General features: G+C 45.0%; 54 protein-coding genes (1 of these 54 running past the window's edge). 39 read left to right on the top strand and 15 right to left on the bottom strand.

Annotated elements, in window-relative coordinates; all coding sequences use genetic code 11:
• Both IAQ59_RS05820 and IAQ59_RS05815 read left to right on the top strand, forming a co-directional pair.
• On the top strand, positions 1-351 hold the final stretch of the coding sequence (locus tag IAQ59_RS05820; RefSeq protein ID WP_209329862.1) for a DUF6090 family protein. Its footprint begins 966 nt before the window's first position; 351 of the gene's 1,317 nt are visible here — the last part of the coding sequence; its start codon lies off the left edge, out of view; it ends in the stop codon at positions 349-351.
• Positions 352-464: 113 nt separating this feature from the next.
• The gene (locus tag IAQ59_RS05815) at positions 465-986 is read left to right on the top strand and encodes an META domain-containing protein (protein ID WP_209329861.1); all 522 of its coding nucleotides are present in this window, start codon (positions 465-467) and stop codon (positions 984-986) included.
• A 103-nt stretch (positions 987-1,089) separates the two neighbouring features.
• Here IAQ59_RS05815 and IAQ59_RS05810 read toward each other — a convergent pair whose 3' ends face one another.
• From IAQ59_RS05810 to IAQ59_RS05800, 3 genes are all read right to left on the bottom strand, one after another.
• Positions 1,090-1,785: a DUF2490 domain-containing protein gene (locus IAQ59_RS05810; protein WP_209329860.1), complete on the bottom strand. Its 696-nt coding sequence runs from the start codon at positions 1,783-1,785 to the stop codon at positions 1,090-1,092.
• Between the two features lie 3 nt (positions 1,786-1,788).
• Positions 1,789-2,370, bottom strand: coding sequence for a hypothetical protein (locus tag IAQ59_RS05805; RefSeq protein WP_209329859.1), 582 nt, complete (start codon positions 2,368-2,370; stop codon positions 1,789-1,791).
• Positions 2,371-2,511: 141 nt separating this feature from the next.
• Positions 2,512-3,420, bottom strand: a complete 909-nt coding sequence (locus IAQ59_RS05800) for a universal stress protein (RefSeq protein WP_209329858.1) — start codon at positions 3,418-3,420, stop codon at positions 2,512-2,514.
• Positions 3,421-3,882: 462 nt separating this feature from the next.
• Here IAQ59_RS05800 and IAQ59_RS05795 point away from each other — a divergent pair, with 462 nt between their 5' ends.
• On the top strand, positions 3,883-4,443 hold the full coding sequence (locus IAQ59_RS05795; RefSeq protein ID WP_209329857.1) for a 2'-5' RNA ligase family protein: 561 nt from the start codon (positions 3,883-3,885) through the stop codon (positions 4,441-4,443).
• 6 nt (positions 4,444-4,449) lie between these two features.
• Here the strand turns inward: IAQ59_RS05795 and IAQ59_RS05790 are convergent, their stop codons facing one another.
• Positions 4,450-4,938, bottom strand: coding sequence for a DUF6702 family protein (locus tag IAQ59_RS05790; RefSeq protein ID WP_209329856.1), 489 nt, complete (start codon positions 4,936-4,938; stop codon positions 4,450-4,452).
• Between the two features lie 91 nt (positions 4,939-5,029).
• Between IAQ59_RS05790 and IAQ59_RS05785 the strand changes: the two genes are divergently transcribed.
• Together IAQ59_RS05785 and IAQ59_RS05780 are read left to right on the top strand one after the other, a co-directional pair.
• Positions 5,030-5,614, top strand: coding sequence for a HupE/UreJ family protein (locus IAQ59_RS05785; RefSeq protein ID WP_209329855.1), 585 nt, complete (start codon positions 5,030-5,032; stop codon positions 5,612-5,614).
• Between the two features lie 229 nt (positions 5,615-5,843).
• On the top strand, positions 5,844-8,171 hold the full coding sequence (locus IAQ59_RS05780) for a M1 family metallopeptidase (RefSeq protein ID WP_209329854.1): 2,328 nt from the start codon (positions 5,844-5,846) through the stop codon (positions 8,169-8,171).
• A gap of 450 nt (positions 8,172-8,621) precedes the next feature.
• Here IAQ59_RS05780 and IAQ59_RS05775 read toward each other — a convergent pair whose 3' ends face one another.
• Positions 8,622-9,854, bottom strand: coding sequence for an ammonium transporter (locus IAQ59_RS05775; protein ID WP_209329853.1), 1,233 nt, complete (start codon positions 9,852-9,854; stop codon positions 8,622-8,624).
• Positions 9,855-9,910: 56 nt separating this feature from the next.
• Entirely contained in the window at positions 9,911-10,249 is a 339-nt protein-coding gene (locus tag IAQ59_RS05770) for a P-II family nitrogen regulator (protein ID WP_209329852.1), read from the bottom strand.
• A 588-nt stretch (positions 10,250-10,837) separates the two neighbouring features.
• On the opposite strand from IAQ59_RS05770, the gene IAQ59_RS05765 reads away from it, so the two are divergent.
• Positions 10,838-11,737 carry a nucleotidyltransferase family protein gene (locus tag IAQ59_RS05765; protein WP_209329851.1) on the top strand — a complete coding sequence of 300 codons (900 nt, stop codon included), beginning with the start codon at positions 10,838-10,840 and terminating at the stop codon, positions 11,735-11,737.
• A 183-nt stretch (positions 11,738-11,920) separates the two neighbouring features.
• Positions 11,921-12,337: a DoxX family protein gene (locus IAQ59_RS05760; protein ID WP_209329850.1), complete on the top strand. Its 417-nt coding sequence runs from the start codon at positions 11,921-11,923 to the stop codon at positions 12,335-12,337.
• A 22-nt stretch (positions 12,338-12,359) separates the two neighbouring features.
• Here the strand turns inward: IAQ59_RS05760 and recF are convergent, their stop codons facing one another.
• Complete coding sequence (gene recF / locus IAQ59_RS05755) at positions 12,360-13,457, bottom strand: DNA replication/repair protein RecF (RefSeq protein ID WP_209329849.1); 1,098 nt, start codon at positions 13,455-13,457, stop codon at positions 12,360-12,362.
• A gap of 102 nt (positions 13,458-13,559) precedes the next feature.
• Between recF and pdhA the strand changes: the two genes are divergently transcribed.
• From pdhA to IAQ59_RS05725, 6 genes are all read left to right on the top strand, one after another.
• A complete protein-coding gene (gene pdhA / locus IAQ59_RS05750; protein WP_209329848.1) occupies positions 13,560-14,582 on the top strand; it encodes a pyruvate dehydrogenase (acetyl-transferring) E1 component subunit alpha in 1,023 nt (340 codons plus the stop codon).
• A 114-nt stretch (positions 14,583-14,696) separates the two neighbouring features.
• On the top strand, positions 14,697-15,416 hold the full coding sequence (locus tag IAQ59_RS05745) for a tetratricopeptide repeat protein (RefSeq protein WP_209329847.1): 720 nt from the start codon (positions 14,697-14,699) through the stop codon (positions 15,414-15,416).
• A gap of 80 nt (positions 15,417-15,496) precedes the next feature.
• On the top strand, positions 15,497-15,973 hold the full coding sequence (gene ribH, locus IAQ59_RS05740) for a 6,7-dimethyl-8-ribityllumazine synthase (protein WP_209329846.1): 477 nt from the start codon (positions 15,497-15,499) through the stop codon (positions 15,971-15,973).
• A gap of 140 nt (positions 15,974-16,113) precedes the next feature.
• Complete coding sequence (locus tag IAQ59_RS05735) at positions 16,114-17,436, top strand: aspartate kinase (RefSeq protein WP_209329845.1); 1,323 nt, start codon at positions 16,114-16,116, stop codon at positions 17,434-17,436.
• 228 nt (positions 17,437-17,664) lie between these two features.
• Positions 17,665-18,003, top strand: a complete 339-nt coding sequence (locus tag IAQ59_RS05730) for a DUF6787 family protein (RefSeq protein WP_209329844.1) — start codon at positions 17,665-17,667, stop codon at positions 18,001-18,003.
• A gap of 522 nt (positions 18,004-18,525) precedes the next feature.
• Entirely contained in the window at positions 18,526-20,337 is a 1,812-nt protein-coding gene (locus IAQ59_RS05725) for an ABC transporter ATP-binding protein (RefSeq protein ID WP_209329843.1), read from the top strand.
• On the opposite strand, the gene nadC is transcribed toward IAQ59_RS05725, so the two are convergent.
• Positions 20,315-21,175 carry a carboxylating nicotinate-nucleotide diphosphorylase gene (gene nadC, locus IAQ59_RS05720; protein ID WP_209329842.1) on the bottom strand — a complete coding sequence of 287 codons (861 nt, stop codon included), beginning with the start codon at positions 21,173-21,175 and terminating at the stop codon, positions 20,315-20,317. The genes IAQ59_RS05725 and nadC overlap by 23 nt on opposite strands.
• Positions 21,176-21,284: 109 nt before the next feature.
• Entirely contained in the window at positions 21,285-21,692 is a 408-nt protein-coding gene (locus IAQ59_RS05715) for a DUF4783 domain-containing protein (RefSeq protein ID WP_209329841.1), read from the bottom strand.
• Between the two features lie 238 nt (positions 21,693-21,930).
• Here IAQ59_RS05715 and gpmI point away from each other — a divergent pair, with 238 nt between their 5' ends.
• Positions 21,931-23,454 carry a 2,3-bisphosphoglycerate-independent phosphoglycerate mutase gene (gene gpmI / locus IAQ59_RS05710; RefSeq protein ID WP_209329840.1) on the top strand — a complete coding sequence of 508 codons (1,524 nt, stop codon included), beginning with the start codon at positions 21,931-21,933 and terminating at the stop codon, positions 23,452-23,454.
• A 9-nt stretch (positions 23,455-23,463) separates the two neighbouring features.
• Positions 23,464-24,033 carry a hypothetical protein gene (locus tag IAQ59_RS05705; protein ID WP_209329839.1) on the top strand — a complete coding sequence of 190 codons (570 nt, stop codon included), beginning with the start codon at positions 23,464-23,466 and terminating at the stop codon, positions 24,031-24,033.
• A gap of 7 nt (positions 24,034-24,040) precedes the next feature.
• On the opposite strand, the gene IAQ59_RS05700 is transcribed toward IAQ59_RS05705, so the two are convergent.
• The 3 genes from IAQ59_RS05700 to IAQ59_RS05690 all read right to left on the bottom strand — a co-directional run bounded on the left by IAQ59_RS05700 (position 24,041) and on the right by IAQ59_RS05690 (position 28,136).
• Entirely contained in the window at positions 24,041-25,567 is a 1,527-nt protein-coding gene (locus IAQ59_RS05700; RefSeq protein ID WP_209329838.1) for a sodium:proton antiporter, read from the bottom strand.
• 228 nt (positions 25,568-25,795) lie between these two features.
• A complete protein-coding gene (locus IAQ59_RS05695; RefSeq protein ID WP_209329837.1) occupies positions 25,796-27,022 on the bottom strand; it encodes a Glu/Leu/Phe/Val dehydrogenase dimerization domain-containing protein in 1,227 nt (408 codons plus the stop codon).
• Complete coding sequence (locus IAQ59_RS05690) at positions 26,997-28,136, bottom strand: anhydro-N-acetylmuramic acid kinase (RefSeq protein WP_209329836.1); 1,140 nt, start codon at positions 28,134-28,136, stop codon at positions 26,997-26,999. The genes IAQ59_RS05695 and IAQ59_RS05690 overlap by 26 nt, the downstream gene beginning before the upstream one ends.
• A gap of 123 nt (positions 28,137-28,259) precedes the next feature.
• Between IAQ59_RS05690 and IAQ59_RS05685 the strand changes: the two genes are divergently transcribed.
• The 13 genes from IAQ59_RS05685 (at position 28,260) to IAQ59_RS05625 (ending at position 42,316) form a co-directional block, all read left to right on the top strand.
• Complete coding sequence (locus IAQ59_RS05685) at positions 28,260-28,991, top strand: type III pantothenate kinase (RefSeq protein ID WP_209329835.1); 732 nt, start codon at positions 28,260-28,262, stop codon at positions 28,989-28,991.
• Positions 28,984-30,252: a BamG family beta-barrel-assembly machinery protein gene (bamG, locus tag IAQ59_RS05680; RefSeq protein WP_245189455.1), complete on the top strand. Its 1,269-nt coding sequence runs from the start codon at positions 28,984-28,986 to the stop codon at positions 30,250-30,252. Before IAQ59_RS05685 ends, bamG begins: the two co-directional genes overlap by 8 nt.
• Entirely contained in the window at positions 30,249-31,565 is a 1,317-nt protein-coding gene (locus IAQ59_RS05675) for a hypothetical protein (protein ID WP_209329833.1), read from the top strand. The genes bamG and IAQ59_RS05675 overlap by 4 nt, the downstream gene beginning before the upstream one ends.
• Before the next feature lie 70 nt (positions 31,566-31,635).
• On the top strand, positions 31,636-32,181 hold the full coding sequence (lptC, locus tag IAQ59_RS05670; RefSeq protein WP_209329832.1) for an LPS export ABC transporter periplasmic protein LptC: 546 nt from the start codon (positions 31,636-31,638) through the stop codon (positions 32,179-32,181).
• Positions 32,182-32,443: 262 nt separating this feature from the next.
• Positions 32,444-32,659: a hypothetical protein gene (locus tag IAQ59_RS05665; RefSeq protein WP_209329831.1), complete on the top strand. Its 216-nt coding sequence runs from the start codon at positions 32,444-32,446 to the stop codon at positions 32,657-32,659.
• Positions 32,660-33,931, top strand: a complete 1,272-nt coding sequence (locus IAQ59_RS05660) for a hemolysin family protein (RefSeq protein ID WP_209329830.1) — start codon at positions 32,660-32,662, stop codon at positions 33,929-33,931.
• A gap of 87 nt (positions 33,932-34,018) precedes the next feature.
• The gene (locus IAQ59_RS05655; RefSeq protein ID WP_209329829.1) at positions 34,019-36,133 is read left to right on the top strand and encodes a peptidylprolyl isomerase; all 2,115 of its coding nucleotides are present in this window, start codon (positions 34,019-34,021) and stop codon (positions 36,131-36,133) included.
• A 106-nt stretch (positions 36,134-36,239) separates the two neighbouring features.
• Positions 36,240-36,506 (top strand): DUF493 family protein, encoded by a 267-nt coding sequence (locus IAQ59_RS05650; protein WP_209329828.1) that lies wholly within the window; start codon positions 36,240-36,242, stop codon positions 36,504-36,506.
• Positions 36,507-36,524: 18 nt separating this feature from the next.
• A complete protein-coding gene (locus IAQ59_RS05645; RefSeq protein ID WP_209330104.1) occupies positions 36,525-36,755 on the top strand; it encodes a 4a-hydroxytetrahydrobiopterin dehydratase in 231 nt (76 codons plus the stop codon).
• Positions 36,755-37,435 carry a 16S rRNA (cytidine(1402)-2'-O)-methyltransferase gene (gene rsmI, locus IAQ59_RS05640; RefSeq protein WP_209329827.1) on the top strand — a complete coding sequence of 227 codons (681 nt, stop codon included), beginning with the start codon at positions 36,755-36,757 and terminating at the stop codon, positions 37,433-37,435. Before IAQ59_RS05645 ends, rsmI begins: the two co-directional genes overlap by 1 nt.
• Before the next feature lies 1 nt (position 37,436).
• Positions 37,437-38,234, top strand: coding sequence for an inositol monophosphatase family protein (locus IAQ59_RS05635; RefSeq protein ID WP_209329826.1), 798 nt, complete (start codon positions 37,437-37,439; stop codon positions 38,232-38,234).
• 269 nt (positions 38,235-38,503) lie between these two features.
• On the top strand, positions 38,504-39,118 hold the full coding sequence (locus tag IAQ59_RS05630) for an NADPH-dependent F420 reductase (protein ID WP_209329825.1): 615 nt from the start codon (positions 38,504-38,506) through the stop codon (positions 39,116-39,118).
• A 231-nt stretch (positions 39,119-39,349) separates the two neighbouring features.
• Entirely contained in the window at positions 39,350-42,316 is a 2,967-nt protein-coding gene (locus IAQ59_RS05625; RefSeq protein WP_209329824.1) for an AsmA family protein, read from the top strand.
• Positions 42,317-42,321: 5 nt separating this feature from the next.
• Here IAQ59_RS05625 and IAQ59_RS05620 read toward each other — a convergent pair whose 3' ends face one another.
• The gene (locus IAQ59_RS05620; RefSeq protein ID WP_209329823.1) at positions 42,322-43,242 is read right to left on the bottom strand and encodes an AEC family transporter; all 921 of its coding nucleotides are present in this window, start codon (positions 43,240-43,242) and stop codon (positions 42,322-42,324) included.
• 66 nt (positions 43,243-43,308) lie between these two features.
• Positions 43,309-43,683 carry a UDP-glucuronosyltransferase gene (locus tag IAQ59_RS05615; RefSeq protein ID WP_209329822.1) on the bottom strand — a complete coding sequence of 125 codons (375 nt, stop codon included), beginning with the start codon at positions 43,681-43,683 and terminating at the stop codon, positions 43,309-43,311.
• Positions 43,684-43,839: 156 nt separating this feature from the next.
• On the opposite strand from IAQ59_RS05615, the gene IAQ59_RS05610 reads away from it, so the two are divergent.
• The 6 genes from IAQ59_RS05610 to IAQ59_RS05585 all read left to right on the top strand — a co-directional run bounded on the left by IAQ59_RS05610 (position 43,840) and on the right by IAQ59_RS05585 (position 51,983).
• Complete coding sequence (locus IAQ59_RS05610; protein WP_209329821.1) at positions 43,840-44,232, top strand: hypothetical protein; 393 nt, start codon at positions 43,840-43,842, stop codon at positions 44,230-44,232.
• Between the two features lie 328 nt (positions 44,233-44,560).
• Positions 44,561-46,828 (top strand): TonB-dependent receptor, encoded by a 2,268-nt coding sequence (locus IAQ59_RS05605; protein ID WP_209329820.1) that lies wholly within the window; start codon positions 44,561-44,563, stop codon positions 46,826-46,828.
• 206 nt (positions 46,829-47,034) lie between these two features.
• Positions 47,035-47,484 (top strand): ferritin-like domain-containing protein, encoded by a 450-nt coding sequence (locus tag IAQ59_RS05600; RefSeq protein WP_209329819.1) that lies wholly within the window; start codon positions 47,035-47,037, stop codon positions 47,482-47,484.
• 345 nt (positions 47,485-47,829) lie between these two features.
• Positions 47,830-49,155 (top strand): M16 family metallopeptidase, encoded by a 1,326-nt coding sequence (locus IAQ59_RS05595; RefSeq protein WP_209329818.1) that lies wholly within the window; start codon positions 47,830-47,832, stop codon positions 49,153-49,155.
• Between the two features lie 30 nt (positions 49,156-49,185).
• A complete protein-coding gene (locus tag IAQ59_RS05590) occupies positions 49,186-51,231 on the top strand; it encodes a M16 family metallopeptidase (RefSeq protein WP_209329817.1) in 2,046 nt (681 codons plus the stop codon).
• Positions 51,232-51,263: 32 nt separating this feature from the next.
• Positions 51,264-51,983: a LolA-like protein gene (locus IAQ59_RS05585; protein WP_209329816.1), complete on the top strand. Its 720-nt coding sequence runs from the start codon at positions 51,264-51,266 to the stop codon at positions 51,981-51,983.
• A gap of 64 nt (positions 51,984-52,047) precedes the next feature.
• Here the strand turns inward: IAQ59_RS05585 and IAQ59_RS05580 are convergent, their stop codons facing one another.
• Positions 52,048-53,691: a M61 family metallopeptidase gene (locus IAQ59_RS05580; RefSeq protein ID WP_209329815.1), complete on the bottom strand. Its 1,644-nt coding sequence runs from the start codon at positions 53,689-53,691 to the stop codon at positions 52,048-52,050.
• Between the two features lie 124 nt (positions 53,692-53,815).
• On the opposite strand from IAQ59_RS05580, the gene rpmH reads away from it, so the two are divergent.
• The 5 genes from rpmH to IAQ59_RS05555 are packed head-to-tail and all read left to right on the top strand — an operon-like array spanning position 53,816 to position 57,284.
• Positions 53,816-53,974 (top strand): 50S ribosomal protein L34, encoded by a 159-nt coding sequence (gene rpmH / locus IAQ59_RS05575; RefSeq protein WP_209329814.1) that lies wholly within the window; start codon positions 53,816-53,818, stop codon positions 53,972-53,974.
• A 40-nt stretch (positions 53,975-54,014) separates the two neighbouring features.
• The gene (rnpA, locus tag IAQ59_RS05570) at positions 54,015-54,374 is read left to right on the top strand and encodes a ribonuclease P protein component (protein WP_209329813.1); all 360 of its coding nucleotides are present in this window, start codon (positions 54,015-54,017) and stop codon (positions 54,372-54,374) included.
• Between the two features lie 13 nt (positions 54,375-54,387).
• Positions 54,388-56,058: a S41 family peptidase gene (locus tag IAQ59_RS05565; RefSeq protein WP_209329812.1), complete on the top strand. Its 1,671-nt coding sequence runs from the start codon at positions 54,388-54,390 to the stop codon at positions 56,056-56,058.
• Positions 56,059-56,085: 27 nt separating this feature from the next.
• Complete coding sequence (gene tsaB, locus IAQ59_RS05560; RefSeq protein ID WP_209329811.1) at positions 56,086-56,775, top strand: tRNA (adenosine(37)-N6)-threonylcarbamoyltransferase complex dimerization subunit type 1 TsaB; 690 nt, start codon at positions 56,086-56,088, stop codon at positions 56,773-56,775.
• Positions 56,772-57,284 (top strand): DUF2480 family protein, encoded by a 513-nt coding sequence (locus IAQ59_RS05555; RefSeq protein WP_209329810.1) that lies wholly within the window; start codon positions 56,772-56,774, stop codon positions 57,282-57,284. Before tsaB ends, IAQ59_RS05555 begins: the two co-directional genes overlap by 4 nt.
• Positions 57,285-57,671 lie beyond the last annotated feature (387 nt).

Here is a 57,671-nt window from a genome sequence, read left to right as displayed (position 1 = left end):
ATCGCACTTCAGTTTTCCGCGGAACCCTGGGCAGCGGCTTACTGGTTTGTTGGAAATGGTGTCCCTGACTCAAATAGGGTGAAAGACTTTTCAAATTTCCAAACACTTCGGGTCAAACTTAGAGGAACAAAGGGAGGAGAACAAATAGCTATTGGCTTAAAAGACAGATCGGACCCAACGGATGGCAGCGAAACGAAAATTCCTTTGACCTTAACCAATGAATGGCATACGTATGATATACCGCTTGCTAGCTTTGCTCCTACTCGGTTAGAGGAGCTATTCATAGTAACTTCCATCATCGTAGAAAATCAGGCGTGTACCATCGAGGTCGAATCAATAGAATTTTTATAGACATTTTTTAGCCGTGATCAACTATCGGACAGACTGCTTCTTCAGCCGAAAACTTTCAGCCCACCAGGACATATTACGTTCATTACCCGTCCTAAGAATAAACAACGTTGATCATGAAGAATTTTCTTCTTGCTGGCGTAGTCCTAATGCTATTTTCGTGCGGGGAAGATCAAGCCGATCCGTACGTAGTGATACCCTATGAAGTGAAGTCGGTGCAAACCGATATTTTTCAATCCTGGGGATTCCTTTACTTTAGGGATCGGATAAGGAACACACGTGAGCACCCACCAGCGGATTTGGTTCGCTTCAGCAGCGAGGGGTTGTTTGGGCGCATTTGGGTTGCGTTTACAAGAGCCCCGTCGCCTTTAGCAGAAGATGATGGGATGTGGGCTTTTTACGGTGCCGGGCCGGTCAACGGCTTTGGCGGAGCGTATCAGCTGGATGAGGGAGAGGGTGAAATATGGTCAAGTGGTCGGATTGGCCAGACATTCGTTGGCTCCACAAGATCCATGATGGAATTTGAAAGGCGGTATTTTTCGGCACTTGCATCCATGCGTAGTTATTCCATTCACAACAACCTGCTTACCATTCGCTTTGGCGACCATTCCGAAGAAATGGTCTTTGCGTTATTGTAAGCCCCGGTTAATCCAAGTGGAAAGGAAATATGAATAGGGAGTTTGGTTGGATACTAAGAGTTTTTAGAAAAATGCTAACGGATCGACCAGCCCATGAATTAATCTAAAGGGACCAATACACACCAAATTTTAGCCAAAGTCTACTCCTGAACCGATCAGGAACTAGGTAGTCGTCTGTTCTGTAATCTAGTCCCACTTCGTATTTGGTGTTGTCGTCCACGTAAAATCCCAGTGAGGCAACCGACCGGTTTTCTATATCGTCTTCGCCCTCTTGAGTCATGTAGATCACCTCGTTGGACAGGGTTAGGTATTTTTCTCCGGGATCTAGCTGCCTGCCCTGTAGTGGGATCTGAACGGCGTACCTATATCGGATTCGTAGCAACACTGGTTCTTCGCTGAAAAATGTCTGATCTGTTCGGATTCGGTGTCCGATACGGAAAAAATTGGACCGTTGTAGAATGGCAACCTGTTGAATCGGCCTATGGGTATTTTCCCCTTCTTCCAATCTGTATTGGTAGCCCAAGTCTACTTTCACGAAGGGAGTTATCCGCCTGCCTACAAAAGTCTGCAAATCGGTTAGGGTATGGCTGTAGGCAAGTTCCCTGTTGAGGCGCTGCGCATCAAACATCCCATGTTGAGACTCAATTTTGTGGGTGACGTAATAAGTGTCTGAAAGATTGTAACTCAGTTGGGCCTCAGGAAACAAGCCGGATGTAAACAGATGGCGCTGCTGTGCTTGGGCCGATTGAAACGCCGCACAGATTAGAAATGCCCCTAAAAAAATCCAAAATTTGTTCATCCGTCAAAAATCCAATACATCGGTGGAACTTAATTCAACACTTCTTTTTTCTATCAGATTGCCCACGCTATCAAATTGACCCTCCCAAAGCGAGCTTACACCATTTACACGTCCTATGTATTCAATTTCATATTCCAAGTTCAATTCCGGTCCCACTTTGCCCTCGGAGATGAGGTTCCCAAGTGCTTTATCGCTTCCAGTATAGTGAATTTGCATCCGGTCAATCTTAAAGCCACTGTACTCGCTGTTTAAATACGCGAATAGGCGCTTGCGTACATCTTCCTCCAAGTCCCTGGTACGGATGAGGATTTCAATGTTTTGGATGTTTCCATTCGGCTGAAACTCCACACTATGCCAGCTTCCATTCCATTTGAGTTTAGCTTCATATACCTGCTTTTCGCCGTCGGTCTGGAAGTACCATTTCACCTTTCTCTGCCCTTGATAGGTTTTTGAAAGCCAGATTTTGGCACGTTCCGGAACCTCTGATAAAGGCACTGCCCGTTCGATCTCACGTTTTTGCCCAAAAGTGACCGAGGTGAGGGCAATCAGAAGGAATAGACCCATCGTAGACAGGATGTTTTTCATACCGGTTTTGGGTTTCGTTACCGCGGGATATGGTGCAATATTATAGGGAACGGGTTTGAACAGGTTCTTAGTTCGAGGAATGCGTTCTTTCAGTCAAAAAAAGGTAGGGAGATTTCCCTACCTTCTGTGAATTAGAATCATTTACAATTTTAACAGTGCCTGAAGAAAGCTCATGTTTTCTCCCTTTTTCTTTAGAATCAGTGTGGGGACTTCTGTATTCAGCTGAATGAGTTTTTCTGCGACGCTTCCAAGGAGCATGGCGGCGGAATGTGTTCTGCCTCGGCTTCCAATGATGACCATGTCGGCTCCAAGGGACTTACCGTAGTCGATGATGTAACGGGCCTCTGAATCCTTTTCCTGCAAGATGAAGTCACAAGGGAGGTTTCCAAACTGGTACTTTGCCATAAATTTTGCAAAGTCTTTTTTCGCATTGTCAAGCATGATCCCTTTAAAGTCTTCGTAGGATTTGCCTGTTTTTGAATAGCCCGCAGGTACCTCGTATAGGTGGCAGCAGGCCACAGACGCATGTATTTTTGTCGCTAGCTTCATCGCCAGGTCAACGGTGATGTGGCTGTAATCGGAAAAATCCAAGGGAACGAGGAGTTTGGAAGGGTGGTCGGTTCCAAAGCCCTCCGGGATGAACAATACCGACGTAGGTGCTTTTTGCGCAAGGTTCCTTGCCAAGGAGCCCGAACCTTCCAGTTGTTTTTTGCGGCCCATCACTAGGAGATCTACATCTTTTATCTTGCACCACCTCAACACGGTCTCCATCGGGCTGCCTTCTTTCACTAAGATTTCGTATTCGGAAGGATCAAACGAAAATTCGTTCAATTCGTGCTTGATTCCACGGACGATTGTTTCATCCACCGGAGCGAGGAGGTTGGGGTAATTCTTGGAAAGATCCTCAGGAATAGACAGGTCTTTGGACACATGGACAAAGTAGATTTTTTCTATGCCCAAAATGGGAGACCAAATTTTAATGTTGGACAGCAGGGTTTCATCCATTTTCGTGAGATCAAGCCCTACCATTACTTTAGCAAATTGTTTCATCTGTTTATAATTTGTTCTTAAGCGGTCAGATGGAATCTCGCACGTATTACAATCGTCCCTTCGTGTGTCGCTTGCGTCGTGCTCGATTTCATGTGTCTATAATTGTGTGTTTTAGCGGTCATAACTTGTCCCGATCAGAATCGGGGGAATCCTCGCCTTCCGGCAGGCAGGTCGGGTGCAGGAATAGTCGCCTAACAGTGTGTCGCTTGTGTCACGCCAGATTACATTTGGCTTCGTCGAAATTCTGTTTCAAGTTAAGCCATTGGGAATAACTTTTAAAATGATCCCCCATTTTTTCAGCTAAAAATTATTCGAACCCTATCTTTGCGGTTGTGAGGGAGGAGTTTTAATCGGGTTATCCAGCTGACCAAGCGCTCCTTTTTTATTCCACCTACTTCAGTTTGCGACAAAGTACGTTGAATTGTTATCAAATGAATGTTTTCGTAAACAGCGTGCGGTTTGATGGGGAAGAAAATGGAGAAATATTTTATCGCACTCGTTCCTGAGGGTCGGGTGCGGGAGCTTGCGGAAGACGTAAAGGCTGCACTTAACGAGCGTTTTGGGGTCAAATATGCCTTGAAATCCCCCGCGCATGTTACCGTTAAAATGCCTTTTCTATGGAAGGAAAGCAAGGAGGATGAGCTAAAGAGGATTTTAAGCCGTTTTGCGGCAAATCAGGAGCCTTTTCCGCTGCTGTTGAAGGGATTTGGACATTTTAGGCAACGGGTTATTTACATACACATCTGGCCGCAGCGGAGATTAGAGGAACTTCAGGCGGCATTGCAGGAACTAGCGAAAGGGAAGTTGAAGCTGGATTTGGAGCTGAGCGATCAAAGTTTCCGCCCACACATGACTGTCGCTTACAATGACCTTAAAAAGAGGGATTTTCAGGCCTGTTTTGATTTCGTACGCGATTTGGGATTTGATCAGCGTGTACAGATAGAGGATGTAGCCTTGCTTAAAAAGCGACATGGGAAGTGGGAGGTACTTACTCGCTTCCCACTTGGGGGACTGGAGGTGTAAGGTGCGTCAAAAGGTTATTTCGCCCTCGGGAATACTCTTGGAGGTGATTATGCTTTTCGGGCTTTTGTTCAAATAGAAGTTGACGATGTTTTGCTGAGTGGGGAAGTCATCGAAGAGAATCGTATTTTGGATGCGTACGGATTTGGGTAGGGGGATTTTTTCGGCTTCAAAGTAAAACCATGCTGCGTCATCGTCAAGTTCAAAGCCCAAGTAGCTGAGCTTGATTTCTGCACCATTGATCACCAAAAGATTGTGTGTAAGCAGGTATGTTTCTGCTAGTTTATTTAATGCCCTGCTGTCCCGAGGCTGTAGGAAATTTACCTTTTCATTGCTCTCCCGGCTGAGCGCTACTTCCAGGTCATCCCAGAAAATCTTCTGAGCGATCTCTATGCGCCCTTTCTCACTATTATACACCATATCGGTCAGGCTGATGTAGAATGGATGTGGGGCCACCCAAATCAGCAGGTAGTAGAGTGTAATCAAGAGATTGAACATGAATGGTTCGGTAAATTTGTTTAATATCTGAAATTAACCTTATTATTGCGACAAAGTTAACAAACGAATTCTAATTGATACCAGCGCATCGATGAACCAATTTCAACTGTATTTTAAATTAGGGGTTGAGCATATTTTGGATTTGGCAGGGTTTGACCACATCCTATTTGTCATCGTGTTGTGCGTGGTGTACCTGCTAAGGGATTGGAAGCGGATACTGATCTTGGTCACGGCGTTTACTATTGGCCATTCTCTTACCCTTGCATTGGCGACACTTCAAGTGATCAAGGTAAATGGCGACCTGGTCGAGTTTTTGATTCCACTTACCATCGCCATCACCAGTTTGACCAATATTTTCAAGCCCAAGCCGGCCGCAGGTCGTTCGGCTATGCAGCTCAACTATGTCTATGCGCTGTTTTTTGGTTTGATCCATGGGTTGGGGTTTTCAAACTATTTAAGGTCTTTGCTGGGAAGGGAAGTATCCATCTTTCAGCCGTTGTTGGCATTTAACCTGGGACTGGAAGTCGGTCAGCTAATTATTGTCGTTATTTTCCTTCTGATTGCTTCCCTCGCAGTCGGGATCATTGGAGTAAAACGCAAAGAATGGATATTGGTGGTTTCTGCAATTGTCTTGGGAATGTCCTTGATGATGATGCTGGAAACCAAGTATTGGTAACTGTTTCTGTATTTTATTACCCCCAAAGGGAATTCGTTCAGATAGCGTATCAGCGAGCCTAAGCGACTGCATGGCGTTTTATGCAAATTTAGATTTCATTTGAGGAACATTTTGCTGATTGGCTGGTTTATGAAGCATAATTTGATTATTTTGCGGGGTATATTTGTGCAAAATAGCTGTATCTGCGCGAAAATTCCTTTTTATTTTAACCTGTATTGGAGATTTAATTATGAAGAGAATTCTTACCCTTATGTTCGTCTTGCAGGGTTTTCTGTTTGACCTAGCTGCTCAGATAGACGAGCAGCGCCATGGCAACCGGTTTGAGCAGCTCGGCACCATGCTTCGGTCGCCCAATGTATATCGAAATGCAGCGGGAGCTCCAGGCCATTTATACTGGCAACAACAAGCAGATTATGAGATCGATGTGATCTTGGATGATGAAAATCAGTCCATTGCGGGAAGTGGGAAGGTGCGCTACAAAAATAACTCCCCGGATGCGCTGGATTACCTCTGGATTCAGTTAGACCAAAATCAGCGTGCTGCCAATTCGGAAACTCCCAAAATGGCCACCAATAGCATTAGTCCCCGCATGAATTTGAGGCAGCTACAGGGAATCCTGTGGCATGACGAGGACCTGGGATTTAAGATCCTTTCAGTTAAGAAGCCAAACGGAGAGGATATCCCGGTTACAATCAACTATACAATGATGCGATTGGATCTAGAGACGCCCTTGATGCCCGGACAGGATTATGAATTTGCGATCGAATGGTCTTACAATGTACACGATCGCATGGGGTTCTTAGGAGGCAGAGCGGGTTACGAGTATTTTGAAAAAGATGGCAATTACCTGTATACTGTTGCGGAGTGGTACCCACGAATGGCCGTTTATTCGGATTTCGAAGGTTGGCAGAATAAGCAATTTGCAGGTACAGGTGAATTTGCCCTCGTATTTGGGGACTATAAAGTGAACATTACCGTTCCCTCGGACCACATGGTAGGATCCACCGGAGTACTACAGAATCCAGAGGCAGTATTAAGTAGTACCGAGTTGGAGCGCTGGAATCTTGCAAAGTCAACCTATGACAAACCGATTGTCATTCGGACGCAGGCCGAGGCGGAAAAATTAGAAAAAGGTAGAGCAAAGGATACCAAGACCTGGGTTTTTCACGCTGAGAATGTGCGGGACTTTGCCTGGACTTCTTCCAGAAAGTTCATATGGGATGCCATGGCGGTCAAGTTGGGAGGAAAAGAGGTGATGGCCATGTCCTATTATGGAAAGGAAGCAAATCCGCTATGGGGGCAGTATTCCACTCGGGTGGTCGCACATACGCTGGAATCCTATTCTAAGCGGACGTTCGACTATCCCTATCCGGTCGCCATTTCGGTAGAGGCTACCAACGGTATGGAATACCCTATGATCTGCTTTAACTATGGGCGTCCCGATGACGATGGCACCTATTCAGACGCCATCAAGTATGGGATGATTTCCGTGATTATTCATGAAGTAGGCCACAATTTCTTCCCGATGATTGTCAATTCTGACGAGCGTCAGTGGACATGGATGGATGAAGGCTTAAATACCTTCATGCAGTTTTTGGCTGAGCAGGAATGGGACAGGGACTACCCCTCCCGCCGGGGGCCTGCGCATAAAATTGTGCCCTACATGAAGATGGATAAAAACCTCTTGGAGCCAATCATGACCAATTCGGAGAATATCTATTCCCTGGGAGGAAATGCCTATGCCAAGGCGGCTACAGCCCTGAATATCCTACGAGAGACGGTGATGGGGCGCGAATTGTTTGACTATGCCTTTAAGCAGTACTCTCAGCGCTGGATGTTTAAGCATCCCACGCCGGACGATTTCTTTCGTACGATGGAAGATGCCTCTGCCGTGGATTTGGACTGGTTCTGGAGAGGCTGGTTTTTTGGCACCGAGACGGTGGACATAGCTATAGAGGATGTGAAATGGTACACCATCGACTCTGGTAAGCCGGCTGAATTAAAGGCGAGGGAACGGGAAGCGTATGCGTTAGAGGAGGCCTATATTACGAGGGATCGAAATAAGGAGGACGTGGCGGAGACCATCGTGGAGAAGGATCCTGCTGCACGGGATTTCTATAACAGCTACGACCGGTTTCGGGTAGGGCCTGCGGACGAGAAGCAGTATCAGGATTTTCTGAAATCCCTCGATACCAAGGAAAGGGAGCTATTAAACGCCGGCTTAAATTTTTACGAAATCAAATTCAAAAACAACGGAGGATTGGTGATGCCCATCATCCTGCAATTCAATTATGTCGATGGAACCTCGGAGGTGGAGTACCTGCCGGCGCAGATTTGGCGCATGGATGAATACGAAATCACCAAGGTGTTTGGAAAGCAGAAGGAGGTGGCTGAAATTATCTTGGACCCCTTTCGAGAGACAGCTGATGTAGAGGAAGAAAATAATTACTGGCCGAGAAAGTTCGTGCCTTCCCGGTTTGAGTTGTTTAAAAGCAATATGGCACCGCGGGGAACCTCCCGAGGCGGCAACCCGATGCGGGACTCTCAGAGGAAGTAAGGATCTTGTAAATTTTTCAACAAGTTTGGCAAAAGAGGCTGTTTTCAATTTGGAGACAGCCCTTTTTTATGGTTCTATAGCATTTACTTTTAGAGGAACTTACTTGCTTTTTGGCAAAGGGAACGTCCTTGGACCTTGCATTTTCGCAAGAAAATAAATGCATTCAATTTTGATACAATTATTTAATAACTGTCTCTCTTTGGCGAGCGCTCGTAAAAAATTTGTTGAGTAATAAAGGAAGTGCGGCGTCTTTTAGTATGTCCTATCTGTAGATAGCTGACAATGGATTATGTAGGTGCATGTTATTGTTTGTTACTGAGAAACACCTACTAATCCGGCATCCAATTCCTGTTGTACGCTAACTAGTCGCTAGAAGAAGATTTTTCAGAAAAAAAAGGCACCTTTTGGGCGCCTTTCTTTACACATCAATCTAAATTCACACTTAATCCTTTATTCTTTTGTGGCAAAATCGGGGTAGGCATTCATGCCGTGTTCGTTGATATCTAGTCCTTCAACTTCTTCAGTTTCATCTACCCGTATGCCGATGGTTTTCTTCAATGTAAAGAAGAGAATAAAGGCAAAGGCGGTGCAGAATACTCCGATAGATACGATGCCAATCAATTGAGAGGTAAGCTGTCCAACTCCGGCCAGGTTTCCGAAAATACCAACTGCCAAGGTACCCCAAATGCCACATATCAAGTGGACAGAAATCGCACCCACAGGATCATCAATCTTAATTTTGTCAAACATGATTACCCCAAATACTACTAGGATACCACCTATAAATCCAATTACGGCAGATTCCCACACTGCCATTTGATCGGCACCTGCGGTAATACTCACCAGTCCGGCAAGGACGCCGTTCAAAACCATCGTAATATCATAGGCTTTGAATTTGGCGTAGGAGGCAAATAGCGCTCCAAAGGCACCCGCTGAGGCCGCAATCGCCGTGGTGACAAATACCAATGAGACATCACCCGGGGAGGCACTTAATACCGAACCTCCGTTGAATCCAAACCAGCCGAACCAAAGCAAAAATACGCCGAAAGTGGCAAGAGGCAGGTTATGCCCGGGAATAGCATTCATCTTTCCATCTTTGTACTTACCGATTCTTGGCCCAAGGAGGTAAGCACCGATCACGGCGCCCCAACCACCCACGGAGTGAACGATTGTGGATCCTGCAAAATCATAAAAAGGGGTAGACAAGGTATCAAGAAAGCCACCGCCCCATTTCCACATCCCTACGATGGGATAGCATATTCCTACATAAAGTAGGGAAAAGAAAAGGAATGGACCTAACTTGATGCGCTCGGCTACAGCACCCGAAACAATGGTAGCGGCCGTAGCGGCAAACATAGCCTGAAAAATAAAGTCGGTGAAAAAGGTATATCCCTCAGCATATTCGGACGTGTCCCAGCCATCTGGAAGGGCAAGTCCAAGACCGGCTAATCCAAAAAACCCTCCTTCGAAGGCATCTCCAGGGTACATAAGGTTAAATCCAATAAACGCATAAGTCAGAATACCCAATGCAGGAATAATGGTATTCTTAAAAAGGATGTTGACCGTATTTTTTGCTCTGGTCAGCCCGGCTTCCAGTGCGGCGAACCCCAAGTGCATGATGAATACCAAAATGGTGGCAACCATCATCCATAGGTTGTTTATGGTAAATAGTTCTTGGCTCATAACTCTTTTTGATCGTTTAGGTGAATAATTCGTTGTGGGTGATTTGTTGTTTTTGATTACAGGGCATCCTCGCCAGTGTCTGCATTTCGGATTCTAAAAGCCTTCTCTACGTCGTAGATGAAAATTTTGCCGTCTCCCACTTCGCCTGTTTTCCCTTCTTTTAGGATACACTCTATCACCGCATCCGCTAGATCATCGGGCACCACGATTTCTAATTTGGTACGGGGAATGAAGGTTGGTTCATACGCCACACCCCGATACTGCTGGGTTTTGGCATGTTGTAAACCCATACCTTTCACTTCAAAAAACGTCAGAAATTTTACCCCAAGACTGGATAGGCACTGATGGATTTCATCAAACTTGGATGTTCGGATAAGCGCTTCTATTTTTTTCATTTTGCTAATGGGATTTGGTTTTCGTTAATAAATCGGAGTGTAACCTAGATTATTTTTGACAAAAGTAAAAATTAAGGTTTAAAAAACAATCAAATTTGCTTGAAAAAATAAGCTTTAGTTGAAAAATAGATTCTCAAATAACCCCTATAAACCAAAATATACAGAGATAGGCTGTTGGAAGGTTTCTAAATTAACTCTTATACATTCGTTACATTATAGGGTATATTTTAAGAATGAGTGTTTAATTTCGTTTTTATATAGGTATTTGGAGCCTGAATTTCCAGCAATGGGAGCTTTTTTGATTATGGGAAGGTGTATTTTTGAAATACAGGATAGCAATGGTTCTCTTTTGGAGTAGTTGAGGCCTTCTTTTAATTTAAAAGGGGAGATGGGTAATGGTTTGATATCCCGATTTTTTGGGTTTTTAGATGCTGGTTGGGTATAATGCCTTATCTTTGCCGCTTGTAAATTACCTGGATTCTCTGAGGGGGTATCACCTTTCGGATCATTGCGGGCATTGTACTGTAGATCAAGAGGGACTGAGGTATTGAGAGAGTTCCGACGAAGAAAAAAGCAATTGTGAAACACATGAAACCAACACTTTTGATTTTGGCTGCCGGGATGGGCAGTAGGTATGGTGGAGACAAGCAGGTAGATGGCTTTGGCCCCCACAATGAGACCATACTAGAATACAGCATTTACGATGCAATTCAGGCAGGCTTTGGGAAGGTAGTGTTTATTGTTCGGAAGGAGATCCTTGCACTGGCCAAGTCCCTTTTTTTGGAAAAGCTGCAAAGTAAGGTGGAGGTTGACTTTGTGGTTCAATCCCTAGACAGCATGGTGCCGGAAGCATACCTAAACCCTGACCGCGTAAAGCCCTATGGTACAGCCCATGCGCTGTTGTGTGCCAAGGATGTTATTAGGGAGCCGTTTGCAGTGATCAATGCCGATGATTTTTACGGAAGGGAGGCATTTCAGGCCTTGGGGTCTTTTTTATCGGGTGAAGTTAGGCCGGATCTACATTGTATGGTAGGTTATGCGATTAAGAACGTGCTTTCAGACTATGGGACAGTCAGTCGGGGTGTCTGTGATTATAGCGCTGATGGGAACCTAAAAGGCATGGTCGAGCGGACCTCTATCAGCAGACGCGAGGATGGCAGCATTCTTCATGAAGCCAATGGAGAGCGCATTCAAATTGCGGAAGATACGCCGGTTTCTATGAACTGCTGGGGATTTCATCCCTCTGTATTTCATGAGACAGAGCGTTTATGGAGCGTTTTTTTGGAGACACAGGGAAGGGAGCTCAAGTCGGAGTTTTACATTCCTACCGTAGCCAATACCCTGATCCAAGAGGGCAAAGCAGCGGTACGAATCTTGGAAGGCGGTAAAACATGGTTTGGTGTGACGTACGCCGAGGATCGTCCGATCGTGATAGAGGCGCTTAAGCGGCTGCATGAAGCTGGAGTATATCCAGAAAAACTTTTCTAATTTGGACAGAATTGAAGTGGTTCCTTGGGTGGTGAAAAATAAACGCCTAAAGAGTGGCTGATTTTCAAAATAATTGAATAATTTTAAGAAAAATAGCAGTAACTCGGACTACCAAGAGACGTGTGACATACACGATTTTTGGTGCCCTATGCGGACACGAATCTTTGGAATGACCAATTGGACATGAAGCAACTTATATTCTCTAGTAGATCGTTTGGAACTGACATCGCATTGTTGATTTTGCGGGTGGGTGCATCTACGATGCTGCTCACCCACGGATGGGCAAAGATTACCAATTTTAGCGAACGGCTGAACACCTTTGCCGATCCCATTGGACTGGGATCGGCTCTTTCTCTTCAGTTGGTGATTTTTGCGGAATTTTTTTGTGCCATCCTCCTGATCCTTGGTTTCATGTCTCGTGTAGTTTTGATTCCATTGATCATTAATATGGTAATCATCACTTTTATCGTCCATGGTGAGGATCCTTTTAACCGGCAGGAGTTGCCGTTGATGTTTTTGGTCACGTTTGTAGTGCTGATGCTTGCGGGTCCGGGTAGGTTGTCGTTGGATGCTCAGATTCTTCGAAAGAGACGGTACTAAGTCTAATTACATGTAGCGATTTTTAAAGTGGCATCCCTTCGCTGATCGGGATGAATTTGGCTGGCATATCCAGCGATTCGAAGATTGCTTTGGAGCGTTCCGGTCTAGCGTCGGTTATAAAAAGCTGCCCAAATCCTTTGTTTGCTACCAAGCGCATCAATTGTTCCATGCGCCTGTCATCCAATTTATCAAAAATATCGTCAAGCAGTAGGATAGGGGGTCGGTTTTTATGCTGCTTCACCACTTCAAATTGGGCAAGCTTCAGGCCCAGTACGAAGGATTTCTGTTGGCCCTGTGACCCGAATTTTTTCAACGGATATCCATCGATTGTAAAGGCGAAGTCATCCTTGTGAATACCTGATTGGGTTCGCTTTAATAAAATGTCTTTTTCGAGTTGGTGTTTAAAGTTTTTTTCGAAACTAGGGTTGGACAGTTCGCTTTGGTAATGGATATCTACGGTTTCCTGGCCACTGCACAGTTCCCGATAGTGTTTGTGCAGGGAAGGAATGTAATCGGTCAGGAAATCAGTCCTTCTCCGGTGTATGTTGGCGGATAGCTGGAGCAATTCGGCGTCGTATGGTTCCAAGAGGAGAGCGTCTTTCCTTCCTTCCTCGTGAAAAATCTTTAAAAGGGCATTCCGTTGTTTTAAAAAATGCTGGTATCGAATCAGATCCCGAAGGTAGGCTTTGTCAATTTGCGAAAGTATGCTGTCAAAAAACTTCCGGCGTTCTTCACTTCCATCCCGAATCAGGGTGGTGTCATCGGGAGCGATCAACACTACGGGGATCAGGCCGATGTGGTCGCTCATTTTTTCTGTAGCTTTCCCGTCTACCAGCAATTGTTTTTTTTTAGTCCGCTCAAAGGCGCAGAGCACCTCGATTTTTCGATCGTCAGTGACAAAGGACCCTTTAATCGAGAAAAAATCCGTACCGTGCTGGACTTGGTTTAGATCCACAGAACTGAAGGCACTTCGGGTAAGGCACAGGTAATGTATGGCGTCCAAAAGATTGGTTTTTCCGGCACCGTTCAATCCCGTAATGCAGTTTATATCTGGGGAAAAATCCAGGTGGGCTTCCTGGTAGTTCTTAAATTGGTGGAGCCTAATATTTTTGAGGTACATGGTTTACGAAATGGCGATTTTGACTATTTTCGCATTCTAGCCCAAAGTTTAGCGGTTTTGATTATCTTTGGGGTCAAAGTTAGCATATTTATACATAACGATATGGCAAAAAAGAGTTCTGGTACGACTAAGGCAAAAGTAAACTATTCAAAAGAGACCTACGCCTACTGGTACGAAAGCATGCTGCTGATGCGGCGTTTTGAGGAAAAGGCGGGGCAGCTTTACGGACAGCAAAAGATCCGTGGCTTCTGTCACTTGTACATTGGTCAGGAGGCCTGTGCTTCCGGAGCCATCACAGCGTTAAACAAGGACGACAAATGGATCACAGCTTACCGCTGCCATGCCCATCCACTGGGTCTGGGTACGGATCCAGGTGCGGTAATGGCAGAGCTGTTCGGAAAAGAAACCGGAACGACCAAAGGAAAGGGAGGTTCCATGCACATTTTCGACAACACCCGAAATTTTGCGGGAGGTCACGGAATTGTGGGAGCACAGATCCCTATGGGCTTGGGGCTCGGATTTGCCGAAAAATACAAGGGAACCAAAAATCTGGCGATCTGCTATATGGGTGACGGAGCGGTTCGGCAGGGAGCCTTCCACGAATCGTTGAATTTGGCCATGCTTTATAAAGTTCCCGTCATTTTTGTGATCGAAAATAACGGCTATGCAATGGGTACATCGGTGCAGCGTTCCTCTAATGTGAATGAGCTTTATACCCTCGCGGAAGCCTACGACATGCCTTCGTTTGCAGTTGATGCGATGAATGTGGAGGCGGTACACGAGGCGGTATCCGAAGCTGCAGAAAGAGCCCGCAGCGGCGATGGTCCCACCTTGTTGGAGTTTAGGACTTATAGGTACAAAGGTCACTCCATGTCAGACCCACAAAAATACCGAACCAAGGAAGAGGTAGAAGAATACAAGAAGCGCGATCCAATCGAGCAGGTTAAGGACACCATCCTCACCAATAAGATCCTAACAGAAGACGAAATCAAGGAAATCGATGCGAAAGTGAAAAAGCAAGTAGCCGATGCGGTTAAGTTTGCCGAGGAGTCTCCTTGGCCGGATGGAGAGGACGCATTCAAGGACGTCTACGTAGAAGACGACTACCCATTTATCCGGGAATAAAGATCACAGTGACGTAGTAAAGCCATTCACAGCTACAAAATGTGGATGGCTTTTTTCATTATTATTTGTGATTCAAGGAAAACCCATATATTTGCGAACTGAAAAATTATCATCATGTCTAAAAGTAACGTGAAGCGGGCAAGTAAAAGCCAAGAGGTATCTAACGAACTGTTGGAAAATCCCGAAGCAATTGCAAGCAGATTAAATAGAGGAGAAGCCTTTTTGAAGGAAAATACCAAGCTGGTAGCCGGTATCATCGGCGCGGGCATCTTGGTGATAGCAGGGATACTGTTTTTCCAGATTCACAAAGCCAACCAAAACGAAAAGGCACAGGCTGAAATGTTTCAGGCTGTCTATTACTTTGAGCAGGACAGTGTAGACTTGGCGCTAAACGGCGATGGAGTAAACGTTGGACTCCTGTCGATCATCGATAATTACGGGGGTACCGATGCAGCCAATTTGGCACATTTTTATACAGGTTCCATCTACCTTTCCCAGAATGATGCCGCTAAGGCCGTCGAGCATTTGAAAAAGTTTTCTGCCAATGATTTTTTTGTGCAGGCACAGGCTTACTCCTTATTAGGGGATGCATATATGGAATTGGGCGACTACAAAGAAGCTATCAGGCAGTATACCCGCGCAGTGGGCCATAAGCCGAATAAGTTTTTTACACCTAAGTACCTTAATAAATTGGCAATCGCTTACGAAGAATCCGGTGATTTGAAAAATGCCATCGAAACCTATGGCCGGATTGAGAGCGAATATTTCGACTCCTACGAGTTTACTTCTGCCCGAAAACACAAAGCCCGATTAGAGGGTCTATCTTCGAACTAACCTGTAAAAAACAGTTAAGATATGAAGAAGAGTAAGGCCCTGGGTTTTACTCTTTTTTTTGGTCAATTACCTAATTTATTATGGCAACTTCTCTAAAGAATTTAAGTCAACACAGCGAGGCAAATGTCAAGGATATCAGCAATAAGAGGTTTGGTATTGTAGTCTCCGAGTGGAATGAGGAAGTAACCGAGTCACTATACTCCGGTGCCCTGGAAACGCTCCTGGCCAATGGAGCCAAGCGGGAGCATATTATCCGGAAAAATGTACCAGGTTCCTTCGAACTTTCCTTGGGTGGGCAGTGGCTGGCGCAACTGGAGGATATCGATGCCGTTATTTGCCTAGGTTGTGTCATTCAGGGAGAAACCCGGCATTTTGATTTTATCTGCGACGCGGTTGCAAACGGGATCACTCAAGTGGGATTGAAGTACAACAAGCCGGTTATTTTTGGCGTACTAACACCCAATACACAGCAACAGGCCTTTGACCGCGCGGGTGGTAAACATGGTAATAAAGGAGATGAGGCGGCTATCACAGCCATCAAGATGCTCGGTTTCTGAAAGTGGGTTTCTGGAACTAGTAAAACAGTTGAAAAGTTAGTAGGTATTCTTCGTAATCCAGCGTTGAACGACCTGCTTTGAGCGCAAGTTGATCCAAATAGGACTACAAAGGAAGTTCGCAGAAAAATAAATAGCGACATATGAAAATCATGAAATTTGGGGGGACCTCGGTAGGGAAACCCGAAAGAATGTATCAGGTAAAGGATCTGGTAACCACCGGTGATGAACCGACGATTGTTGTTTTGTCTGCCCTCTCAGGTACTACCAATGCCTTGGTAGGTATAGGGGATGCCTTGTCCGCAGGAGACAAATCCCTCGCAAAGCACCGGATTGATGAGCTGCACGCACATTATAAGCAGTTCTGTTCGGAGTTGTTTCGTAGCGATATGGCGATGAAGGAGGGAGAGAAGATCATACAGGAGCATTTTGAGTTTTTAGCGATTTTGCTGAAAATCTCCTTTAACGATGCCATCAGCAAGGATATTTTGGCCCAAGGAGAGCTTTTGTCTACCAAGTTGTTTTACACGCTTCTCCAGGAGTTGCAAATCGATGCGGTATTTCTGCCCGCCTTGGACTACATGAGTATCGATGAATATAGTGAGCCCGAACTTCCTAAGATCCGGGAAAAGCTGAGCGCACTGCTGGCCAAATATCCTGAGAAGAAACTCTTTGTGACACAAGGGTACATCTGTAAGAATCATCGAAATGAGGTGGATAACCTGAAGCGGGGAGGGAGTGATTACACGGCTTCTCTGATAGGTGCGGCGATTTCTGCCTCTGTAGTGGAGATATGGACGGACATCGATGGCATGCATAACAACGATCCGAGAATCGTGGACAAGACCCGTCCCATTGCCCATTTATCCTTTGATGAAGCCGCAGAATTGGCCTATTTCGGGGCCAAAATCCTGCACCCGGCTTCCATTTGGCCGGCACAGCAGTTCAACATTCCTGTAAAGCTGCTAAACACCATGCAGCCGGAGGCATTGGGTACGACGATTACTGCCAACGTACAGGAGCGTGGCGGGGTGAAGGCCTTGGCGGCAAAGGATGGCATCACGGCGATCAAGATTAAGTCGAGCCGGATGTTGTTGGCCTATGGTTTTTTGCGCAAAGTGTTTGACGTCTTTGAAAAATACCGAACATCGATCGATATGATTACCACCTCAGAGGTGGCTATTTCACTGACCATCGATGATATTTCTCATCTGGAGGAGATTAAGTTGGAGTTGGATAAATTCGGCACGGTGGAGATTGATCACAACATGGCGATTATCTGCATTGTGGGTAATCTGATTATGGAGCAGCAGGGCGTTTTGCAGGATATTATGGGTAGTCTTTCCGAGATACCGCTTCGCATGGTGTCCTATGGAGGCAGCAAGCACAACGTGTCTGTGCTCGTAGACGCGGCCTATAAGAATCAGGCTCTCCAAAGTCTTAATGAGGGACTGTTTGATTTTTAATGGTAGGGATTGCGTTGACTTGTGAAGGTGTGGTCTGTAGCCGCACCCTTTTTTTATTTTAATCGGGGCCGTGACAGTGGAGAGGATTGTTTCTCGCAACCGGCGCGATTGCTTTTTTTGGCTTTTGTCCTCAACCTTAGGGTAGCCCGGCGTCTTCTACGGCGTATTAAGGCAAATCGGAGTAATTTTGTTACTTTTGTCTCCAAATCACCTAAACCGATTGCATGGATGAGTAATAGTTCCGAAGACACCTCCCAAAAAACATGGCTCCGCAAACTCCAATATAAATGGAAGCTGGAAAGCCTCTGGCAGGTGATTTTGGTTTTAGTGGTCTTTGCCTGCACGGGGATGACGGTGCTGTGGATCAAACAGCCCATATTCGACCTACTGGGTATCGATCGATCGGAGGGAGGATTCGGGAAAACCATCTTATACTTGCTGTTGGTGCTTCCCTTATATCAGCTTATCCTGCTGGTGTATGGCTTTATTTTTGGTCAGTTCGGATTTTTCTGGGAAAAGGAAAAACAGTTCCTACGCCGGATTTTATCGCTTTTTAACAGGAAGTAATTCCAGCTCCGATCTCCAAATGGTGATTTTCTTTCCAAACAGGGCGGAAATTTTTACGGATATGCCAAGTATAAAAAGGAAGAGTCCGGCGGCTGTCCATTTCCAACTCGTTTCCATGGGAACTGTGTTATATAGCGTTGTATAAAGTCGGCTGGTTTGAATGGCAATACTTTTCCAAAGTCGGTTATCGGATTAGCTCCTTGCCCCTAGAGATCAGCGGATTGTACGCGCCCGGTTTCTTCCAGGTAAATCCTTTTAGTATTGGCTCAGCTAAAATAAGGTAAAAACTAATTTAATGGCAATTAGTTTAATAAATAAAAAAATGTAAATTTAATGTCATTATTTAATAAATATATATAAAAAAAATAATATAATGTAATTTGATATTTTTATAAGAAAAAATCAATATGCAGTCTAAAGACATGTAACAGTCCGTATTTACTACCAGATGCTCAGTAGTCATGGGGCATTTTTGGCTAAAATGTGTACCTTTGCCCGCAAGAAAAAAGAGCACCTATTTCCATGGCTAAAACAAGAGGGCTTCCACTTGATGCGAGTGAAAAGAGAAAACTAAATAAGCAGAATTTTCAAAAGCTTGCCGGTATTTTTAGGTTTGCACTTCCCTATAAATTGCCTTTTTTTATCGGCATGGGATTTCTGTTTTTTTCAAGTCTCCTACTACTTACGTTTCCCTATGTGGCGGGAAAGTTGATAGACGCTGCCTCGGGAGAGGCATGGATCGTCCAAGGCATCAATTCGATAGCACTGATACTGTTGGGGATTCTTTTTGTACAGAGTATGTTTTCCTTTTTTCGGGTTTGGCTGTTTGCGCAGGTAAGCGAGCGGTCCATGCGGGATATTCGTATGGCACTGTACGACCGTATGGTGCATCTGCCGATGTCGTTTTTTGATAAGCGAAGGACCGGGGAACTGATCAGCCGGATTACCTCTGATGTGGCCCTGCTGCAGGATACCTTTTCCATCACACTGGCGGAGCTACTGAGGCAGTTAATTACGTTGCTGGCAGGGGTTGTATTTTTGTTTTACACGACACCACGGTTGACCTTGTTCATGTTAGCCACCATACCTGTGTTGGTGATCATCGCCATGGTCTTCGGCAGGTTTATCCGCAAGCTGTCGAAAGAGACCCAGGATGAACTGGCCGCCGCCAATGTGGTGGTGGAGGAGACCCTGCATTCCATCGCTACGGTTAAATCCTTTACAGGCGAAGAATTTGAGTCAAGGAGGTACGGCAGGGGATTGAACAACGTGGTGAAGGTAGCCTTAAAAGCTGCTGGATACCGGGGTGCTTTCATCTCCTTTATCATTTTTGCCCTGTTTGGGGGCATTGTAGCGGTCATTTGGTACGGTGCCAACTTGGTCAGTGAGGGAAGCATGAGTGTGGGCGATCTGGTGAGTTTTGTGCTTTACACCACGTTTATCGGAGGATCCATTGCCGGATTGGGGGATATCTACGGACAGGTACAAAAGGCCATTGGCTCTTCCGAGCGGGTGATGGAGATCCTGGATGAGTCACCGGAAACCTCCACTGCCTTGACCAACCCATCGTCGGTTCAGGGTTCGATTGTTTTTTCCGATGTGCATTTCCAATATCCCACCAGGCCGGATGTGTGGGTTTTAAAGGGGGTGGAAATTTCCATACGTCCAGGCGAAAAGGTTGCCCTGGCAGGATACAGCGGTGCCGGTAAGTCAACGATTGTGCAGCTTCTGATGAAGTTTTACGAGTGGCAAAAGGGATCGATTTCCGTAGATGGCAAGGCACTCAAAGACTGGGATCTCAAAGAGTTGCGGTCGCATATCGGTATTGTACCGCAGGAGGTACTTCTGTTTGGTGGAAGTATCCGTGAAAACATTGCCTACGCCAAACCCAACGCTACCGAGGAGGAGATCGTGGATGCGGCACGTAAAGCGAATGCCTGGCAGTTTATTGAAAAATTCCCGGAAGGCCTGGATACCTTGGTGGGCGAACGTGGCGTGAAGCTTTCGGGAGGGCAGCGGCAGCGAATCGCCATTGCCAGAGCCATTCTCAAAGATCCGGCGATCTTGGTGCTAGATGAGGCCACCTCTTCCTTGGACGCTGAGTCGGAGGCTTTGGTTCAGGAGGCTTTGGATAAACTGATGAAAAACCGAACCACCATTGTAATTGCTCATCGCCTCGCGACCATCCGGAAGGTGGATCGCATTTACATGCTAAAGGAGGGTCAGATCGTAGAGGAAGGAGATCATGAGACGCTCTCCCAGGTGGACGGGGGCTATTATTCCAAGCTGGTCAAGCTACAGTTTACCGAAGCTACACTACCGCCTTTAGACTGATATCCATGCTTTTTACCTGATGGGTGAGCGCTCCCACGGAGATGTAGTCCACGCCACATTCAGCCACTGCCACCAGTGTGTCTTCCGTGATGCCGCCCGAGGCTTCGGTGGGGTATCGTCCTCCTATCAGTGCAACGGCTTCTCTCATTTGTGCATACGACATGTTGTCCAGCATGATAAAGTCTATACCGCCCACTTCCAACACCGCTGCTACTTCGTCGAGGTTACGCGTTTCCACCTCGATTTTTAAGGGAAGCTGGTTTTTTTTCAGGTATTCCTGTGCTGCAGATACGGCCTGCCGTATGCCTCCGGCAAAGTCGATGTGATTGTCCTTCAGCATAATCATGTCGTAGAGTGCAAACCGGTGGTTTTTGCCACCACCGATGCTCACGGCCCATTTTTCCATCATGCGAAAATTTGGCGTGGTTTTGCGGGTATCCAGTAGCTTGGCTTTGGTATGGCTTATTTTTTGAGTGAGCTGATGGGTATAGGTAGCGATGCCACTCATACGCTGCATACAGTTAAGTACCAGTCGCTCTGTGGTAAGGATAGCGGATACTTTTCCTTCCACAAAAAGTCCCACGTCACCCGCATCCACGGGACTGCCGTCAGGTATTTGGATGCTTACCTTCAGGTCGGGATCGTAGTGTTGAAAGATTTCTTTGGCCAGTTCCACTCCGGCGAGTATGCCGGGTTCCTTGATCAGAAGTTTGGCCTTACCCATTGCAGTAGCTGGGATTACGGCTAGGGTAGAGTGATCGCCATCGCCGACGTCCTCCTTGATAGCGGCTGTGATAAAATCAGTCAACCGTGCTTTTGTAATGTATGCATGCTTCACAAGGTAAAAGTAGGCAATTATTCCCTCTTACGCATGGAATAAGCCGTTGCTTTGTTCCTGCGCTGGTTTGCATGAAGCCTTTTCCGATGTTTTTTGCGGCACATTTTTTCTATTCCTTGGTGATTTCCAGGCTGTAGATCCTTAGTTGGCTGGCAGAGTTAAGCTTGCTCTTGATCAGGGTTTTAAATGACCCGGTTCTACTCTGATAATTCCCGATGAGGTAGCTGATTGTTTCAGAGGAATCACTTTGGTGGATGATTTCGAAATTCTGGGGAGGGTGTTTTTTGAAAAAATCCCTTAATAGAATTTCTGTTTGGTTTTTTGAAAAGTGGCCCCGGTTATCACCCAACTTGATTTCAACGGTCGCATCCAGCATTTTTGCGATCTCCTTACTGGAACCTTGCTTTAGGGCCTGTTCGATTTGTTCAGCTAGGGGGGTTTTAGGTCCTGTGGTAGGTGTCTGAGCAGATGAGAGCAGGGTGAACAAACTGATAAATACGGCAATACACAATCTCATGGCCTTTCGGTTGCAAATTCCAGGCCAAAATCACCCTTGTGTTCCGGAGTTTATCATCATTTACACCACCGGGCGCGTCTGATGGTCAAGCTTACTAGAATACCTGATAAATTGCCGTGCTTTAACGAATATCGTTTATATTTGTCAGCTTAAATGGGCAGGTGTTACGCAATTGTCTTTAGGGACAAGACGTTTCTTTAGCCTGTAGTCTATCTAGATAAATCGAATACCAGCATACATGGACAAGAAAGTTTTATTGATGATTTTAGATGGCTGGGGATTAGCCACTAATCCGGAGGTTTCAGCTATTGACAAGGCACAAACACCTTTTATTGACAGCTTGTATGAAAAATACCCACATGCCAAGCTTGAGGCGTCGGGTTTGGCTGTTGGTCTTCCGGAGGGACAGATGGGGAATTCCGAGGTTGGTCACATGAACATCGGTGCAGGCCGGGTGGTATATCAGGATCTGGTAAAAATAAACAAGGCGGTAGAAGCCGGGGAGTTAAATGATCATCCGGTGCTCGTAGAGGCATTCGAAGCAGCGGCCAAGGCGGGAAAAAAGGTGCATTTAATAGGATTGGTATCCGATGGAGGCGTGCATGCCCATATACTCCACCTAAAGGGCCTATGTGATGCAGCAAAGGCTAATGGAGTTTCTGAACTGTACATCCATGCCTTTACTGACGGAAGGGATACAGACCCGAAAGGGGGCATTAACTATCTGAGTGATCTGAAGGAATACTGCGAAACATCTGTAGGAAAGATAGCTTCTGTGATTGGCAGATATTATGCCATGGATAGGGACAATCGCTGGGAACGGGTAAGCTTGGCATACAAGGCCATGGTAGAAGGAGAAGGGGAAAAGTCGAAGGACATTCTTTCGGCGGTAAGGAAATCCTATGCCAACGGCGTAACCGACGAGTTTATCAGACCCATCATTCAGGTAAACGAAGCCGGAAAGCCGATCGGAAATATGGAAGAGGGTGACACCGTGATATGCTTTAACTTCAGGACGGACAGGGGCCGTGAGATCACCGAAGTACTCACGCAAACGGACTTCCCTGATTATAACATGAAGAAGCTTAAGTTGAATTATGTCACCTTGACCATGTACGACGAGACTTTTCAGGGAGTTTCAGTGGTCTTTGAAAAGGATAACCTTTCCAATACCCTTGGAGAGATACTAGCTAAGAACCACAAAAAGCAAATCCGCATTGCGGAGACCGAAAAATACCCCCATGTCACGTTCTTTTTTTCCGGAGGTAGAGAAAAGGTATTTGAAGGCGAATCCCGTATTTTGTGTAATTCACCGAAAGTGGCGACCTATGATCTACAGCCGGAAATGAGTGCCCAGGAAATCGCAAAAAAAATCAACCAGGAATTACCTAAGAAGGAAGCGGATTTCATTTGCCTAAACTTCGCCAATGCTGACATGGTCGGCCATACCGGTGTGTTTGATGCGGCCGTTAAGGCCTGCGAGGCGGTGGACAAATGTGCCGAATCTGTGGTGAGGACGGCATTGGAAAACAACTATACGGTAATAGTGATAGCTGACCACGGAAACAGTGACTGCATGCTAAACGAAGACGGTACGCCAAATACGGCCCACACAACCAATCTAGTTCCTTGTATTATGGTTGATAAATCCGATAAGCTGCTCATTCACGACGGAAAGCTCGGAGATCTGGCACCCACTATTCTCAAGCTAATGAATGTGGAAATTCCAGCAGAAATGACCGGGGATATCTTATTGAAATAAATGAGGTGTTTGGAAATAACCAAGAACAGAAGCCTGGCCTTATGGCTAGTGCTTCTGTTTTCGTGTTCGGAGAAAGAAGTTAGGTTGTCGGAAAATCCCACCCAATTGGACAAGTACTTTCCGCTAAGCGAATTTGTATTGTCTCAAATCGAACTTTTGGATGGAAAGGAAATTGAAAAGATCCTGTTATTGGGCGAAAGCCAAGAGACTATCATTCAAAAGTTGGATAGCGTAGGCTGGAGAAGGGAACTGGACTTATTTATCCAATCCGATATCAACAAAGCGTCTTTAGCCGGTTCTTATAAAATAGCGGAGATGCCTGATGGTGTCGTGTATACCCGCATCGAAGGACAACCGGGTGATGTACAGGAATTGCGTGTGACCACAGAAGGTGACCGAATTCTTCAGGTATCCTTTACGTACAAAAAAGCGTCTTTTTTTTATCTTTCCGAAGGGGCTGGTTCCTTAAGCATAGATCCCAATACGGGTCTATTGGATTCGTACGAGGTTATTGGACACCAAAAGGTTTGGTTATTGTCAGCGAATGACATGCAGTTGAAAGCCACAGTCAGGAAGTAATTTTTAGCTAAGCAAAAGCAAAGAACACCAGCCAGGTTACAAAGAGGATGGGTAGCAAAATCGGGATGGAAAATCTCAGTATGTACCCAAAGAAGGAGGGCATTTTTATCCCACTCTGCTCGGCGATCGATTTTACCATAAAGTTTGGACCATTTCCTATATAGGTCATCGCACCGAAAAACACCGATGCGATGGAGATGGCCATTAACTGAAAGGCAGACTCGGGCATACTGTTGGCGGCAAACGCTTTGACTTGTTGGATATTGTTGATGTCCGCGCCTTCTGATGCCATCGCTGCGGCAAGAAAATTGAGGTAAGTGGGTGCATTATCCAAAAAGCCGGATAAGGTGCCAGTGCCCCAGTAAAGACTGTTGTGAGTGATCATGGCGGCCCCTTCCGGTGATTTAGCGAAATCCCCCACAAGCTCAAGTGCGGGCATCATGGTGCCAAATATTCCAATGAAAATGAACGCAACTTCGCGGATTGGCTCGAAATTAAACTCATTGCCCTTTATGGCATCTTTGCTGGCAAACCTGAACGACAAATACGCTACCGACAGCATAATGGTCTCACGGATAAAGGAAAACTTTTGTCCATCATAATGGATGGCTGGAACCCAATCAAGTACGTTGGGGTCTAAAAAAACAGATATAATAATAACCAAAAGCCACAGAAAGTTTTTGGTGCCAATTAAGGATATTTTGTTGGTAAAGGCCTCCGGTTCCGGATGATCATGTTCCTCGGTTTTTCCGAACCTGCGATCGATCAGGTAAAACAATATGGCCAAAAATGCCAATGCCAATACCCAAGCTGGCCAATTATGTTCCAGTGTCCAGAAAAAGGGGACGCCTTTCAAGAAACCAAGAAAAAGTGGGGGATCACCTATAGGAGTTAGGGAGCCTCCAACATTGCTGACCATAAAAATGAAAAAAATGATGTGATATGGCTGTATATTATCTCGATTTAAACGGATAAAGGGACGGATAAGCAGCATAGAGGCGCCGGTAGTTCCTATCAGATTTGAAATCAACGCACCAATTACGAGAAGGGATACATTGGCAAAAGGCGTGGATTTCTTGTCCACTTTGATTAGAATCCCACCGGATGCAATGTACAAGGATGCGAGCAAGGCAATAAATTGAATATACTCAGCCAATGCATGGACTGGATTGTGTACATTATGCAAAGCAAAGAGATAATATAACACGACGAAGGCTGCCAATCCAACTGCAATCTTCGGGTAATTGTGATGCCAGAAATGCTCGTAGAATAGAGGGCCAGTGGCAATCATTAGCAGCAATGCAACAAATGGAACGACTAGCCAGCCTGGTGCATGACCATGTTCCTCTCCGTGGGCCAACTCAATCACCGGATCAGCTGATTGGAATTCAGATGCATCAGCCAAAAGCGGTTGTGCTTCTGCCGTTAACAGCCCCGAGGAGGCCTTTTCGGCGGTCGTCGCATCTACCGTTGGAATAAATGGAGACAGGAAGAGCCCAAAAACAAGTGTGCATGAAGCAATGAATTTCTTCATCAAGTAGTTCAATTAGATTAGTTGAAAACTCAGGAAAATGAAGTTAACCAAACGTGGTAAGAAAACCAATTCCAAAATTTTAGCTCCCTAAACTACCTATTTTGAATCATACGAAACAACAAATTTGATGGAAGAGGAGTAAATTTTTATAAAGGGTGTGATTTCGAGTTTATAAATCACACCCTTTATAGGACCTGAAGATACACGTATCATTTAGCGGTAATGGTATTAAATAAGTTGATTTAGAGCAATTTCCAGTGCGCTTTGGGCGATTTTGGTACGTCCCGGATTCGCTAAATGTGCTTTTTTAAGGGCCTTGTATACTGTGGCACTGATATCTTCAAAAATCGCCTCGTCTGTAAGAGAGGCTTTGTCCCCCATCAGGTACGCGGCTAGGCGTGCCATTCCTGAATTGGAAATGAAGTCGGGGATGAGTGAAATGTTATTGTCAGTGAAGATGCCAATTGGCCCCAGAAAAATGTCGTCCTCTGCAAAGGGAATATTTGCACCGCAAGTGATCAATTCTACCCCTCCATTAAGGAGCCGATTCACCTGTTCTTTGGTTACCAGCCTGGAGGAGGCAGCAGGTACGAAAATATCTGCCGGGACATCCCATATTTTCTCGGAAGCTTCTACATAGGGGATTAGGTTGGCTGCCCTGAGTTTATTGTCTTCCTTGTTTACGAAAATGGTTTTTACTTCTTCAAGGGTAAATCCTGCGGGATTTATCAAGCCACCTTCCAGCGAAAGAATTCCAACGATTTTCACGCCGGCCAGTGCCAAAAAGCAGGCCGCAGATGCTCCGACATTTCCCCAACCCTGTATGATGGCTTTTTTGCCTGCCAATGACCCGCCCCAAAGATGGTAAAAATGCCGGATTGATTCGGCGAGACCATATCCTGTAATCATGTCGGATACCAAAAATTTTTTCATCCCGTCCGGTGCATAGAGGGGGTTTTCGATGATCTTGGTCATACCCTGACGTAGCTGGCCTATCTTTCGTATTTTTTCGGGTTCCGCCGCCTTGTAGTACCCATTTACGATTCCTTCCTGAGGGTGCCAAAGTCCGTAACTTTCGGTTATGGGGAGGATTTCATGTTGTTCGTCTACGTGGAGATCTCCCATGGTTCCACAATAGCTTTTGAGTATGGGCATGACAGCGGCATACCATCTTTTTAGTACCTCTTCTTTTCGAGGATCCGACGGGTCAAAGTTGATTCCGGATCTTGCCCCGCCTACCGGAGGTCCCGAAACCGTATATTTCACCTCCATGGTTTTCGCCAGTTCGATCACATCCTGTTTATCGATTCCTTTCTTCATGCGTGTGCCACCACCAGCAGCCCCGTGACGTAGCGAGTTGATGACTAGCCACCCTTCGGCTTCGGATTCGCTATCACTCCATTCAAATACAATTTCAGGTTGTTTGTTTTCAAATTTTTTTAGTAGAACCCGCATAGGTACGTTGGTTTCTTTGGTTTTTTGTTTCATTAAATCCGTAAAGGGTGCCTCCACAGCTGTCTTCAGCAGCTCCTGTGACCGAAGCCAGGCAGTTGGTTTCTTGCCTAAGGCGTAGTACGCCCAGTAGGCCAAAAATCAAGGCCTCTTTAAACTCCACTAAGGTAGGCTCTGGCACCAAAATTTCTACTGAATGCCCCACTTGTTTTTGTAGATTTTCAATAAAAAGGCGGTTATATGTACCTCCTCCGGTGCAAAGAAGTTTCGGTTTACCTTCGTTATGAGGCTGAATCACTAGAGCTACCTTATGTGCAAAATGTTGCGATAGTGTAGCAAGTACGTCTGCGGGTGGTAATGGGAATTCATTGATTAGCGGATGGAATCCGACATCAATGTCTTCTCTGCCCAGTGATTTTGACCCTAGGGTGCGGTAATAGGGCAGCTCATTCAGTCTCTTCAGTAGTGTAGGGTTGACTTGCCCAGATCGGGCGTACTCCCCGCCGGCATCGAAAGGCGCACCAAGCCGGGAGGCAAAGTGATTGAATAGTAGGTTAAACGGGCAAATATCGAACGCAAGCCGTTTGCCGCCTTGTTCGTAGGAGATATTTGCGATGCCCCCTAGGTTGAGGCAGTAGTCAATTTCCGGAAACAGTAGTTTATCCCCAATGGGAACCAAGGGAGCACCCTGTCCTCCTAACTGTACATCAAGACTTCTAAAGTCATTGATCACCGGAAGACCTGCGGCCGTGTACAGGCTCCAGCCGTTGCCAATTTGCAGTGTTAGGTTTTTGTCGGGCTGATGGTACACGGTGTGTCCGTGGGAGGCTACTGCCATGGGGGCAAGGCGGTGTTTTTGGCAAAACTCCCGAACCGTTTCACCCATCCACCTGCCAAAAGTGACATCTAATACAGCCAGATCCAATGCACTGAGTAGGTGACTATCCTTAAGGGAGTTTCCTAGCGGGGCGGGGAAAGGGACGGTTTCTGCAGCCTGTATTTCGTAATGCCAAAGGGGTGATTCACCCCTTGTAAAGGAAGCTGCGACGACATCTAATCCATCACAAGAGGTTCCCGACATCAGGCCGATTACAGGGTAATTCGTTTGAATCTCCATTTGGGTTAAATATTGTTAAAACAAGGTACGTAAAGTTAATTTTTTTTTTGTGTACCCCCATGCCTTTTTGAAAATGCCTAATTTTACATAATTACTAAGCGCCCGGTAAAGGCAGTTTTTGTATTGGATAACTTCATAGTAGATATAGGCAACAGCAGTATAAAGGCAGCCCTGTTCCGGGACGGGAAGTTGAGTGAAGAATGGCGTATCATGGAGCTATCAGCACTCAATGATCTTGCATTAAGACTGACGGCGGTGGATGGGGTGTTGATCAGTTCAGTCAGGTGGAACAAGGAAGAACTGGAGCGGTCACTTGATTTTAGTTTTGTGTACTTCGATTACGACACGCTGCTGCCCGTGGATAATCGATACGAAACTCCATTTACCTTGGGACTGGATCGGGTCGCGAGTGTGATAGGTGCTCGTTGTTTTCGGAAGGAGGGCCCCTTACTAGTGGTGGATCTAGGCACATGTATCACTTTTGAGTTTCTGGATGCTGACAATGCTTACTTAGGAGGAGCTATTTCACCGGGGATTCAAATGAGATTGGAAGCCATGCACCGGCAGACTGCCCGTTTGCCTTTGGTCTCTTGGCCGGTATCCGGCGCACCGCTGATCGGTCAAAATACGAAGGCTTGTATGCAGTCGGGGATCTATCACGGCGTGAAACACGAAGTATTGGGAATGATCCAAACCTATCAAAATCAATATGAGAAGCTCGGGGTCTATATTTGCGGAGGAGATGCCAAATACTTTGAAAGCTTAACAAAAGACCCCATATTTGTAATCCCCAATTTGGTCCTATACGGATTGAATCGAATTTTAACGTACAATGTCGAAAAACTACATGCGTAATTTATTGAGTCTTTTTCTAGGCTTGGTATCCATAAATTTTAGTCTTGCACAGTCAACTTCTTCTACATACAGTTCATTGGGAATAGGTGAATTCAACACTTCTGGGTTGACCCAAAACCAAGCGATGGGAGGCATGGGCGTCAGTTATGGCAGCAGTTTTAGTGTAAATAACGTGAACCCTGCCATTTCAATTAAGAATTATGCGTATAGTTTTCAGGCTGCGTTTAATTACAATTCCGTCGATGCTGCCACAGCTGCGGGTTCAGATAGGATAGATGGCGGTGGGCTTAGCTATGTAGCCATGTCCTTCCCAATCATACCTCGGCAGTGGGCGATGGGATTGGGGTTAAATCAAGTGACGGGTGTTGATTATAACCTCTCGGTAGAATCGCCCGTTGTGAATTCGCCACTTACGTCGATCAATAATATTCAGGGGCGCGGAGGACTGAGTGAAGTGTACCTACAAACCGGATTTACGGTAGCCAAAAACCTTAGCTTGGGCTTGCATGCGTCCTACCTCTTTGGGTCTACCATACGGACCAACCAATTGGAACTGCTCAATGAAGAAGGAAATGATGTGGGTATTTCCTCGGAATATTATGAAAGGATGACCTTTAGTGACCTGACCTTTAAGGGTGGGCTGTATTATATGGCGAAAATTGGAGACAGGAAACTCCTGAACATTGGCGCCATTTATCATCTCTTTGGAGACATTAACGGAAAAGAGTTTGCGAAAATGGCGGAATTGGGTCAGTCTGCAATCCCAAACTCACCGGGAGACGTTTTGAGAGACGATGTTTCGGGTAGTATCTTTATTCCGCAAAGGCTCGGATACGGAGTAACTTACGAAAAAATTGATAAATTTGTTATTGGACTGGAGATGCAGCATCAGGATTTCAGTCAGTTCAGGGGGTTTCGTGGAGGAGAAAACTCACTGACAAATTCCTTCAAGGCGAGTCTAGGAGGACAATATGTGCCTAATCCCTATTCTATCGAAAGCCTGTTTCAACGGATTACGTTCAGATCTGGTGTGGAATATGAACGATTGCCGTATTTTCTGAGTGGAACAGAGATTACGGATATTGGCATAAATTTTGGTGCTTCCATTCCGGTATATTCGATGTCATTATTTAATTTGGCATTTAAAGTAGGCTCCAGAGGAACGGTAGAGAATGGATTGATCAGAGAGAATTATTTCAAAGTATCTTTGGGTATTTCAATAAATGATAATAGTTGGTTTTACAAAAAAGTATTTGAATGATGTGGACAAACAGGAAATTTAAATGGGCGCTTATGGGTTGTCTTTCCTTTTTGATGATTGGAATGGCAAATGCCCAAGACGGTTGGAATTGGCCTTCGGATCCTCAAATGGAAGCCAAAGCCAGGGAATTGAACGCAGCGTATACCGATTACAAGCGTTCGGAAGAATTCTTAAAGGCGAAAAACGGGCTCAACTGGCTGCTCGTTAATGTACCTGAATTAAATGAGTCGCTCTATATCAACGGAGTGGATATTTATGCCGGGGCGGCAAAAGCAGCGACTGACCCGAAAGAGCAGAGCGTCTATCAGGATTCTGTTATGATTATTTATGATTTGAGAAACAAACTATACGATAATGAATCTAGGTGGATCGCTAACAAGGCCTACTATGCATACAACTTCTACAAAGGAGAAAAGACCAAGGTTGGCGTGGCTACGGATGCGTTCGCTCGGGTACTTGAATTAAATGGTACATTGTCCTATCAACTAGTGCCTGCTTATTTTGATGCGGTATACCGTAACTATGCGTATAACAAAGCCTATACACCGGAAGAGCTACTTGGTATTTATGAGACGTTGAATGCGATCTTGGAGGAGGCTGAGGGAGCCGGCAATGATGTAAGCAGTCAAAAGGGTATCATGGAGCAGTTAATCGTAGCCATGGAAATCATCGACTGTGATTTCATTGCAAATATTTTAGGGCCTAAAATGATGGCGGATCCAGAGAATATGAAGCTTGCGCAGCAAGTGTTCCAATATTCAGTTCAGCAGAAGTGTACCAATTCAGATACGTTCCTTTTTGCCCTTGAAGTAATTGATAACAACGACCCGACCTTCTCTACATCGCAGGTTAGGGGTCTAAGGTACATGCAAAATTCCGAGTATGCGAAAGCAGGTGAGTTGTTTGAAAAAGCCTTGACTCTTGCGACCACAGATGAACAGCGGGCTGAAATCCATTGGGACATGGCGAAGGTTCATGCCAACCTTGGAAGAAAGGGTCAAGCGAGAACCTCTGCGATGAAAGCGGCAGAATTAAGCAAAGATCGGGAAAAGGACGCCTACAGCTTCATTGGTGGGCTTTACATGAGTTCATCCAACGATTGTAGAGGCGGTCAAAGCCGCGTGAAGGATTATTCCATTTTCATCGCTGCATACGATGCTTATGCTCGTGGCGGGGATTCTTCCGGTATGGCCAACGCTAAGGCGAGGTTCCCATCGAAAGAAGAATTGTTTACAGAGGGTTTTCAAGTAGGAGAAACAATCAATACCGGCTGTTGGATAGGTCAAACCGTAACCTTGGCGACACGGGATTAAACGTTACTGAAATAAGGATTATATTTGGCAAAGGGCGGTTACATACCGCCTTTTGTTTTTATCTTTGACAATGGTTTTGAGGTCTGCGGATATTTTGTCAGCCTTTTTGGTGTTGGGTTGGTGCATGTTCTCCTTTTCATGCAGGGAAGATGTGGATAAAAGTCAGCTGGCAGTTTACGAGGGTCCCACTAGGGTGGGGTTTGATATAGTCTTGCACCATAGTGATTCTGCAATTGTACGGACGAAGTTGATGGCGGACAAGCAGCTGGAGTTTCGAAATGGAAACACTGAATTCCCGGAGGGAATAGTCATTCATTTCTTCGACAAGGACGGGGCATTGTCTACGACCATTCAGGCTGATCGCGGGTATTACGAGAAGCGTACCAACTTGTACCGTGGAGAAGGAGATGTCCGCGTCCACAACATCTCCAAAGATCAAAGGTTAAATTCAGAAGAGTTGTTCTGGGATCCGAGTAAAAAAAGGATTTACACCGAAAAATTTGTGACCGTAGAGGAACCTGACCGAATTATCCGAGGTACAGGCATGGAAGCGGACGAGGGTTTCAATGACTACACGTTCACCGAGGTAACAGGCGAAATAGACAATGCATTGTAGGTGTCAGCAGGGAGGCTTGAACAGTCAACCGATCAAAAAAATTGACAAAGGAAATCGAGCCTGGCGCAAGTGACACTCACGGGAAGGACTATGCTACATGGTGACTGCCTTCAGGCGGGCATCCTGATGAACCGGGACATGTTCTGACCATTTAAAATCAATTATAGACACTTGAAATCGAGCACGACGCAAGCGACACACACTAGGATGACTATCCGCCATGCGAGATTCCCTGTGACCGCTGAATAACAATTATAGACACATGAAACTGCTTGATTACCTTATATTGCCGGCGGCAGCAGCTTTAGTGATCATCGGAGCACACATCACGATGACGCAGGGTATCACAGCGTCCTATCCCATCTTGATGTTTGCGGTGGCCTTGTTGTTTTGGTATATGTACCGCAAGCGCGTTCGGGCCGATCGGGAGGAATCCACAAATGCTTCTGAATCTAAAAGGAAGAAAAATCGACGCTAGATGGAAACGCAGTATTTGGTATTCGTATTGGTCAGCCTGTTATTTTCAGCGTTGTTTTCAGGGTTGGAGATTGCATTCGTTTCCGCAAATAGGCTGCATATTGAGCTTCAAAGCAAGCAGGGCAAGCTATCCGGCGAGATACTTTCCAGGTTTATCAATAATCCAAGCCATTTCATAGGAACCACACTCCTAGGCAACACGGTGTCGTTGGTTTTATACGGTATTTTTATGGCCTATTTGTTGGAACCGCCAATTCAACAATTGCTTCCGGAAGAGCTCAATAATCAGGCTTTTGTAATGATACTACAGACGGTAGTGTCTACGGTGATTGTGTTGATCACTGCGGAGTTTGTGCCCAAGAGTATTTTTATGCTTAACCCAAATAGCTTGCTGGCTTTTTTTTCGTTGCCTTTTGCGTTGGTTTACTATTTGCTGTACCCCGTGGTATGGTTTGTGGTAGGTTTATCAAAGGTCTTTATTACCAAGGTTCTCAAATTGGACTATGAAGAGGATAAGCCGGTGTTCGAAATCACGGATTTGAACAGCTTTATCCAAAGCAACCTGAGCTCTGAGGGTGAAGATGGTAAGTTGGAGATTGACACCAAGATATTTGATAATGCGGTGGAATTTAAAACCGTGCGGGTGCGGGAGTGCATGGTGCCGCGCACAGATTTGGTGTCAATCGAGGAAACCGAAGATATTTCGGAACTTAGAAGGGCGTTCATTGAAAGTGGCCATTCCAAAATAATTGTGTATAGGGATACCATTGACGATGTGATTGGTTATTGCCATCACCTTGAGCTATTCAAGAAGCCCAAAACCATCAGTGAGATATTGACTGCCATTATCATCGTTCCCGAATCGGCCTTGGCTAACGAGCTGCTTGTACAATTTATAAAAGAGCGAAAGAGCCTTGCACTGGTTGTCGACGAGTTTGGGGGTACAAGTGGTATCGTTAGCATGGAAGATATCATCGAAGAGATTTTTGGAGAGATAGAGGACGAGTATGATAGCGATGACCTCGTTGAGCAGCAACTCTCAGATTTCGAATTCCTGTTAAGTGGCCGGCACGAAATCGATTACCTCAATGAAAAGTACGGATGGAAGTTGCCTTCCGGAGATTTTGAAACCCTCGCCGGTTTTATCCTCTCTCAAACCGAAAATATACCTCAGAAAGGGGAGTCAGCGACTTTTGGTCCCTTCACGTTTACCGTAGTTTCTAAGCAAGATCATCGTATTGATACTGTAAAGCTTAAGATAAACGTACGGTAGATACCAAATACTTGATTTATTGATCGAGGATTATTTTGAATTTAGAGGGATATGTAATTATTTTGCGACACTTCAAAAAATAGGAGAATGGCATTAATAAAGGAAATCAGACAAAGAACAGGTCTTGCTATCGGAGTAATCGCAGTTGGACTCATTTTTTTCCTCGTAGGAGGAGATATATTGGGCCCCAATTCGATGATCCTAGGCAGTGGAAGAACCACAGTCGGAGAAATAGCGGGGGATCGTATTTCTTATGAGGAATATATTCAAAAAATAGAAGAGGCAAAGCTTTCTTTTCAGCAAAATACAGGGAGAAATCCTTCTGAAAATGAGCTGTATAGTATTCGGGAGCAGGCATGGCAGGCGCTGATTGTAGAAAAGGTGTTTTCTGCAGAGTACGAGAAGTTGGGTTTGACCATTTCAGACGAGGAATTGGTAGACATGGTTTCCGGAAAAAACATCATAGCCGAGTTGCGCAGAGAGCTGACCAATCCACAAACCGGAGAGTTTGACAGGCAGCAGCTGTATACGTTCCTCCAATCATTGGATAATGCCGATCCGCAGCAACAGATGTTTTGGGCACAGCAAGAGCGACTGTTTGCAGATTCTAGGCTTCGGATTAAGTATGACAACATGTTGGGCTTTTCAGAGTATGCCAATTCTGCGGAGGCTCGTTTGCAGCACAAAATGGCCAATTCTATCGCAGAGGTTGATCATGTGCATATTCCTTATTATGTGATTTCTGACACTGCCGTGTCGGTGTCCGATAGTGAACTGAAGAGCTTTATCAATAAAAATAAGGATCGGTTCAAGGTGGATGAAAGCAGGGATATTGATTATGTCACTTTCAGTCTTCGGCCAAGCCCGGAAGATTCAATGGAAGTACTTACCGAGATTCGCGAACTCACAGAACAATTGAGAACAACTACGGAGGATTCCGTTTTTGTGTTGCGTAATTCCGATGTAAGCAATTCGTTTAGGACGATCCTTCCAGGGGATGATTTGCCGACAAATCTCACCGCAAATGTGGAAAATCCTGAAGAGGGTGCAGTATATGGGCCATTTTTGACCGAACGTTCCAGTTTTGTATCTTATAAGATTACAGAGCAGTTTGAAGGGACTCCACGGATGCGTGCTAGCCATATATTGTTGTCTACGGATGGGCTAGAAGATGGCGCAAAAGCTGAGGTAAGGGCCGAAGCACAGCGAATTTTGGATCTGATCAAAGGCGGTGAGAATTTCTTTTTCGCAGCCCAGCAATACGGACAGGATGGAACAGCTCAGAGAGGCGGTGATTTGGGTTGGTTTGCAAAGGAAGATTTTATCGAAGAGTTTGCAGATGCAGTGTTTGCGGCTAGAACTACCGGACTACTCAGTAACCTAGTGGAAACGGAATACGGTTATCACATCATTGAAGTGACTGAACTCCCTCAGACACTTACGACAAAGGTTGCTGTGTTGGAGTTGGAGTTGATCGCCAGTGATGTTACCAGAAACGACGTATTTCGGAATGCGGATATGTTTGCGGCTAATTCCACCAATGCGAGCAGCTTTAAAGACAACGCGGAAAAGGAGGGATATCAGGTGCTAAAGGCTACTGGAGTTGGCTCCTCTGCCAGGTCGCTAAACAACCTGACAGGTGCGAGGGAAATTGTGCGTTGGTCCTTTACCGAAGGTTCTGTCGGCGATGTGTCTCAGGTGTTTGAGCTGGATGATGCGTATGTGGTTGCGTTGGTCGTGGCAGAGACGGGTGAGGGGGTAGCGGATCTACGAGACCCTATGACACGCGAGCAGGTATCCATGGAAGTTCGCAATGAAAAGAAAGCCGATCTGATTATTCAGCAAATAAATGGATTGGAGACCCTTGAGGCAATCAAGGAGAAGTTCCCCGATGCTTCGTTGGGATCCACACCTGACCTAAGGATGAATGCGACGGTGATTCCAGGTGTTGGATTTGCTCCAAGGGCCGTAGGTGCTATCTTTGGAATGAGCACCACGGGAACCATCTCGAAGCCAATTAAAGAGGATATCGGGGTAATAGTGGCAAAGGTAAATAATTTTACCCCGGCGCCAGAGATAGCGGACTTTACACGGTATCAAAATGAAATCACGTCAAGCTCCTCCCAGCGAACCAGCTACATGATTATGATGGCGATGGAAGAGCTAGCAGAAGTGAAAGATTATCGGTACAAGTTCTTTTAACAAAATCATACCTATTAAGATCCCATTTCTAAGCAGGAATGGGATTTTTTTATTAATGGGGGATTTAATTATCTCCTTAGGTCGTTATTATGAAAAAAGTACGAGTATGAACAACGCATTTGATTTGACTTCCTTTAGGGAAAAGTTAGAGGCACACGCTACCTTCCCTACCTTATATATGTTTAAATTTATTGTGCCAAAAGGTAGGGAAGCGGAGATTGGATCCTTGCTGCCCAATAATGAGATGAAATTGAAGGTTTCTTCCAAGGGAACCTATGTCAGTGCTACCATTCAGGCACTGATGCCAAACAGCGAGGCAATCATCGACGTATACTTGCGTGCCGCCAATATTGAGGGGGTTATTGCCCTATAAACTAATATACTGATGCATATGTGGACAGAAGAAGCTAATAAACTGATCAAAACCTTTGAATTTAGCGATTTTACGGAGGCCTTTGCTTTCATGACAAGGGTAGCTTTTTTGGCAGAAAAGCATGGTCATCACCCAGATTGGTCGAATTCCTACAATAAGGTGACGATTTCCCTGACTTCGCACGATCAAGGCCATGTGATCACTCAAAAGGACTGGGACCTTTCAAGTGCTATTGATCAATTGCTGTAATGCCTGAGACCCCACACTTATACTTAGTTCCCACGCCAATCGGGAACCTGGAAGATATCACGTTGCGTGCGCTGAATGTATTAAAGTCTGTGGATGTTATTTTAGCCGAGGACACCCGAACCTCCGGAAAGCTACTGAAGCACTTCGATATCAAAAAGCCTCTTGAGAGCTATCACATGTATAATGAGCACAAATCTGTGGAGCGGTTGATCGCACGGATGAAGGAGGGGACAGTTATGGCGCTTATTAGCGATGCAGGTACTCCGGCGATTTCCGATCCGGGCTTTTTGTTGGTTCGTGAAATGATAGAGAGGGGCTTTACCGTTAATTGCCTGCCCGGCGCTACGGCGTTTGTTCCTGCGTTGGTCAATTCCGGACTTCCCATTGACCGTTTTGTGTTTGAAGGGTTTCTTCCGATTAAGAAGGGCCGAAAAACCCGTATAGAGGCGTTATTGAATGAATCGAGAACGATGGTGTTTTATGAATCTCCCCATAGGTTATTGAAAACGTTGCTTCAGTTTTCAGAGGTGTTTGGGCCTGACCGAACGGCATGTGTTAGTAGGGAATTGACGAAAATCTATGAAGAAAACGTTAGAGGTACCCTCGCCGAATTAATTGATTACTATGAAAGTCATCCGATAAAGGGTGAGATTGTGTTGACATTGTCTGGAAAAAAATAATATGAATTTACAATCGCTTTTAGAACCTACAGTAGCTGCAGCTAAAGATGCGGGTGCATTTATCAGAAAGGAACGGCAGCATTTTGACCTTGGGAAAGTAGAGCATAAGGGGTTTAATGACCTTGTTTCCTATGTGGACAAGGAAGCAGAAAAAATTATCGTCAAGGCACTCTCCAACTTGTTTCCGGAAGCTGGATTTATCACCGAGGAGCAAACCGTGGAACAGGTAGATACACCTTGGAAGTGGATTGTGGATCCATTGGATGGCACGACCAATTTTGTGCATGGCATTCCCTCTTATGCGGTATCTATAGCATTGGCCAAAGATGGTGTGGTAATGCTTGGAGTAGTCTACGAGGTAGGCCGGGATGAATGTTTTACGGCATATAGGGGTGGTGGTGCTTTTTGCAATGGTAGGCCGATTCGGGTCAGTGAGGTTGATGCTCTTTCCAAATCCTTAATAGCTACTGGCTTTCCTTATTACCTGGGAAATCGTTTGGAAGCCCATTTTGATTTACTCAAGGACTTGGTCTTAACTAGTCACGGCCTTCGTCGTATAGGAAGTGCAGCGGTAGACCTTTGCTATGTAGCCTGTGGTAGGGTAGAAGCCTATTTTGAATATAACCTACAGTCCTATGATATTGCAGCGGGTACGTTGGTATTGGAGGAGGCAGGTGGGAAGGTGAGTAATTTTCAGGGAGGCCCGGTGTTCTTGTTTGCAGGCGAAGTAGTGGGTTCAAACGGAAGAGTACACGGGCTCATACTGGAAAAAATGAAGGCATTGGCTTCCAGTAAATAGTCTTACCGGGTGCTTTCGAAGCGCTTTGTTTTAACAGATTATTGTTGATCTTATTTACAGCGTTTATTTGCGCGTATTTTGTTTTTAACGACAAATAATTTGTTTTGAACAAATTATTTGTTTATGTGAAAAATAACTGTTTACTTTCAGTGTTAGTTATACGCTTAACTTCGGTTTAGCTTAAAATCTAATCGGGAAAGTGCCCAATCATCCATCTGCTAGAACGGTTAATTAGCAAACCGAATCAAAATTCATCGCAAAAGACTACCATGAAGTTAGCTATATTAGGAGGAACCAATCTTGCCACAGCACTAGGGAATAAGTTTTTGGCCAGGGGTATGGATGTCGTTTTTGGAGTCAGGGAAGGTTTTCATGCCGGTCAGGTAGCCTGGAAGATCCTCCAAATGCAGAATCAATCCATGCTTACATTCCGAGAGGCCATTGATAAGGCAGATATTGTTTTTATTTGTAGTGACAACGACGTGTTGCCGCAGATCTGTGCTGCTATGAATGCAACGGATACCGTCGGGAAAATTTTGGTTGACTGTACCAATGGTACCTCCGAAAATGAATTGGGGGGCAATACCGGATTTATCCTAGAGCAAACCAATCATCCATCACTTTTCAAGGCGTTTAATAACTTGGGATTGGAGTATCCAAAATCGGATCCTTTGGGTTTGGTAAAGGAAACCTATTTTTGTGGCGATGGGGTAGAGAGTAGGCTGATCTTAAAGCGACTGATAGAGTTGATCGGTTTCAAGGCCATTGATGCGGGCAAATTAAAAAATGCCAAGTTACTGGACGCAGTATATCACCTTCGCAAAGAAATAGCGCATGTAAAAAATGGATACGGGGATTTTCATTTTAAGTTGATGTCGGTCTAAGAATTTCGGTCAGCCTTCTTAATAGTTTCAATAGGCAGCAGTTGCAGCGGGCTGTCTCCTGTTGGGGAAATTCTTAGGCGTTTTGGTGCCGACTTGTAGCAAAGTGCCTAAGCATTCTGTGGAAGGCACAATATTTGAGTATTTTTAGTCGGATTTATTCCTCATACGTTCAAATATAAAGGGCGGTTTCTTTTCTGTTTTTTTAAAAGGTCATTCTATACACGGATTCCAATGAAAAAGATAGCATATATCATACTGACATTATTCACAATATTGTTGATAGCCTTGATTTCGATTCCTTGGTTATTTAAGGATAGGATTATCCAACAGATGGAGAAGGAACTCGCAACATCTGTAAATGCCAAGGTGTTTTTTGACTACGATAAGGTCGGGCTGAGTGCCATTCGGCGATTTCCAAATATCACAGCTACCTTGGGCGATTTTGGAATCGTGGGAAATGAGCCCTTCGCTTCTGATACCCTCGTGGAAGTGGGTAATCTCCGCGTGGATCTTAACCTGTTTTCTGTTTTGTTTAAGGATTATCCAGAACTTACAGGCATTCGGTTGGAAGATGGTAATGTGTACATCAAAGTTTTATCAGATGGTCAGGCCAACTACGATATTACCTTTCCATCTGAAGCAGAGGAGGAGACAGCCTCTTCGGAGTTTAGGATTGGTGTAAATCGTATTGAAGTAGAAAATTTGGGGTTTATTTACGATGATCGGGAGTTAGATTTCTTCATCGCACTCGGGTCATTGGATTTACAAGGTGAGGGAGATTTCACTTTAGATGTATATGATTTGGCAGTGTCAGGCAGAGGAGATATTGTCCGCATGGATTACGAAGGTGCCAACTACCTGTACAATAAAAAAATGGCAGTGGATACCAAAGTGAATGTAAACCTGGATCAGATGGTGTTTTCTTTCGGAGATGGCGCTTTGTCGCTGAATGATTTTGGGTTTGGCTTGGATGGATCTATCGGGCTTCCCGACGATGGAATAGCGTTTGATTTGGACTTTTACGGGGTAGATAATACATTTAAAAGCTTATTGTCTTTGATTCCGGGCATGTATACGGATTCATTTTCAGGGCTAAAGACTTCGGGTCAAATGAATTTTGAGGGGTTTGTACGCGGGCTGTATACCGATGATCGGATGCCAGCCTTTCAGTTGGGACTTGAGGTCGTTGATGGCAAGTTCCAGTATCCTGACTTGCCGAGGCCGGTGCAGGAGGTACATATCGACCTGCTGGTTGATAATCCCTCAGGAGTTATAGAGCAAACCTCTATCAATCTTTCTGATTTTCGGCTTAGATTTGGTGATCAACCCATTTCGGGACGCTTATTAGTGGAAAATTTGGTTCACTATGACATGGATGGACAGTTGTCAGGAAAGGTGGATTTGGCAGAATTGACATCCATATTCCCTTTGGTTGGCATGCAACTCAAGGGGAGCATGTCGGTGGATGCCGCCGCCCAGGGCCGCTATGATAGTGCGGCCAATATGATTCCAAGGATTAACGCCAATGTGATTTTGGCAGATGGCTATGTGAAGAGTGTGGAATATCCAGCGGTCATCGAGGACATGGAAATCCGAACGAATATTACCAACACCTCCGGCAGGTTAAATGACTTGTTGATTGATATCCCTTCCTTTGGATTTAAGCTTGATGGGGAACCCGTTACAGGTTCATTGAGTATCCGCGACTTGGATAAGCTTATTTGGGATCTTGCCATACATGGTTCGGTAGACTTCGGTAAAATGATGGCGATTTTTCCAATGGAAGATGTGATTATGGAAGGGAAAATTCGCGCTGATATTGATTCTGAAGGCAGTTATGCAGATGTGGAGGCAGCTAGATATGACCGTGTATCGGTTGCTGGGGATATGATGGTGAGTGATTTCTTTTTTGCTTCGTCAGATTTGCCTCAAGGCATTCGAATTAGGGAGGCATCCACCGATTTTTCTCCTAATATCATTGAATTGAAAGCCTTTGATGCCCGCCTTGGCAAAAGTCCGGTCACTGCTACGGGCAGAGTTTCGAATTACCTAGGGTTTCTATTCGGGGAAACGGGTAAGGCTCTCAGCGGGAATTTGGACATACAATCGTCGAGTTTTAATGTCAACGAGTGGCTGACCTCCTCCGATGAACCTGCCAGCTCTGAGGAACCGCTGCAAGTGGTAGAATTGCCCAGAAATGTAGATTTTAACATGTCGATTGAAGCAGGGGAAATCCTGTATGATAATTTAATACTGAAAAATGCAAGGGGGGTTATGAATCTACAGGATGGGATATTGTCCTTCCGGGATTTTTCTACCAATACCCTAGGTGGACAATTGGGCTTTTCCGGATCGTATAATAGTCAGGACGTAAAGGAGCCGTTGTTCGATTTTGTATTTGATGTAAATGCATTGAGTGTGCAGGAGGCTTTTAGATCTTTCAATACCGTACAGGCCTTCGCTCCAGTTGCCGAACACGTTACGGGGTCCTTCACGACTCGTTTTGGGTTGTCCGGTATTTTGGGCCAAGATATGATGCCTGTATTGTCTTCGTTGGATGGGAAGGGATTGGTAAAGCTCGCAGAGACGGCCATCCGGGATAGTCAATTAATAAAGGGCATCACCACCCTCACCAAGTTGAACGACACCGCCACGCTGACTCTTCGGCCATTTAATGTTCAGATGGAAATTCAGGACGGCATGTTGAAAATTCCACCTTTTGATCTTCAGATTTGGGGCTATGAAAGCCGGATTCAGGGAAGTACGGGCTTTGACGGTTCTATCAGCTACTTGGTATCCATGCAAGTTCCCGCGGAGAAATTCGGGTCACAGATCAACAGCTTGGTTTCGGGACTTACCGGTACAGACCTGAGTGGGACGTCGATACCTCTCGCGATAAATATTGGGGGGACTTATGGGAATCCGAAGATAGGGCTAGCTACCGGCGAGGGACTCGAGGCCTACCTCACCAACACCCTCCGTTCTCGGATGGCTGCTTCTTCTGCAAGTGTGCAAGAACAAGTAGCGGCGGAATTTCAAGCGAAGGAAGATAGCTTGCGGCAGGAGATCAAAGAACGTGCGGAGGTTGTCAAAGACAGCGTGAAAGCAGAGGCGGAACGTGTGTTGGATCAGACAAAGGAGAAAGCGGCGGAAGAGGTACGGGGCTTGCTGCGGGGACTTACCCGGCCTAAACCCTGAGGTTATCAAAAAGTTTCCACCAGGTAGTACCAGAGTACCAGCGAAAGGAAGGACAGCGGAATTCCTAGTCCAACGAGGAGCGAGGCCATTTTTGGTCTAAGGTCATAAGTGGTTGCGATGATTGAGGAAGTGATCATGGGAGCCATACCCGCTTCCAGCACACTCACTTTATAAATTAAGCCCTGATCGCCGCTTTTATCCAAAAATAATCCGTATAGTATAAATATAACCAGGGGTGCTAATAGCAATTTGTAGCCAAGTCCATACCAAAGGTAATGGTCCTTGATGTCTTTGAGGTTGATTTGTAGCTGCATTCCCACGGCGATTAGCGCTATAGGTGTTAAGGTGGAAGCTAAGCTTTCTAAGATCGCTTCAAAGCTGCCCTTTATTTCAACTTGTGCCAGGTTGAGGGCGGCGGCTATTAGAAAAAACAAGAAGGGAGGGAAAAGGAGAACTTTTTTGGAAATGTCTCTTTTGCGCATTTTTTCTGATCCATAGATAGAAGCAACGATAATGGCTAGGCTACTTACCACAATAAAAGAACCCGGCTGGTCTACAAGCACCGCAATTTTTAAGCCCTCGGTGCCGTAGATGGCCTCGATAATCGGATACCCAACAAATCCCGTGTTTGAGAGTCCTCCACATACTATTAGACAGCCGATGGTATTGCGTTTCCAACCAAATTTTTTACCAATTTTCCCGAAAAGCAGCCAGGTTAGTGGGAAGATAATCCAAGCGACAAGAATTGGTAAAAGGATGGCTAAGCTTACTTCAATCTTAGAGATATGTAAAAGTGATATAGCTGGTAGCACTACGTAGATCAGGTACGCATTCAACGTGCGGGGGGCGTTTTCTGGAAAATCTTTGATTTTTCTCAAAAATACGCCGATAACGATACATAAAACAATCAGGTAGATGTTTGCCATAAATCACCGCAAATTTAGAAATAACCTGTGTTTTTTCAGCTTATTTCTACGGATCCATAGGATTATCTACAGGTATCCAAAATGTTTTCGCTTCTCGGCAAAGAAGGCCTCAAGCTGTGGATACAAGTTGCTCTTGGCGATAGGTATCCCGGAAAGAGTCAAATCCACATTTCCCAATCCTGCCCCAGGTTGCACCTCTAGCCGTTCTATCAGTACGATGAGCTCCTGAAGGGACAGCGGCTTTTGAGAATGGTCTGGAGTTAGTGAAAATTCATTTCCGTAAAAATCAATTGCCTCAAAATAAATGATACCATCGATGGTGGTAGCGTATAACGAGATTTCCTCTCCCCAGGTGCTTTCCGGATAGGTTAACTTGACGATTAGAGCGCTAGGTCCGGTTCCGTCAAAATAAGATTCCGGCGTAAAATCAAAATCAACCATGATGCAAAAATAAAAAATATCGGTCGCTTCACGATAGAGAACGCCTTCTACATCCAAAAATTAGCGGCTGAAACGGATATCCTTTGAATGATTTCGGGAATTAGGTACCTTTCCGCAAATAATTTGATGATATGATCGGTGTTTTAGAATAATTTGATGCGTAGGAAAAGGGAAATAGTGCCTGCTATCAGTCATGTCTTTCTGGTATTGATAATGCTGATGTTGGCAAACAATGTGGTTTTCTACCACGAGCACAATCTTTCCACAGGTGTGACCATTCGTCATGCGCATCCGTTTTTATCAGAGGAAGAAGAGCAAGAACGTGATCATACAGAAAACGAGCTTATTCTGTTGGATCTGCTTTCTCACGAAACGTATTTTTGGCCGGATGTGGTTTTCTATATGGAGCGGGAAGTGTTTGCATATGTAATCCAGCCCATTTCATATTTTTCGATTGCTCCTGCATTTGATTATCAGACGGTACTTTCCCTCCGTGGCCCTCCAGCTCTTTTTTGTCGGTTTTCATCACCTATCCAAAGGGTCGTCTAACTAGTCCTAAACCTTTCGCGAGGTTGCTTTCGGATATATAACCCGTGAATTTCCTTTTGAAACATAGATAGGTGTTTTCCTTTCTTATTAAATCAATTTATCATCGAAGTTAACTAGTGCCAAGTCTTACAGCTGGCAATAGGATATAGCCTATGTTCCGTTTGAAGGGTGGATGTCTCCACTTGTACGATGCTAGTTGACGGATGAAAAATCATTTATCCTACATGAAATCGAGCATGACGTTTCCGTCACACACTGGGATGCCCCGATAGCTATAGGGGCAAACATGCGAGATTCCATCTGGCCATTAAAAATCAATTATAGATAGATGAAATTATATCTTACAATAGCCTGTGTTTTTATGCTGCGGGTGGCCATGGGCCAAGCAGAAAATAATATGCTTTCCGGAACCGTATTGGACAACGATACCAAAGAACCCCTGCCTGGAGTGACGGTTTTTATTCCAGAGCTGAATAGAGGGACTGTTTCTGATTTGGAGGGATCGTTTGAGCTTGCTCTGCTGCCTGGCAGAGAGATTACCCTGCAATTTACCTTTGTAGGGTATGGTACGAAGATTATAAGGTCAAACCCTGCCAACCAGAGGAGATTGGTCGTATCTATGAAACAGTCCACCACCACGGTGGATGAGGTGGTGGTTTCGGGGGCGTATGTGATGAGCAAAGAAAGCTCTCCGATATCGATAGAGAAGATCAATAAGACTGCCATCCTCAAGGCCCCTGCACCGAGTCTAATGTCCGCATTGGCAAGGACCCCAGGAGTCAGCGAGATTTCATTAGGCCCTGGAATAAGCAAGCCGGTAATACGGGGCTTGTCTTTCAGTCGTGTATTGTCGGTGTACCAAGGTGCCCGTTTTGAAAATCAGCAATGGGGGGCAGATCATGGATTGGGAATGACAGAGACGGGTATAGGAAGTGTCGAGTTGATAAAGGGCCCAGCTTCCATTATCTATGGATCGGGTGCAATGGCGGGCGTTGTACACCTGGTCGAAGATTCGGATGCGGCCTCGGGTGAGGTTAGCGGTGACCTTACGCTCAGAGGTTACTCCAATTCGCTGGGCGGCCGAGTAGAAACGGGGGTAAAAGGAGCATCGGAGTCTGGTGTTATCTGGTCTCTGCGTGCAGCCACAGAGTCCCACACAGATTATTTGGACGGCGATGGGAATGCGGTGGGTAATACACGGTTTAGCACCCAAAATATCAAGGCGGGTATGGGAATACAACGAAAATGGGGCGACACCCGCATTCGATACACCTACCTGACACAGCGGCTCGGCATATTAGAGGAGGATTTGATGGGCGATCTGGTAACTACCCGAAATGACCGTAGACGTCAACTGCCATTTCAAGATGTGAAAGATCACTTTCTCAATTCAGAAACCAACGTATTCTTGGGAGAGGATAAGGTAAAGATTACGCTTGGGTATCACTGGAATTTCCGGCAGGAAGTCGAGGAGAATTTTGACGAAGTGGATCTAGGTCTTAATCAGCGTAATTTCATGTATGACCTTAAGTATTATAAAGCGATTACCGAACATACGGAGGCCATTTTTGGTGTGCAGGGGTTTTACCTTCAAAATCAAAATCAGGAAGCAGCAGCCGAAATATTGATTCCTGATGCGACGAAAGACGATCGTTCAGTTTATGGCCTGTTGAATTTTAATAAAGAGGCATGGGTCGTGCAGGGAGGACTAAGGTATGATGTTCGGCGGGTGAAGGCGGATGCAAGTAGGCAGAAGTTTGTCGATTATGGCTTCTTACTCCCCGGGGAGCCGGAAAACAGGCAATTAGTCAATGAGTTTAACGGGGTGACGGCCAGTGGGGGGGCTACTTTTCGGCCGGATAACTATTGGCGGGTTAGGCTGAATATCGCCTCCGGCTTCCGTGCGCCGGATTTGGCAGAGCTATATTCCAACGGGCCACACCCCGGAACATCCCGTTTTGAGCGGGGAAATGCCGGTTTTGGGCGGGAGCAAAACTTGCAGGGAGACATGGGGATTAGGTATCAGACAGATGACTTTTCACTGTCCGGAGAAGTATTTTATAACCATGTAAATAATTACCTCTTTTTTGCACCAACTGGAGAGAATGTGGGGAATTTGATCTTATGGCAATTTGAGCAGGACAATGCGAGGCTTTATGGTGGGGAAGGCCTGCTGGATATTCACCCCAAGTCGCTGAAATGGTTTTCCGCTTCTACCTCTTACAGTATGGTGATCGGTAAGAGAAGATCAGATAACTCCTATTTGCCGTATATCCCTGCATTTCGATGGAACAAGGAGCTAACCATCGAATTGTCAGATTTTGGCAAATTCAGCAAGCCCTATGTAGGGGTCTCTGGTGTGTTGGTTTTTGATCAGAATAGATCGGCTGCAATGGAGGATTCGACACCAGGATATTACCTATTAGGACTTAATGTTGGAAGTACTTTGTTGATTGGGGGTAAGCAAGTAGATACCTACATCAATGGCACAAACCTGCTGAATCAAACCTTCTTGGATCACATGTCTCTCTACAGGCCATTGGGTATACATCAAATAGGAAGGAATGTATCGTTGAATATCAAGCTTTCCTTTTAAAGTGAGGAGGATGTCGGTGATTTGCGCACTGTCACCGTATCTATTTTCTTTAGCGGCTTTAGGCGCAAGGGAGGCCTTTTGGAGCTGCTTAGATGTGTTTTCTGTGGTTGAGGGCCTTCTTAGGGATTTTAAGGGGATGGTTTTGTCTAGGTTTCTTTTCGTATTTCAGTTAATATGGCGTTATTTGGGTAAAAAGAAAACTGCCTATGAAGCCAAAGAAGGAACTTGTTCATGATTTGAATGACTTATTGGAGAGGAATTACGATGCAATACAGGGCTACAAGGACGCCGCCCGTAATGTGACCAATGAGGAGTTGAAGCGTTTTTTTATTAATCAAGCGAAAGAGCGCCTAAAGCTCTCGGAGGAGGTCAAAGTAGAGATCAGGTTGTTGGGCGGAAATCCGGTGAAAGAAGGTAGTCTCTTGGGTATTTTTCACCGGTCTTGGATGAATTTTAAAACTTCCTTGAATCATGACAACGAAAAGGAAGTGTGTCAGGCCTGTATTACAGGGGAAGAAAAGGCCGTGCGGGAGTATGATCAGCTTCTAGACCAAAAAGGTGCATGGAGTGATCGATTAAAGCTCGAGTTACAAGGCCATAGATCCACAACATTACAGGCAATCCGTGATTTAGAATCATTGAAAGAAAAGTTTTAAATGAAATTAAAGGTGATGGTTTCATTTTGATTTTTCTTTTTTTATTTTTATTTCGGGGTTTTCGAACAATTATGGTCGGTTTTGAGGTTTTGAGTTGGTATTGATTTTGTTTAGTACATGAACTACTATTTGTAGTGGTGTACATTAAAGAATGGTGGCATCCTTCACGTGAATTTTTGCCGGCTTAGGGCATTAAGGCATGAAAAGGCTGCCTGTTTATATAATAAGATGGGGGTAATTCTGACTTGTCGTCTTCCAATGCTGTAAATGCTTATTGGCGGTCGGCAACGAAGGGTTAAAACGCAGAAGATAAGTTGTGACCACTATAAAGCAAATGATAATCTTATGACAAAAACGATCCTTTACACCTGGATGGCGTTGTTTTGCAGCTTCTCGCTGTATGCCCAAAACACCATTGAATTTAAGGAAGTTACCTTAGACAATGGCTTACATGTAATCATGCATCAGGATAATAGTACACCGATCGTAGCTGTATCGGTGCTTTATCATGTAGGGTCAAAAAATGAGAAACCCGATAGAACGGGTTTTGCGCATTTTTTTGAACACCTGTTGTTTGAAGGAACCGAAAATATCGGTAGAGGGGAATACATGAATAAAATACAGGCCATTGGTGGCACATTGAACGCATTCACCTCGAATGATATTACCTATTACTACGAGATCGTCCCTTCCAACTATCTGGAGACAGCACTTTATATGGAAAGTGAGCGCATGCTCCACCCGAAAATCGATCAGATTGGCGTGGATACGCAGCGAGAGGTGATAAAGGAAGAGAAAAGGCAATCATACGATAACAGGCCTTATGGGACTATTCTTCCGGAGACCATGAAGCGTGCCTTTAAGGAACATCCCTACAGGTGGGCGGTGATAGGATCTATGGAGGATTTAGACGCCGCCCGGTTGGATGAATTTATCGGGTTCCACAAAGCCTATTACGTGCCGAATAATGCTACCCTTACAATTGCTGGGGATATTGAGTATGCGCAGGCAGAGAAATGGGTAAGAGCCTACTTTGGAGAGATACCTTCTGGGCCGAGCGATTTTTACCGGCCCAATGTGAAGGAACCTCGGAAAACCAATGAAATCAGAGATATCGTATACGATAACATACAAATACCAGCGATCATTCAGGCGTACAACCTACCGCCAAAGAGTCACCCTGATTCTTACGCAATGGAGATGTTGTCTACCTACTTGACCGGTGGTAACTCCTCGCTGATGACCAAGGAGTTGGTAGACAATCAACAGAAGGCACTGGCTGTTCAGGCCATCCCTTTGGATCTAGAGGATGGTGGGGTTTTTATCATGTATGCGCTCACAAATATGGGGGTTGAGCCAGAAGCACTTGAATCGGAGATAGACAGGCTGCTTGTGGACGTGCAACAAAAAGGAGTTTCTGAAAGCGATTTTCAGAAGCTTCAGAATATCATTGAGAATGATCTGGTTAGCAAAAACAGCTCTATGGACGGTATCGCTCAGAATTTGGCTGAGGCCCATGTGTTCTATGGAAGTACAGATTACATCAACCGGGAATTGGATCAGTTTCGAAAAGTGAAGCGAGAAGATCTTCAACGGGTCGCAAACGAGTACATCAACCTAGCGGGTCGGGTGGTTCTACACTATCTTCCAAAAACTGCACAAGCAGAGTAACCATTTTTCACCTTAAAAATCGCATAAAAAATGAAAAAGCTGTTACTAGTTATTTTGTCAATTGCATTGGTTCAGGTAGCAGATGCGCAGGTTGATCGTTCAACGTATCCAGAACCTGGGCCAGCTCCAGAAATTAAGCTTGGAGAGGTGGCTACCTTTACACTTCAGAATGGGTTAAAGGTATTTGTGGTAGAGAACAGAAAGCTTCCGAGGATAGCATTTTCCTTGGTATTGGACCGTGATCCACTCTTGCAGGGTGAAAAGGCGGGGATGCTGGATTTGTTTGGTGATATGATGATGGGTGGTACGGCTAGCAGAAGCAAGGATGAATTGGATGAAGAAGTAGATTTTATCGGCGCATCGTTAAGTGCAACTTCTACGTCGCTTTTTGCTTCTGCCCTGACCAAGAACAGGGATAAAATTGTCGAGTTAATGACCGACGTGCTCTATAATCCTATCTTTCCTGAAAATGAGCTGGATAAGTTGAAGAAGCAGGCAATTTCCGGTTTGGCAGCCAGTAAAGACGATCCAAATTCGATCTCCGCCAGACTTACGGCAGCCTTGAACTATGGAAAGGACCATCCCTATGGAGAGACGTATAGTGAGGCAACGATCAATAACATAACCACACTGGATGTAAAACAATACTATGAAACCTACTTTAAACCAAATATATCCTATTTAGCGATTGTAGGAGACATTTCTCCCGAAGATGCCGAAAGCCTGGTGAGGGAGCATTTTAGTAATTGGGAACAAGGAGAAGTGCCTCGCCATCTATACGGTATGCCAACGCTACCGGATAAGAATACCGTCGCTTTGGTAGATCGTTCATCTGCAGTCCAAACAGTCGTAAATATTACTTACCCCTTGGAAATGAAGCTTAGCCACCCGGATTTTTTTGTGACAAGGCTAATGAATTATGTGTTGGGTGGCGGTGCATCCTCCCGTTTATTCATGAACCTGCGAGAAGACAAAGGCTACACCTATGGGGCTTATTCTTCTATCGGTTCGGATAAGCTGGTGACCAGTTTTTCAGCTAGGGCGAGCGTCAAGCAAACGGCCACTGACAGCGCCATTCATGAGATGATCTATGAGATCAAGCATTTGGCCGAAAATGGCATTACAGATTCTGAACTCCAAGCCGCCAAAGCTAACCTCGGCGGGTCTTTTGGCAGATCTCTGGAGAGTCCTTCTACCATTGCGAGTTTTGCAATAAATACCGAGCGATATGGTTTACCGGCTGATTTTTATGCGAATTACTTAAAGCAATTAAATGCAGTCACTGTGGATCAAGTCAATAGCGCAGCTCGGAAATATCTAAAGCCAGAAAACCTGTATATTACAGCTGTGGGCAATGCGCGGGAGATTGAGGATAGGTTGAACGTTTTTGGCGAACTCACACGGTATACGAATATGGGGGATGTGCAGAAGGAAATCGATTTGGGAGATCAGGCCCTCGATGCATCAGGTATCCTTCAGGCTTACTTGGAAGCAATCGGCGGAGTAGGTCCGGCAGAAAATATCAAGACACTAAAAATGGAGTTATCTACGGAAATTCAGGGCAATAAGATCTCGATGATAATGGTGCAGGACGTTCCAAATGAAATCATGGTTCAAAAAGTATTGATGGCAGGTAACGAGGTAAGCAAGACGATTATGAAAGACGGTAAGGCTACCATCAGCGCCATGGGCCAATCCCAAACGTTGCCTGATGAGCAATTTGAATACCTTAAAATGTCGATGTGGGCGGTTCCTGAGTTGTTCTATGAGACAATGGGATACACCCTTTCAGTCGACGGAGTGACCGAGATAGACGGAGAAGCAGCCTATAAGTTGATCATTACCAATCCCACTGGTGGAGAGCTGGTTAATTATTACAGTGTAGCCACAGGCTTAAAGCTACGAAGTGAGGATAGCCTCAGCGGAGAGACCACCTACAAGAACTACGAAGCCTATGAAGGAGTACTGTTGCCGGTGTCTTTGTCGGTGCAAAGTCCCATGATCCCCGTTCCCTTGGAGTTTGAAGTCCAGGAATTGGAAGTAAACGGACCGGTTTCTGAGCAAGACTTAAATTAATTATTCTTTTTTGTACCTAAACCAATAAACACATGCAACGATCTATCAGAATAATTGCCCTAGCGGTGCTGTTTCATAGCACTTTTCGGTTGTTTGCCTATTCAGATGGGCCAGGGTATTCGGTAAAAGAAAAGACTCCGGATGAAATTATCAATAGCTATGTGACAGCGGTGGGGGGGATGGAGAAAATAAAGGGAGTGCGTAATATGGTCATGGTCATGGAGGCAAGTATTCAAGGGATGACTCTCGAAATCAGCTCTACAAGTGATCAGGAAAACAAAAGGTTGGTGCAGCAGACGGCAATGAATGGAAACGTGGTACAAAAAACCATCGTGAAGGATGGGAAAGGGTTCATTTCAGCGATGGGACAGGTACAGGAGTTACAGTCTGAGCAGTTGGATGCTGTCAACGCCCAGATTTTTGTTTTCCCTGAAATTCATTATGAGCGATTGGGGTATACACTTTCCTCAGAAGGGGAGAGTGAGGTAGACGGGGAAAAGGTACATGTGTTGAAAATCGTGACGAAGACTGGGATAGAAACCAAGGAGTATTATAGTGTTCAATCTGGGTTAAAGCTGAGAACTTCTTCCGAGCAAGCGGGGGACATATCCTACAGCGATTATCGAGAGGTAGATGGCCTTAAAATACCCCATAAAATGGCCATCTCGAATGCGATGCTGCCCATGCCCATTGAGGCCACTTTGGTAATGGCCAAGTTTAATGACAATTTGGACAGTTCGCTTTTTGAGTAAATTGATAGTTCAATAACTACAAAAGCAAAGCTCGTAAGTCATACCTTTCGAGCTTTGTTTTTTCTCAGCGCATCCATTGATTCCGTAACGGATTATTGCTGGCTTCACCGATTAGTACATAATTTTCAAAATAAGGGCGATCTGTTTTTGGTAATTTGATAGACAGGGGCTTGCCGTTTCGGGTGATGTGCAATTCCAGAAGTTGTGCGGTAAAGTCTTTTTTATTAATCTGATCGCCCCGCATTAAATGCAGGTATGCCGGTGCATCAGGGTGCAATTGGGTGATTTTGCCGGAATCATCTGCTAAAATCCCAAATGGTGTTCCCAAGCTGTTAGGGATATTTTCTGTGCGGATCACGATATCCAAGTCCCTTAAAAACTTCCGCAATGTAGGAAGCAGGTCTTCGGTTCCAAAAATAAACTTCTGAAAGAAAGTGCTTACAAATGAGATGTCTCCTGCGCATTGCGCCACTAAAGACTGAAATGTAACCAAAGAATACCCCTTTTCTTGTCTTCCATACTCGCGCCACATGTACTTCATCACATCTTCCAAAGAAGAATGGCGCTGCATTAAATAAACATCCAAGCAAAGGGAAATCAACGCGCCACGATTATAGATGCTGACTTTTTTATCCGGAATCCCGGGCTTGTACCCATCGAGCCACAGATCAAAGCTCGATTCGGCAATCGATTGGTGTTTCCAGCCTTGGCTGAGCCCTTCCCGGTTTAGGCGTTTCGCGATTTCGGCAAGGTACTGAGAAAGGGAAAAAAATCCTGAGCGCAATAAATACATATCACCAAAATAGGTGGTTACACCTTCAGCGACGACTCCTTCTTGCAGATAAGCTTCTTTGGATAGGTCGTAGGGAAGGATTACGGCAGGCCGGATACGGCAAACGTTCCAAAAATGATATAACTCATGTGAACTCACCCCAATAAGCTCTGAAAGTTCGTTCGGATCGGTCAAAGATGCCGCAGGCCCATAAGTGATGACGGTAGAGAATTTATGCTCTACACCATGATAATGGGTGTAAGGCAGTAGTTGAAATATAAAGTGGTAGTTTTCGGCTGGGAACTCACCGAATGCGGCTATCTGCCTGTTGGTAAGTGTACGGAAGACTTCGATCAGGGAAGCCATGTCAAAGTATATGTCTCCCATAAACCAAAGGTGAAAAGTTGAATTTTCTACCTGATAACTCTCATGCTGAAGGGAAGCAGATGCAATAAATGGGGAGTCAATTAGTTGCTGATAATCGAAGGCCCAAAATTTTAAGTGGGTTAGTTGAACAAGGGAAGTTGCCACTTGGTAGTTTTCCGGCACCTCAATCGCTACTGTAATCTCTTCATGGCTTCGGCCTTCAATGGCGAAAGCAATATTGCTGAAGTTCACATAAACCTGTTCTGTATCAGCCCAGCAGCCTCCTGCATCCATTTGCGCGGCATAATATTCGTATTCTACCATGTATTCACCGGGCTGTTCGGCCCGAAAGACCCACAGGTCTTTGGATAATTTTTGCATAGGCACCAGCCTATCCTGCGAAAAGATGGTGATTTTTCGTATGTTCTGCGCATAGTTGGCCAGTTCGTACCTTCCGGGTCTCCATGCGGGAAGTTGCAGTGAAACTACCTCGCCAGCTTGACAGTCAAGTTTGAGTTCGACCTGAATGTATTGTGACGTTGGAATGTTTTGAGAGATTTTATAATGCATGAAAGATCGGGGTGTTTGTCAAACAAAAGTAATAGGCTCGTTTGTAATTAAAAAAAACATACCTATCTTTGCACTCCTTTTACTGTTGCATATAGTGTCGTATAAGAATTAAATAGATAGAGAAATGAAAAGAACATTCCAGCCTTCCCGTAGAAAACGAAGAAACAAGCACGGTTTCCGAAAAAGGATGTCTACAGCGAATGGAAGAAACGTCCTTAAAGCGAGAAGGGCAAAAGGTCGGCACAAACTTACTGTTTCTTCCGAGAAGACGCTCAAGAAGTAATATTGTATGTCTAGGGGGTGTATTTTAGTATCTCCAAGGTATGGATCGTAAATTTCCAAAATCGGAAAGATTGCATTCCAGAAAGTCAATCAAGGAACTTTTTGATAAAAGTTCCTCTTTTTTTTTATATCCATTCAAAGTGGTTTTTTTTGTTCGGGAGTCTGTTGGAACTGATCAGGTGTTAATTTCTGTTTCAAAAAGGAAATTGCGCAAGGCAACTGACCGGAATTGGGTGAAGCGGAGAATTCGCGAGGCCTACAGACACCACAAACACCTCATGAAAGGGAATCCCGATCGACACAAACATATCGGGATTATTTACGTATCTTCTGACTTGATACCATATGACATCGTTCAGAAGAAGATTGAGACAATTCTAAGAAAGCTCAGTAAACTATAATCATCAATCCACTATGCGGCCCAACTCACAAAAAATAAGTCCAAAGAAAGCGACGCTTTATTTCTCGATTATTATTGGACTTGGCTTGGCTTTTTCGTTCACTTTCAAGAACGATAAGCTTTTTGAGATAGCAAAGAGCCTGGATATTTTTGCCTCCTTGATTCGCGAGTTGGATTCATACTACGTGGATGAAATCGATCCCGATGTCTTGGTGACCGTGGGTATTCAGGCAATGCTGGAGGAGTTGGACCCTTATACGGAATTTATACCGGAGGAAGAGCAGGATGATTTTCGGATGATGACTACTGGTGAGTATGGAGGTGTAGGTGCCTTGATTGGCAACAGGACAGGAACGAACATGATACTTATGCCCTACACTGGATTTCCGGCACAGGTAGCTGGATTAAGAATTGGGGATGAGATTTTGCGTGTAGACTCCGTGGATGTGACGGAAAAAGCAACATCGGATATTTCCAAGTTACTGAAAGGGCCTGCAAACACCAGTCTGATGGTGCAGGTAAAACGTGGGGCTGACACCCTTGCGTTTAACCTGACCCGACGAAAAATTGTTATTAGCAATGTGCCCTACTACGGGATGATCGATGCTGAAACTGGCTATATAAAGCTGAGTGACTTTACTACGAATGCCGGAGCGGAAGTCAGGGATGCACTTGTTCAGCTAAAAGGGCAAGGCATGAAGAAATTAATATTGGATGTTCGGGATAATCCCGGAGGCATCCTACGAGAGGCTGTGGAAGTTGTGAATCTTTTTATTCCAAAAGGAAAGGAGGTGGTCCGCACCATAGGCAAGCTCCAATCCGTAAACACTGTGTACAAGACCGAGAAATCTCCCGTAGATAAAGAAATTGATTTGGCATTATTGATTAATGAGCGCAGTGCGTCGGCGGCCGAGATTGTAGCGGGTGCACTGCAGGATTACGACCGCGCGGTATTGGTGGGAAGGAAAACCTTCGGTAAGGGATTGGTACAGAGCACCATTCCGCTGTCATATAATTCGCAAGTGAAGCTGACAACGGCTAAGTATTACATCCCCAGCGGGCGATGTATCCAGGCGATTGATTACAGTCTAAAGGATGATGAAGGAAATGGGAGAAGTGTGGCAGATTCTCTCCGAAAGGAATTTACCACCAAAAATGGCCGGATTGTATTGGACGGAGGAGGGATAGAACCGGATGAATCGGTGGAAGTGGAAAACTTTGCACCGATCACGTATAGCCTAGTTGGTAGGAGCTTGATATTTGAGTATGCCAATAAGTTTTCATTGGAAAATGGAGAGATATCCAAGCCAAGGGAATTCGAGGTTACAGATGCCATGTACGATGAATTTGTAGACTGGCTAGGAGATAAGGAATATGACTATGTCACGCGGGTAGAACGTGCGATTGAAGATTTAGAGAAATATGCGGAAACGGAAAAATACTTCGAAGATATCAAGGGAGAGATTGCATCCCTCAAAAAGAGTGTCAATCATAGCAAAGAGCAGGATTTGATCACTTTTAAAGACGAAATCAAAAGGGCATTAAGGGAAGAGATAGTGTCGAGGTATTATTTTCAAGAGGGGGTTATTGAGGCTTCCTTTTACGCGGACAAGGATATTGACGAGGCGGTACGCATTCTGAGTGATAATCGTTTGTTTGCAATGAAGCTCAGCCCGGAGAAGTAGTGGCATTTTCTGAAGAATGGGTTCACTATGGCGAAAATACTTTCTATAGAAACAGCAGCAAGGGTTTGTTCGGTGGCAGTACATGACGGTGGTAGCTTTCTTGGACTGTATGAGTTAAATCTAGAAAATATTCACGGAAGAAAACTTATCCCACTAGTGAAGCAGTTGTTGGCTTCGCTGGGGTTAGAGGGGCCTGAGCTTGACGGCATTGCAGTCTCTCAAGGACCCGGTTCTTACACTGGATTACGTATCGGTGTCTCTACGGCCAAAGGATTGGCCTACGCGTGGGATCTACCACTTATTGGTGTTGGCACGCTAGATGCACTAGCTAGAAATACCAATTGTTTTGCAAGGGATGGAGATGTGGTAATTCCAGTATTAGATGCCCGCAGAATGGAAGTATATGCCAAGGTGCTTGATTCAAAAGGGAGGGAGTTGGAAGGCGTTTCACCGGTAGTTGTTGATGAATTTTCCTTTCAGAAGTATGCCGATCGGACAAATATTTTCATTATAGGAGATGCAGTTCCCAAGCTTAGGAAGGTGTTAATGCATCCAAATATGTGGTTGATTGAAAAGTTCAACACCGCAAGAACCGTAGGAGAGATTGCCATGGAATCTTATCAGGCCGGATCTTTCGAAGATATAGCTTATTTTGAACCGAACTACCTAAAGGAATTTAGGGTTGTTACCTCCAAAAAGGGATTGTTGCACGTATGAATGATATCGTAAATAGGGTAGAAAGGAGCGGGATTGTATCATTTAACTTAGAGGAATACTATCCGCAGGGCGAGCGAGTTGTTTTTGACCTCAAGCCCTTTCTCTTTCAGGAGATGATATTAAGGGAGAAAGATTTCAGACATGCTTTAAAGGAATTGGACTGGTCACAGTATGAGGGTAAATATGTAGCGATATCTAACAGCGTGGATGCCATTGTACCGACATGGGCATATATGTTGGTAATGACTTACTTGGTGCCTGTGGCTAAAGAGGCTGTCATAGGAGGGCTTGATGAATTGGAGAGGTATTTAATGATGAAGGTTTTGGACGAGATAGACCCTTCTGACTTTCAGGGTAAATTTGTGGTGGTAAAAGGCTGTAGCAAGTATCCTGTTCCATTACAGGCTTACGGGGAGGTAGTAAAACTGCTATTTGGAACGGCGCGTAGTATCATGTTTGGAGAACCTTGCAGTACGGTACCACTTTGGAAGGAGAAGCAGTTGAAATAATTTCCATTTTGTAAGCACTGTTTTTGGTAAATTTAAGAAAGAGCCCTATGTTTGCAATCCCGTTAGAGATGCTGACGGTTGTCCGGTAAGAAAAGTGGCCGCTTATTGTTAGTTTGAAAAGAGAGTCGAAAAAGAAAAAGTGATTTATTTTTAGATTCCTTTTGCAGATTAAAAAAATAACTCGATATTTGCACTCGCTTTTGGGATTCAAGGCTGATGATAGCCGACAAAAATCCTCAATTCAGCTTGAACGAAGCTGAAAAAGTTCTTTGAAGTAATGTAAGACAGCAAACTAAATAAACTGTGAAAGCCGATTTGATTCGGTTCAGATAATTATTTTCCTTTTGTTTAAGGAGAGCCAAGAACTTTACAATGGAGAGTTTGATC

It is taken from the genome of Lunatimonas salinarum (assembly GCF_017811155.1).
Classification (GTDB): Bacteria; Bacteroidota; Bacteroidia; order Cytophagales; family Cyclobacteriaceae; genus Lunatimonas; species Lunatimonas salinarum.
The sequence above is the reverse complement of the archived record's forward strand: the minus strand, read 5'-3'. Positions and strand labels throughout refer to the sequence as shown.

Bases quoted from the DNA above. Each gene is read 5' to 3' on its own strand.
- IAQ59_RS05815 (WP_209329861.1), top strand. From the start codon at position 465: ATGAAGAATTTTCTTCTTGCTGGCGTAGTCCTAATGCTATTTTCGTGC.
- IAQ59_RS05810 (WP_209329860.1), bottom strand. From the start codon at position 1,785: ATGAACAAATTTTGGATTTTTTTAGGGGCATTTCTAATCTGTGCGGCG.
- IAQ59_RS05805 (WP_209329859.1), bottom strand. From the start codon at position 2,370: ATGAAAAACATCCTGTCTACGATGGGTCTATTCCTTCTGATTGCCCTC.
- IAQ59_RS05800 (WP_209329858.1), bottom strand. From the start codon at position 3,420: ATGAAACAATTTGCTAAAGTAATGGTAGGGCTTGATCTCACGAAAATG.
- IAQ59_RS05795 (WP_209329857.1), top strand. From the start codon at position 3,883: ATGGGGAAGAAAATGGAGAAATATTTTATCGCACTCGTTCCTGAGGGT.
- IAQ59_RS05790 (WP_209329856.1), bottom strand. From the start codon at position 4,938: ATGTTCAATCTCTTGATTACACTCTACTACCTGCTGATTTGGGTGGCC.
- IAQ59_RS05785 (WP_209329855.1), top strand. From the start codon at position 5,030: ATGAACCAATTTCAACTGTATTTTAAATTAGGGGTTGAGCATATTTTG.
- IAQ59_RS05780 (WP_209329854.1), top strand. From the start codon at position 5,844: ATGAAGAGAATTCTTACCCTTATGTTCGTCTTGCAGGGTTTTCTGTTT.
- IAQ59_RS05775 (WP_209329853.1), bottom strand. From the start codon at position 9,854: ATGAGCCAAGAACTATTTACCATAAACAACCTATGGATGATGGTTGCC.
- IAQ59_RS05770 (WP_209329852.1), bottom strand. From the start codon at position 10,249: ATGAAAAAAATAGAAGCGCTTATCCGAACATCCAAGTTTGATGAAATC.
- IAQ59_RS05765 (WP_209329851.1), top strand. From the start codon at position 10,838: ATGAAACCAACACTTTTGATTTTGGCTGCCGGGATGGGCAGTAGGTAT.
- IAQ59_RS05760 (WP_209329850.1), top strand. From the start codon at position 11,921: ATGAAGCAACTTATATTCTCTAGTAGATCGTTTGGAACTGACATCGCA.
- recF (WP_209329849.1), bottom strand. From the start codon at position 13,457: ATGTACCTCAAAAATATTAGGCTCCACCAATTTAAGAACTACCAGGAA.
- pdhA (WP_209329848.1), top strand. From the start codon at position 13,560: ATGGCAAAAAAGAGTTCTGGTACGACTAAGGCAAAAGTAAACTATTCA.
- IAQ59_RS05745 (WP_209329847.1), top strand. From the start codon at position 14,697: ATGTCTAAAAGTAACGTGAAGCGGGCAAGTAAAAGCCAAGAGGTATCT.
- ribH (WP_209329846.1), top strand. From the start codon at position 15,497: ATGGCAACTTCTCTAAAGAATTTAAGTCAACACAGCGAGGCAAATGTC.
- IAQ59_RS05735 (WP_209329845.1), top strand. From the start codon at position 16,114: ATGAAAATCATGAAATTTGGGGGGACCTCGGTAGGGAAACCCGAAAGA.
- IAQ59_RS05730 (WP_209329844.1), top strand. From the start codon at position 17,665: ATGAGTAATAGTTCCGAAGACACCTCCCAAAAAACATGGCTCCGCAAA.
- IAQ59_RS05725 (WP_209329843.1), top strand. From the start codon at position 18,526: ATGGCTAAAACAAGAGGGCTTCCACTTGATGCGAGTGAAAAGAGAAAA.
- IAQ59_RS05715 (WP_209329841.1), bottom strand. From the start codon at position 21,692: ATGAGATTGTGTATTGCCGTATTTATCAGTTTGTTCACCCTGCTCTCA.
- gpmI (WP_209329840.1), top strand. From the start codon at position 21,931: ATGGACAAGAAAGTTTTATTGATGATTTTAGATGGCTGGGGATTAGCC.
- IAQ59_RS05700 (WP_209329838.1), bottom strand. From the start codon at position 25,567: ATGAAGAAATTCATTGCTTCATGCACACTTGTTTTTGGGCTCTTCCTG.
- IAQ59_RS05695 (WP_209329837.1), bottom strand. From the start codon at position 27,022: ATGCGGGTTCTACTAAAAAAATTTGAAAACAAACAACCTGAAATTGTA.
- IAQ59_RS05690 (WP_209329836.1), bottom strand. From the start codon at position 28,136: ATGGAGATTCAAACGAATTACCCTGTAATCGGCCTGATGTCGGGAACC.
- bamG (WP_245189455.1), top strand. From the start codon at position 28,984: ATGCGTAATTTATTGAGTCTTTTTCTAGGCTTGGTATCCATAAATTTT.
- IAQ59_RS05675 (WP_209329833.1), top strand. From the start codon at position 30,249: ATGATGTGGACAAACAGGAAATTTAAATGGGCGCTTATGGGTTGTCTT.
- lptC (WP_209329832.1), top strand. From the start codon at position 31,636: ATGGTTTTGAGGTCTGCGGATATTTTGTCAGCCTTTTTGGTGTTGGGT.
- IAQ59_RS05665 (WP_209329831.1), top strand. From the start codon at position 32,444: ATGAAACTGCTTGATTACCTTATATTGCCGGCGGCAGCAGCTTTAGTG.
- IAQ59_RS05660 (WP_209329830.1), top strand. From the start codon at position 32,660: ATGGAAACGCAGTATTTGGTATTCGTATTGGTCAGCCTGTTATTTTCA.
- IAQ59_RS05655 (WP_209329829.1), top strand. From the start codon at position 34,019: ATGGCATTAATAAAGGAAATCAGACAAAGAACAGGTCTTGCTATCGGA.
- IAQ59_RS05650 (WP_209329828.1), top strand. From the start codon at position 36,240: ATGAACAACGCATTTGATTTGACTTCCTTTAGGGAAAAGTTAGAGGCA.
- IAQ59_RS05645 (WP_209330104.1), top strand. From the start codon at position 36,525: ATGTGGACAGAAGAAGCTAATAAACTGATCAAAACCTTTGAATTTAGC.
- rsmI (WP_209329827.1), top strand. From the start codon at position 36,755: ATGCCTGAGACCCCACACTTATACTTAGTTCCCACGCCAATCGGGAAC.
- IAQ59_RS05635 (WP_209329826.1), top strand. From the start codon at position 37,437: ATGAATTTACAATCGCTTTTAGAACCTACAGTAGCTGCAGCTAAAGAT.
- IAQ59_RS05630 (WP_209329825.1), top strand. From the start codon at position 38,504: ATGAAGTTAGCTATATTAGGAGGAACCAATCTTGCCACAGCACTAGGG.
- IAQ59_RS05625 (WP_209329824.1), top strand. From the start codon at position 39,350: ATGAAAAAGATAGCATATATCATACTGACATTATTCACAATATTGTTG.
- IAQ59_RS05620 (WP_209329823.1), bottom strand. From the start codon at position 43,242: ATGGCAAACATCTACCTGATTGTTTTATGTATCGTTATCGGCGTATTT.
- IAQ59_RS05615 (WP_209329822.1), bottom strand. From the start codon at position 43,683: ATGGTTGATTTTGATTTTACGCCGGAATCTTATTTTGACGGAACCGGA.
- IAQ59_RS05610 (WP_209329821.1), top strand. From the start codon at position 43,840: ATGCGTAGGAAAAGGGAAATAGTGCCTGCTATCAGTCATGTCTTTCTG.
- IAQ59_RS05605 (WP_209329820.1), top strand. From the start codon at position 44,561: ATGAAATTATATCTTACAATAGCCTGTGTTTTTATGCTGCGGGTGGCC.
- IAQ59_RS05600 (WP_209329819.1), top strand. From the start codon at position 47,035: ATGAAGCCAAAGAAGGAACTTGTTCATGATTTGAATGACTTATTGGAG.
- IAQ59_RS05595 (WP_209329818.1), top strand. From the start codon at position 47,830: ATGACAAAAACGATCCTTTACACCTGGATGGCGTTGTTTTGCAGCTTC.
- IAQ59_RS05590 (WP_209329817.1), top strand. From the start codon at position 49,186: ATGAAAAAGCTGTTACTAGTTATTTTGTCAATTGCATTGGTTCAGGTA.
- IAQ59_RS05585 (WP_209329816.1), top strand. From the start codon at position 51,264: ATGCAACGATCTATCAGAATAATTGCCCTAGCGGTGCTGTTTCATAGC.
- IAQ59_RS05580 (WP_209329815.1), bottom strand. From the start codon at position 53,691: ATGCATTATAAAATCTCTCAAAACATTCCAACGTCACAATACATTCAG.
- rpmH (WP_209329814.1), top strand. From the start codon at position 53,816: ATGAAAAGAACATTCCAGCCTTCCCGTAGAAAACGAAGAAACAAGCAC.
- rnpA (WP_209329813.1), top strand. From the start codon at position 54,015: ATGGATCGTAAATTTCCAAAATCGGAAAGATTGCATTCCAGAAAGTCA.
- IAQ59_RS05565 (WP_209329812.1), top strand. From the start codon at position 54,388: ATGCGGCCCAACTCACAAAAAATAAGTCCAAAGAAAGCGACGCTTTAT.
- tsaB (WP_209329811.1), top strand. From the start codon at position 56,086: ATGGCGAAAATACTTTCTATAGAAACAGCAGCAAGGGTTTGTTCGGTG.
- IAQ59_RS05555 (WP_209329810.1), top strand. From the start codon at position 56,772: ATGAATGATATCGTAAATAGGGTAGAAAGGAGCGGGATTGTATCATTT.